General features: G+C 72.8%; 44 protein-coding genes and 2 pseudogenes (1 of these 46 only partly in view). 17 read left to right on the plus strand and 29 right to left on the minus strand.

Translation table 11 applies throughout. The features are described 5' to 3' along the window. The 3 genes in view from ACGFQ9_RS03490 to ACGFQ9_RS03500 are tightly spaced (each overlapping or abutting the next) and all read right to left on the minus strand, a layout consistent with a single transcriptional unit that may run on beyond the window. Positions 1-74 carry the start of a class I SAM-dependent methyltransferase gene (locus ACGFQ9_RS03490; protein WP_393570678.1) on the minus strand. Its footprint begins 658 nt before the window's first position, so 74 of the gene's 732 nt are visible here — the first part of the coding sequence; the start codon lies at positions 72-74; its stop codon lies off the left edge, out of view. Next, a complete protein-coding gene (locus ACGFQ9_RS03495) occupies positions 71-700 on the minus strand; it encodes a DUF2064 domain-containing protein (protein ID WP_393570679.1) in 630 nt (209 codons plus the stop codon). The genes ACGFQ9_RS03490 and ACGFQ9_RS03495 overlap by 4 nt, the downstream gene beginning before the upstream one ends. Next, positions 697-1,398, minus strand: coding sequence for a glycosyltransferase family 2 protein (locus tag ACGFQ9_RS03500; RefSeq protein WP_393570681.1), 702 nt, complete (start codon positions 1,396-1,398; stop codon positions 697-699). The genes ACGFQ9_RS03495 and ACGFQ9_RS03500 overlap by 4 nt, the downstream gene beginning before the upstream one ends. A gap of 118 nt (positions 1,399-1,516) precedes the next feature. Here ACGFQ9_RS03500 and ACGFQ9_RS03505 point away from each other — a divergent pair, with 118 nt between their 5' ends. Both ACGFQ9_RS03505 and nhaA read left to right on the plus strand, forming a co-directional pair. Next, a complete protein-coding gene (locus ACGFQ9_RS03505; protein WP_393570683.1) occupies positions 1,517-1,762 on the plus strand; it encodes a hypothetical protein in 246 nt (81 codons plus the stop codon). A 304-nt stretch (positions 1,763-2,066) separates the two neighbouring features. Further along, the gene (gene nhaA / locus ACGFQ9_RS03510; RefSeq protein WP_393570685.1) at positions 2,067-3,479 is read left to right on the plus strand and encodes a Na+/H+ antiporter NhaA; all 1,413 of its coding nucleotides are present in this window, start codon (positions 2,067-2,069) and stop codon (positions 3,477-3,479) included. Here nhaA and ACGFQ9_RS03515 read toward each other — a convergent pair. The 4 genes from ACGFQ9_RS03515 to ACGFQ9_RS03530 form a co-directional block, all read right to left on the minus strand. After that, on the minus strand, positions 3,407-3,940 hold the full coding sequence (locus ACGFQ9_RS03515; protein ID WP_393570687.1) for a DM13 domain-containing protein: 534 nt from the start codon (positions 3,938-3,940) through the stop codon (positions 3,407-3,409). The two genes, nhaA and ACGFQ9_RS03515, sit on opposite strands and share 73 nt — an antisense overlap. A 202-nt stretch (positions 3,941-4,142) precedes the next feature. After that, positions 4,143-5,099, minus strand: a complete 957-nt coding sequence (locus ACGFQ9_RS03520; RefSeq protein WP_393570689.1) for a sigma-70 family RNA polymerase sigma factor — start codon at positions 5,097-5,099, stop codon at positions 4,143-4,145. Between the two features lie 10 nt (positions 5,100-5,109). Then, complete coding sequence (locus ACGFQ9_RS03525; protein WP_393570690.1) at positions 5,110-6,354, minus strand: NAD(P)/FAD-dependent oxidoreductase; 1,245 nt, start codon at positions 6,352-6,354, stop codon at positions 5,110-5,112. Between the two features lie 150 nt (positions 6,355-6,504). Beyond that, positions 6,505-6,912, minus strand: a complete 408-nt coding sequence (locus ACGFQ9_RS03530; RefSeq protein WP_393570692.1) for a RidA family protein — start codon at positions 6,910-6,912, stop codon at positions 6,505-6,507. Between the two features lie 95 nt (positions 6,913-7,007). Between ACGFQ9_RS03530 and ACGFQ9_RS03535 the strand changes: the two genes are divergently transcribed. Further along, positions 7,008-7,406, plus strand: a complete 399-nt coding sequence (locus tag ACGFQ9_RS03535) for a winged helix-turn-helix transcriptional regulator (protein WP_393570693.1) — start codon at positions 7,008-7,010, stop codon at positions 7,404-7,406. Positions 7,407-7,470: 64 nt separating this feature from the next. On the opposite strand, the gene ACGFQ9_RS03540 is transcribed toward ACGFQ9_RS03535, so the two are convergent. The 3 genes from ACGFQ9_RS03540 to ACGFQ9_RS03550 are packed head-to-tail and all read right to left on the minus strand — an operon-like array spanning position 7,471 to position 10,765. Then, positions 7,471-8,247: an ABC transporter permease gene (locus ACGFQ9_RS03540; RefSeq protein ID WP_393570695.1), complete on the minus strand. Its 777-nt coding sequence runs from the start codon at positions 8,245-8,247 to the stop codon at positions 7,471-7,473. Beyond that, the gene (locus ACGFQ9_RS03545; RefSeq protein WP_393570696.1) at positions 8,244-9,827 is read right to left on the minus strand and encodes an ABC transporter permease subunit; all 1,584 of its coding nucleotides are present in this window, start codon (positions 9,825-9,827) and stop codon (positions 8,244-8,246) included. Before ACGFQ9_RS03545 ends, ACGFQ9_RS03540 begins: the two co-directional genes overlap by 4 nt. After that, positions 9,824-10,765, minus strand: a complete 942-nt coding sequence (locus ACGFQ9_RS03550; RefSeq protein ID WP_393570698.1) for an ABC transporter ATP-binding protein — start codon at positions 10,763-10,765, stop codon at positions 9,824-9,826. The genes ACGFQ9_RS03545 and ACGFQ9_RS03550 overlap by 4 nt, the downstream gene beginning before the upstream one ends. A 127-nt stretch (positions 10,766-10,892) precedes the next feature. On the opposite strand from ACGFQ9_RS03550, the gene ACGFQ9_RS03555 reads away from it, so the two are divergent. The 8 genes from ACGFQ9_RS03555 to ACGFQ9_RS03590 all read left to right on the plus strand — a co-directional run bounded on the left by ACGFQ9_RS03555 (position 10,893) and on the right by ACGFQ9_RS03590 (position 15,692). Then, the gene (locus tag ACGFQ9_RS03555) at positions 10,893-12,140 is read left to right on the plus strand and encodes a sensor histidine kinase (protein WP_393570700.1); all 1,248 of its coding nucleotides are present in this window, start codon (positions 10,893-10,895) and stop codon (positions 12,138-12,140) included. After that, complete coding sequence (locus tag ACGFQ9_RS03560; RefSeq protein WP_393570701.1) at positions 12,137-12,802, plus strand: response regulator transcription factor; 666 nt, start codon at positions 12,137-12,139, stop codon at positions 12,800-12,802. Before ACGFQ9_RS03555 ends, ACGFQ9_RS03560 begins: the two co-directional genes overlap by 4 nt. 176 nt (positions 12,803-12,978) lie before the next feature. Further along, complete coding sequence (locus tag ACGFQ9_RS03565) at positions 12,979-13,173, plus strand: CsbD family protein (RefSeq protein WP_393570703.1); 195 nt, start codon at positions 12,979-12,981, stop codon at positions 13,171-13,173. Positions 13,174-13,314: 141 nt separating this feature from the next. After that, entirely contained in the window at positions 13,315-13,710 is a 396-nt protein-coding gene (locus tag ACGFQ9_RS03570; protein ID WP_393570705.1) for a hypothetical protein, read from the plus strand. 168 nt (positions 13,711-13,878) lie between these two features. Beyond that, entirely contained in the window at positions 13,879-14,034 is a 156-nt protein-coding gene (locus ACGFQ9_RS03575) for a hypothetical protein (RefSeq protein WP_393570706.1), read from the plus strand. A gap of 4 nt (positions 14,035-14,038) precedes the next feature. After that, positions 14,039-14,707, plus strand: coding sequence for a nucleotidyltransferase family protein (locus ACGFQ9_RS03580; RefSeq protein WP_393570707.1), 669 nt, complete (start codon positions 14,039-14,041; stop codon positions 14,705-14,707). Then, complete coding sequence (locus tag ACGFQ9_RS03585; protein WP_393570709.1) at positions 14,704-14,967, plus strand: hypothetical protein; 264 nt, start codon at positions 14,704-14,706, stop codon at positions 14,965-14,967. The genes ACGFQ9_RS03580 and ACGFQ9_RS03585 overlap by 4 nt, the downstream gene beginning before the upstream one ends. Further along, complete coding sequence (locus tag ACGFQ9_RS03590; RefSeq protein ID WP_393570711.1) at positions 14,964-15,692, plus strand: metallophosphoesterase; 729 nt, start codon at positions 14,964-14,966, stop codon at positions 15,690-15,692. The genes ACGFQ9_RS03585 and ACGFQ9_RS03590 overlap by 4 nt, the downstream gene beginning before the upstream one ends. Before the next feature lie 55 nt (positions 15,693-15,747). Here ACGFQ9_RS03590 and ACGFQ9_RS03595 read toward each other — a convergent pair whose 3' ends face one another. Then, complete coding sequence (locus tag ACGFQ9_RS03595) at positions 15,748-18,162, minus strand: SpoIIE family protein phosphatase (protein ID WP_393570713.1); 2,415 nt, start codon at positions 18,160-18,162, stop codon at positions 15,748-15,750. A 272-nt stretch (positions 18,163-18,434) separates the two neighbouring features. Between ACGFQ9_RS03595 and ACGFQ9_RS03600 the strand changes: the two genes are divergently transcribed. Both ACGFQ9_RS03600 and ACGFQ9_RS03605 read left to right on the plus strand, forming a co-directional pair. Further along, entirely contained in the window at positions 18,435-18,893 is a 459-nt protein-coding gene (locus ACGFQ9_RS03600) for an STAS domain-containing protein (RefSeq protein ID WP_393570715.1), read from the plus strand. Between the two features lie 65 nt (positions 18,894-18,958). Continuing rightward, positions 18,959-19,378: an ATP-binding protein gene (locus ACGFQ9_RS03605; RefSeq protein WP_393570824.1), complete on the plus strand. Its 420-nt coding sequence runs from the start codon at positions 18,959-18,961 to the stop codon at positions 19,376-19,378. Here ACGFQ9_RS03605 and ACGFQ9_RS03610 read toward each other — a convergent pair. The 5 genes and pseudogenes from ACGFQ9_RS03610 to aceA form a co-directional block, all read right to left on the minus strand. Further along, a pseudogene (locus tag ACGFQ9_RS03610) lies at positions 19,356-20,249 on the minus strand (SigB/SigF/SigG family RNA polymerase sigma factor); the annotation flags it as partial. The gene ACGFQ9_RS03605 and the pseudogene ACGFQ9_RS03610 overlap by 23 nt on opposite strands. A 368-nt stretch (positions 20,250-20,617) precedes the next feature. Then, the gene (locus tag ACGFQ9_RS03615; protein ID WP_393570717.1) at positions 20,618-21,493 is read right to left on the minus strand and encodes a DUF4394 domain-containing protein; all 876 of its coding nucleotides are present in this window, start codon (positions 21,491-21,493) and stop codon (positions 20,618-20,620) included. 244 nt (positions 21,494-21,737) lie between these two features. Then, on the minus strand, positions 21,738-21,986 hold the full coding sequence (locus ACGFQ9_RS03620) for a 3-hydroxyacyl-CoA dehydrogenase NAD-binding domain-containing protein (protein ID WP_393570718.1): 249 nt from the start codon (positions 21,984-21,986) through the stop codon (positions 21,738-21,740). Then, entirely contained in the window at positions 21,983-23,575 is a 1,593-nt protein-coding gene (gene aceB / locus ACGFQ9_RS03625; protein WP_393570720.1) for a malate synthase A, read from the minus strand. The genes ACGFQ9_RS03620 and aceB overlap by 4 nt, the downstream gene beginning before the upstream one ends. 101 nt (positions 23,576-23,676) lie before the next feature. Then, complete coding sequence (gene aceA, locus ACGFQ9_RS03630) at positions 23,677-24,966, minus strand: isocitrate lyase (RefSeq protein WP_393570722.1); 1,290 nt, start codon at positions 24,964-24,966, stop codon at positions 23,677-23,679. A 379-nt stretch (positions 24,967-25,345) separates the two neighbouring features. Between aceA and ACGFQ9_RS03635 the strand changes: the two genes are divergently transcribed. Continuing rightward, entirely contained in the window at positions 25,346-26,758 is a 1,413-nt protein-coding gene (locus tag ACGFQ9_RS03635) for a short-chain fatty acyl-CoA regulator family protein (protein WP_393570724.1), read from the plus strand. Here ACGFQ9_RS03635 and ACGFQ9_RS03640 read toward each other — a convergent pair. After that, the gene (locus ACGFQ9_RS03640) at positions 26,749-27,471 is read right to left on the minus strand and encodes a TetR/AcrR family transcriptional regulator (RefSeq protein ID WP_393570726.1); all 723 of its coding nucleotides are present in this window, start codon (positions 27,469-27,471) and stop codon (positions 26,749-26,751) included. The genes ACGFQ9_RS03635 and ACGFQ9_RS03640 overlap by 10 nt on opposite strands. Positions 27,472-27,647: 176 nt before the next feature. On the opposite strand from ACGFQ9_RS03640, the gene ACGFQ9_RS03645 reads away from it, so the two are divergent. Further along, on the plus strand, positions 27,648-29,384 hold the full coding sequence (locus ACGFQ9_RS03645; protein ID WP_393570728.1) for an amidase: 1,737 nt from the start codon (positions 27,648-27,650) through the stop codon (positions 29,382-29,384). Between the two features lie 258 nt (positions 29,385-29,642). Here ACGFQ9_RS03645 and tsaD read toward each other — a convergent pair whose 3' ends face one another. Then, positions 29,643-30,701 (minus strand): tRNA (adenosine(37)-N6)-threonylcarbamoyltransferase complex transferase subunit TsaD, encoded by a 1,059-nt coding sequence (gene tsaD, locus ACGFQ9_RS03650; protein ID WP_393570826.1) that lies wholly within the window; start codon positions 30,699-30,701, stop codon positions 29,643-29,645. 512 nt (positions 30,702-31,213) lie between these two features. After that, complete coding sequence (locus ACGFQ9_RS03655) at positions 31,214-31,849, minus strand: VOC family protein (protein ID WP_393570730.1); 636 nt, start codon at positions 31,847-31,849, stop codon at positions 31,214-31,216. 242 nt (positions 31,850-32,091) lie between these two features. Here ACGFQ9_RS03655 and ACGFQ9_RS03660 point away from each other — a divergent pair, with 242 nt between their 5' ends. Further along, positions 32,092-32,286: a hypothetical protein gene (locus tag ACGFQ9_RS03660; RefSeq protein WP_393570732.1), complete on the plus strand. Its 195-nt coding sequence runs from the start codon at positions 32,092-32,094 to the stop codon at positions 32,284-32,286. A gap of 190 nt (positions 32,287-32,476) precedes the next feature. After that, entirely contained in the window at positions 32,477-33,340 is an 864-nt protein-coding gene (locus ACGFQ9_RS03665) for a hypothetical protein (RefSeq protein WP_393570734.1), read from the plus strand. On the opposite strand, the pseudogene ACGFQ9_RS03670 reads toward ACGFQ9_RS03665, so the two are convergent. The 10 genes and pseudogenes from ACGFQ9_RS03670 to ACGFQ9_RS03715 all read right to left on the minus strand — a co-directional run. After that, a pseudogene (locus ACGFQ9_RS03670) lies at positions 33,337-33,515 on the minus strand (integrase core domain-containing protein); the annotation flags it as partial. The gene ACGFQ9_RS03665 and the pseudogene ACGFQ9_RS03670 sit on opposite strands and share 4 nt — an antisense overlap. An 89-nt stretch (positions 33,516-33,604) precedes the next feature. Further along, entirely contained in the window at positions 33,605-34,156 is a 552-nt protein-coding gene (locus ACGFQ9_RS03675; protein ID WP_393570736.1) for an NADPH-dependent FMN reductase, read from the minus strand. Beyond that, positions 34,153-35,016, minus strand: coding sequence for a thioesterase II family protein (locus tag ACGFQ9_RS03680; RefSeq protein WP_393570738.1), 864 nt, complete (start codon positions 35,014-35,016; stop codon positions 34,153-34,155). The genes ACGFQ9_RS03675 and ACGFQ9_RS03680 overlap by 4 nt, the downstream gene beginning before the upstream one ends. Before the next feature lie 5 nt (positions 35,017-35,021). Further along, entirely contained in the window at positions 35,022-36,665 is a 1,644-nt protein-coding gene (locus ACGFQ9_RS03685) for an MFS transporter (RefSeq protein ID WP_393570740.1), read from the minus strand. Continuing rightward, positions 36,649-42,327, minus strand: a complete 5,679-nt coding sequence (locus ACGFQ9_RS03690) for an SDR family NAD(P)-dependent oxidoreductase (protein WP_393570742.1) — start codon at positions 42,325-42,327, stop codon at positions 36,649-36,651. Before ACGFQ9_RS03690 ends, ACGFQ9_RS03685 begins: the two co-directional genes overlap by 17 nt. Positions 42,328-42,345: 18 nt before the next feature. Next, positions 42,346-43,692 carry an acyltransferase domain-containing protein gene (locus tag ACGFQ9_RS03695; RefSeq protein WP_393570744.1) on the minus strand — a complete coding sequence of 449 codons (1,347 nt, stop codon included), beginning with the start codon at positions 43,690-43,692 and terminating at the stop codon, positions 42,346-42,348. An 87-nt stretch (positions 43,693-43,779) separates the two neighbouring features. Beyond that, a complete protein-coding gene (locus ACGFQ9_RS03700) occupies positions 43,780-44,973 on the minus strand; it encodes a cytochrome P450 (protein WP_393570746.1) in 1,194 nt (397 codons plus the stop codon). 16 nt (positions 44,974-44,989) lie between these two features. Further along, positions 44,990-46,753, minus strand: a complete 1,764-nt coding sequence (locus ACGFQ9_RS03705; protein WP_393570748.1) for a thioester reductase domain-containing protein — start codon at positions 46,751-46,753, stop codon at positions 44,990-44,992. Continuing rightward, positions 46,750-55,041: an amino acid adenylation domain-containing protein gene (locus tag ACGFQ9_RS03710; protein WP_393570750.1), complete on the minus strand. Its 8,292-nt coding sequence runs from the start codon at positions 55,039-55,041 to the stop codon at positions 46,750-46,752. Before ACGFQ9_RS03710 ends, ACGFQ9_RS03705 begins: the two co-directional genes overlap by 4 nt. 119 nt (positions 55,042-55,160) lie before the next feature. Beyond that, a complete protein-coding gene (locus ACGFQ9_RS03715) occupies positions 55,161-55,964 on the minus strand; it encodes a 4'-phosphopantetheinyl transferase (protein WP_393570752.1) in 804 nt (267 codons plus the stop codon). Positions 55,965-56,085: the final 121 nt, after the last annotated feature.

The following is a 56,085-nucleotide window of genomic DNA, read 5'->3' on the forward strand; positions in this document are numbered from 1 at the left end:
AGGGCGTACGGGTCCGCGCACCATGCCGGGGAGGGCGCGGCACTGCGCGGCCGGGGGGTCGTGGGGGCGGTCATCGTGCCACCCGCAGGTCGGCGGTGAGTTCCCGGTAGCGCGTCGCGAACCGTCCGGCCGGTGCCAGGGCGGCGACCGCGGCCGCGTCCGCTCCGGTGTCCACGTCCCGCAGGCGGGGCAGCAGCCCGGTGCGCAGCCCGGCCGCGCGCAGCCGCTCGTACTGCACCTCCCCGGTCTCGGGTACGGACATGGGGACGCCGAGCAGCAGGGCGGGGTCCGGCTCCGCCAGGCCCAGGGCCCAGAAGCCGCCGTCCGCGGCGGGACCGAACCAGGCGTCTCTGCTGTCGAAGACCAGTGCGGGCGCCAGGAGTTCCGGGGTGACCTGCGGGGTGTCCATGCCGATCAGCAGTGCGGGGCCGGGGCAGGCGGCGAACGCCACCGCGAGCCGCTCGTCGAGGCCCCCGCCGGACTGGGGCACGACCTCGAAGCCGGGCGGCAGCCACGGGCCCGGGGCGCCGTCCAGGACCAGCACGTGGCGGTCGGCGGGGGTGGCCGCCGCGGCCTCCAGGGTGTCGGCGAGCGCGGCCTCGGCCAGCGTCGCCGCCTCCTCGGGGGTGAACGGCGGGGTGAGGCGGGTCTTGACCCGGCCGGGCACCGGCTGCTTGGCGATCACGAGCAGGGTGGTCACCGCGCGCCTCCCGGGACCGCGGTGTGCGGAGGCTCGGCGAGCACCGCGCGCATGTCTCGGACCGCCTGCCAGGTGCCCCGCCAGGTGCCGGTGACCTTGGATTTCCCGGTCCGCGGCAGATACGGCACGTCCTCCTCCCGGAGCCGCCAGCCGGCGTCCGAGGCCCGGACGACCATCTGGAGCGGGTAACCGGAACGCCGGTCGGTCAGCTCCAGGCGCAGGAGTGCCTCGCGGCGCATGGCCCTCAGCGGGCCGAGGTCGTGCAGGCGCAGGCCGGTGCGGCGGCGGAGCATCAGGGACAGGGCCAGGTTCCCGGCGCGGGCGTGCGCCGGCCAGGCGCCCGGCCCCCGCGGCCGGCGGCGCCCCAGTACGAGGTCGGCCTCCCCGGCGGCGACGGTCCGGACGAATCCGGCCAGCAGTCCGGGGTCGAGCGAGGCGTCGCAGTCGCAGAAGCAGACGTACTCGGCGTCGGCGGCCATGAGTCCGGCGTGGCAGGCGGCCCCGAAGCCGCGCCGGGATTCCGGTACGACGGTGGCTCCGAGGGAGCGGGCGATGTCGGCGGACCCGTCGGTGGACCCGTTGTCCACGACCAGGGCCCGCCAGCCGGAGGGGATACGGGCGAGCACCCAGGGCAGTGCCTCGGCCTCGTTCAGACAGGGAAGGACGACGTCCACGGTATCTGCGGTCACAGCTGCCACCGTAGGAATTTCTGCCGGACATAGCGGACATCGACCCCTTACGAAACACGGACGTCGGCCGTACGGCGGCAGCGCCGGCGCGGACGGCCCGAGCCGCGGCGAAGCGGGCCTCGCGGCCATGAGCACGTCCCCACGCCTCTGCCGCCCGGCCGCCCCGGCCCGCGCCGATCCGGCCGGCGCATCCGGTGATGGCCGCCTGCACGTGCCGGAAGGTGACGCCCTGGAGCACCGGGGCCACCTCGGCGAGCAGGTCCGGCCGCCCGCTCGCGACCGTGGCGCGGGACGCCTCGACGCAGTGACGCAGGCCGGCGTCGCAGCGCCCGGCGAGGTACTCGGCGCGGGCCGGCTCCGCCCCCGTCCGTGACCGGCGCACGGTGGCCTGCGCGGCCGGGTCCATGCCGTCGGCGACCCGCCCGTCGCCGGGGTCGTCACCGGCCGCCCGCGCCGTGCCGGCCATGACGCCGGCCTCGCCGCCCACGGGCCCGTTGCCCTTGTTCCCGCACGTCACAGCCCACCTGGCGACACCCCCGCCCTCCCGATACGGTGTTAGGAACGCGTCAATGCGCTCATGTCACCGACGAGCGGGCGCGGGGTGTGCCGGGAAGTCTGGTCGGCGTCCTTGGGGCCGTGTGCCCGCTGTCAGCCGACGCCCCGGAGGTTCCTCCGCCATGACCGCCGCTCCGCCGCCACAGCGATCCCCGTTCCTCGGGCTGCTGCCCCGGCCCGAGCGCCGTGCCGTCGCCGACGCCCTGCGCACCGAGACCATCGGCGGCCTGGTCCTCCTGGCCGCCGCCGTCATCGCGCTCGTCTGGGCGAACAGCCCCTGGAGCGCGGCCTACGAGCGGATACGCGACTTCCACTTCGGCATACCCGCGCTCGGCCTGGACCTCTCGGTCGGGCACTGGACCGCCGACGGACTACTGGCCGTGTTCTTCCTGGTCGCGGGTATCGAGCTCAAGCGCGAGCTCGTCGTCGGCGAGCTCCGCACCCCGGCCACGGCCGCCCTGCCGGTCGTCGCCGCCGTCTGCGGCATGGCCGTCCCCGCCGCCCTCTACGCCCTCACCGCCACGGCAGGGGCCGGCAGCCTCGACGGCTGGGCCGTGCCGATGGCCACCGACATCGCCTTCGCCCTCGCCGTCCTCGCGGTCATCTCCACCCACCTGCCGGCCGCGCTGCGCGCCTTCCTGCTCACCCTCGCCGTCGTCGACGACCTCGGCGCCATCCTCGTCATCGCGGTCTTCTTCACCGGCGACCTCGACTTCCCGGCGCTCGGCGGGGCCTTCGCCGGCCTGGCCGTGTTCTACGCGCTCCAGCGGTTCCGGGTGCGCGGCTGGTGGTGGTACGTCCCCCTCGGCGTCGCGATCTGGGCGCTGACGTACACGAGCGGCATCCACGCCACCGTCGCCGGCGTCGCCATGGGCCTGATCCTGCGCACCACCACCGACAAGGGCGAGGACGCCTCCCCCGGCGCCCGCACCTCCCACCTGCTCCACCCCTTCTCCGCGGGCGTGGCCGTTCCCCTCTTCGCCCTGTTCGCCGCCGGCGTCTCGGTCTCCGCCGCCGCCCTGGGCAAGGTCTTCACCAGCCCCGAGCCTCTGGGAGTGGTCGTCGGGCTGGTCGCGGGCAAGGTCCTGGGCGTGTTCCTCGGCACCTACCTGGCCGCCCGCTACACCCGGGCCCGCCTCAACCCCGACCTCTCCTGGGCCGACGTCCTCGGTCTCGCCCTCCTCGCCGGGATCGGGTTCACCGTCTCCCTCCTGGCCGGCGAGCTGGCCTTCCCCGGACAGGAGGCCGGCGAACACGTCAAGGCAGCCGTCCTGACCGGCTCCCTGACCGCGGCCCTGCTCGCCGCGGTCCTGCTCCGCCGCCGCAACCGGACGTACCGTCGTCTGTACGAGGCGGAACCCGCCGACGCCGACACCGACGCCGACGCCGACGGCATCCCCGACATCTACCGGCAGGATGTGCCGGGACCCGATGACGGAGGTCTCCAGCGTGTGGCCGCGCGTCAGGCGCGGCCGAGTTCCGCGGCTCCGAAGGAGACGTCGAAGCGGTCGCACCAGATCGTCACGCTCGTGTAGTCGGCCAGCCGGACGTCCGCGGGGATCGGGTAGTTCTGGTCGCCCTTGTTGCCCTTGAGCTTGCCGAGGCTGACGTGCTTCCCGTCGTCGAACACCCGCCAGCCCGCCACGCCCTCCTTCACCGGTGCGTCGGTCAGCCAGACCCGCAGGTCGGGCCCGTTGCTGGTGTCCAGGTTCTCCAGCCGGAGCGTGCGCGAGCCGTCGGGCAGCTCGACGATCCTGGCCTTGCCCGTGGTGGTGTGCTCGTGGCTGATCAGCCCGCCCTCGGCCACGGTGCGGGGGCCCGCGGCCGCCGACGGCGAGGAAGCGGGCCCCGCCGGCGGGGCGGCCACGGTGGGCAGGGCTTCGCTGACCTTCTGGTCCGTCCAGATTTTCCACGGCTGGAACCAGTACAGCCCGGCGCCCACCAGCACCACCGCCGCCACCAGCGCCGCGGCGAGCACCGACCTCCGCTTGTTCACGTTCCCCGACACCACGACAACCCTTCATCCGTACGTCTGTGTTCCGTTCCGATTCAACCCTCCCGAACGGCCCGGCATCCACAGCGGCCCGATGACGGATTCCTTACGTCGTTCCGATCGGGCCGGCCTGCGAGCCGGCGGCGGAGACGGCGCCGCGGCCGCATGCTGCGCCGTCCCGGACGCGGACCGCCGGCATGCCGGGTCACCACTGGTCGATGAGCGGCGCGTCCGGTTCGTGCCGCCGCCACGCCTCGGTGATGCGGCCGAGGCGGGCAGGGGCGGCGATGCCGCGCACGGTCGCGATCCTGCCGTCGGCGACGTCGAACGTCACGGCGCCTACGACGCGGTCGCCGAGCACGAAGAGGATGGCGGGGGCGCCGTTGACGACCGCGTAGTGGACTGCGGGCGTGCCGCCGGCGAGGCGCCGCTTGGCGTCCGTGGGTTTGAAGCCGGCCCGTGCGATGGCGGCGATGCGCTGCGGAGTGTCGTACTGCAGCAGCTTCCTGGCCAGGCCGGCGCCGTCGGAGATGGCGATCGCGTCGTCCGTGAGCAGCGCCACCAGCCGTTCGGTGCGGCCGGAGGAGGCCGCGGCGAGGAACTCCTCGACGACCCTGCGGGCGGCTGCCGGGTCGACCTCACCGCCGCCGCGGCGGCGCGCGGCGGTGATGCGGCCCCGGGCCCTGTGGAGGTGCTGCTGGCTGGCGGACTCGGTGATGTCGAGGATCCCGGCGATCTCGGCGTGGCCGTAGGAGAACGCTTCGCGCAGGACGTAGACGGCCCGTTCCATTGGTGACAGGCGCTCCATGAGGGTCAGCACGGCCAGGGAGACCGATTCGCGCTGCTCGAACGTGTCGGCCGGGCCGAGCATGGGGTCGCCGTCGAGGAGCGGTTCCGGCAGCCAGGCGCCGGCGGCGCGTTCGCGGCGGGCCCGTGCCGAGCGGAGCCGGTCCAGGCACAGGTTGGTGACGACCTTGGTCAGCCACGCCTCCGGCACCTCGATCCGCTGCCGGTCGGCGGCCTGCCAGTGCAGGAACGCGTCCTGCACGGCGTCCTGGGCGTCGGCGGCGGAGCCGAGCAGCCGGTAGGCCAGCGAGGCCAGCCGGTTCCGGCCGGCCTCGAAGCGACTGGTGTCGAAGCGATCAGTGATGGTGCCGTCCATGTGGATCACCTTAGGCAACAGGCGGCTGCGCGAAAGGAGTTGCCGGCGCGGCAGTGGGCGCGGCGGCCGGTGCGGCGGCCAGCCGCCGCCGGCGCCTGGGCAGGCCGAAGGTCGGGTGCGAGGTGGTCCACAGCGACATCCTGAGGATGCCCGCCTTGATCCGCGCGGCCTTCCGGCCGCCCATGTGCTTCGGCTTCGCCCGGCCTTCGCCGTCGACCATCTGCAGGATCCCGTCCCGCCGCCCGAGGCTGATGTGGTTGCCGATGTACTCCAGCTTGGTGTTCGGGATCTTGCGGCCGGTCAGGCGTCCCACGATCGCGGCCGTGGCCTGCATACCGGTGTAGCCGGCCGAAGCGCAGGACATCGGAAGCGGCCGGCCGTTGTCGCCGATGACGTAGGCGCTGTCGCCGACGGCGTAGACGTCGGGATGCGAGACCGACCGCATGAGGCGGTCCACGACGATCCGGCCGTCCTCGGCGACCTCCAGCCCGCCGGCGGCGGCGATCGGGCTGACCTCGAACCCGGCCGTCCACACCGTCGCGTCGGACGCCAGGGCGGCGCCGTCGGCGCACAGCACCCGCGCCGCTTCGACGGCTTCGACTTCGGTGCGCTCCAGGACGGTGATGCCCAGCCGGTCGCAGGCCCGGCGGAGGTGGCCGCGGGCTCCGGCGGACAGCCCGGCGGCCAACTCACCCCGGGCGACCAGCGTCACGGACAGGCCGGGCCGGGACTCGGCGATCTCGGTGGCGGTCTCGATGCCGGTCAGCCCGTCGCCGACGACCAGCACCGTGGCGCCTTCGCCCCGCGCGGCCAGACCGTCCCGGCTGTCCAGGCTGTCCAGGCGCTCACGCAGACGAAGCGCCGAGGGCCGTCCGGTGACGTCGAACGCGTGTTCGGCCACGCCGGGGACGCCGCGGTCGGCGGCATGGCTGCCGAGCGCGTAGATCAGCGTGTCGTAGCCGAGCTCGCCGCCGCCGTCGGCGTCGGCCACCGCGACGACCCGGCGCTCGGGGTCGACGGCGGTGACACGCGCCGGCCGCAGCCGGATCTCCGTGCCCGCGAACACGTCGGCGAGCCTGGGGGCCTCGACGACCTGGCCGGCCGCGAGCTGGTGCAGCCGCAGCCGCTGGACGAAGTCCGGCTCGGCGTTGACCACGGTGATCTCGGTGTCCGCCGGGGACAGCCGGCGGGCCAGGGTCCCGGCCGCGTAGGCCCCGGCATAGCCGGCGCCGAGGATGACGATGCGGTGCTTCATGAGCTGCTCCTGTCTGTCCGCCTGCTTCCGGCGACTTGAGCGGAACAGCTCCCCGATTCCTGACAGGAACCGGATGTGATCCGGGTCACGTGCTGGCGGGAGCGCCGTGGGTGCCGCCCCGGCACCGGGGCGGCACCGGGGCGGCACCCGTCAGTCGAGGACGGCCGTGGCCTCGATCTCGACCAGATGCCCGGGCACGTCCAGGGCCGCCACACCGAGCAGGGTGGCCGGCGGCACCGGGGTGGCGCCCAGCTTCGCGGCCGCCCGGGCGACCCCGTCCATGAGCAGGGTCATCTTGTCGGGTGTCCAGTCGACGACGTGGACGGTCAGCTTCGCCACGTCGTCGAACGACCCGCCCACCCCGGCCAGTGCGGTGGCGACGTTGAGGTAGCACTGCTCGACCTGAGCGGCCAGATCGCCCTCGCCGACGGCGGCACCGTGGGCGTCGACCGCGACCTGTCCGGCGATGTAGACGGTCCTCGAACCGGTGGCGATCGCGACCTGCCGGTAGGCGTCGACGGTGGGCAGCCCGTCGGGGTTCACCAGGGTGACAGCCATGTCCTGCTCCTCGTGCTCTCTTGTGGTTACTCAGAAACCGTAGGAGAGTGAGCGCTTGACTGGAAGAACGCACTTTTCGGTGACTGGGGAACCTCATGGTGACCAAGCAGCTCAAGGGCTCGGGCCCGGGCTCGCCCAAGGACGAGGCCGATGTGACACGGGCGGACTCGCTGGCGCGCGAGATCTTCTCGGACATCGCCAACAAATGGGCGCTCCTGATCATCGAGGCCGTGGGTGACCGCACCCTGCGCTTCACCGAACTGCGCAACGAGGTCGAGGGCATCAGCCACAAGATGCTCACGCAGAACCTGCGCCTGCTGGAGCGCAACGGACTGCTCGAACGGACCGTGCACCCCACCGTGCCGCCGCGTGTCGAGTACACCCTCACGGAGCCGGGCCGGGCCCTGCGGGCCACGGTCGACGGCATGTGTGACTGGACCCACCGCCACCTCGCCGCCATCGAGGCCGCCCGCCACCGCTTCGACAGTGCGTAGGCCGGCACCTCCGGCCAGCTCCGGGGTGACGCCCCGGCGGAGGTGCGGTCGGCGGGCTCCGGGCTCACGCGTCGCGCAGGCGCAGCGCCAGTCCGCCGGCGAGCAGGGCCGCCGCGGACCATGCGGCGAGGACGCCCAGTCCGGCCCAGGGTCCGATGGCGAGCCGGTCCAGGCCGGTGGTGGCCTGGACGGCGAGACCTGCGGTCATCGGCGCGATCTGCGCGAGGCGGCGCTGCCACTCCGGGTCGCCCACCACGTGTGCGACGACCGGGAAGAGGTAGAGCAGCCCGAGGACGCCGCCGATGGCGGTCGCGGCCTCCCGGACGGCCGTCGCGATGCCGAAGGCGAGGAGGGCGACCAGGGCGAGGTAGAGGACGGATCCCGTGGCGGCCCGCAGGGTCGCACCGTCCGCGAGGGACAGCGGCGGGTAGCCGTGGGCCGGAGTGAAGCCGTTGCCGGGCAGGATGAACCGCCCGGCGAGCAGCGACCCGAGGACGGCCACCGTACCGGCGGCCAGCACCACCGCGGCGAGGACGGCGGCCTTCGCGGCGAACACGGAGATCCGGTGCGGCACCGCCGTGAGGGTGGTGCGGATCATGCCCGTGCCGTACTCCCCGCTGACCACCAGTACGGCGGCGATGGCGACCACCGCCTGGCCGAGCGTGACACCGGTGAGGGCGATCCGTACGCCGTCCTCACCGCACCCCGCGTCGGGGCAGATCACCGCCCGGGAGGTGCCGGCGCCCAGCGCCACGGTCAGGGCGATCGCGAGGAGCAGCAGCGGGCCCGTTCCTCCGGCGGTGCGCAGTTTCGTCCACTCGGCGTGCAGCACGTACCTCATGCGTCCCTCCGCCGGAGTCGTACGAGCGCCAGGCCGCAGGCGAGCGCGGCATATCCGCAGAGCACTCCGAGCCCGGCCCACGGCGGCAACGGGTGGTAGCCGGTCGCGGGCTCGTAGACGCTCACGACCTGCGCGTACCGGGGCAGCGTCTGCTGGACGGCGAATCCGGCGGCCGGAGTCACCCGCAGCAGCCATTCCGAGGCACCCGCCGGCAGGACGGCGGAGGTGGCGAGCAGGTAGGGCAGTACGAGCGCCGCGACGACCAGGGCGACCGCCGCCGCACTGCGCCGCAGCAGGGCACCGACGCCGAGCGCGAGCACGGCGGTGACGGCGAACAGCAGGGCGGTACCCACCACGAGGCGCAGCTCCGTGGCGGTGGAGACCGGGAAGACCCTGAAGTCCCGGCTCCGCGCGCCCCGTTCACCGAGCGGGATCGTGACGGTGGCGGCGAGGAGGCCGGCGGCGAAGGCGACGGACCCGACCACCGCGGCCTTGGCGGCTAGCACCCGGCCGCGCCCTGGGTGGGCGGCCAGGGTGGTGCGGATGAGTCCGCGCCGGTACTCGGCGGTGACGAACAGCGTGCCGAGGGCGATCACCACGATCAGCCCGGCGAACGCGCCGACGAGGAAGTTCTCCGGGGCGTAGGCGTTGCCCATGGCGGGTCCGCCCACCACCGGGGCGATGTCGCCGGCCCCCGTGACCGTGAGCGCGGCCGCGTTCCCGGACGCCGGCTGGGAACCGGACCCCGACCCGGACCCCGACCCCGACCCCGACCCGGACCGGGACTCGGTGAATCCGCCCTTCGTCGTGTTCGTGTAGCTGCCGGAGGTACCCGCGTCCTCGCCGACCTGCATGCCGGTCCAGCGCCCGGCGGACCAGCCGCCCCGGAGGTCGGGTTTGCCGAAGGTACCGGTGGCCACGGCGGGGCCGAAGCCCGCGCGGCCCGAGGTCTCGTCCTTGGCCTGAGGGGTCGTCACGAACAGCCCCGCCTGTACGGCCGCCGGCAGCCCGGCCAGGTCCGCGGCACCGACCCGGCTCCAGGCCTCGCCGTCCACCGACGCGTAGCCGGTGAGGGTGGAGCCCGCCCGGACCAGGCGCAGCCAGCGCGGTGACCCCTGCGACACCGCCCCGGGGACCCCGGATACGTCGTGGGTGTAGTCGTACTGCATCCGCACCCCGTGGCCGCCGGTCACCATCACCGCCGCGTACGAAGACCCCTGCTCCAGGCTCGCCTTGACGATGATCCCGGCCTTCGCCCAGGGCGGCAGGCCGTCGGCCGTCTTCCCGGGGCCGGTGTCGATCACCCCGGTGAGGGCCGTCACCGGAACCGTGATGCTGCCGTCGCCCTCCAGGGTCCGGTGGACGAAGTAGAAGCTGTCGTTGACGGCCTCGCCGCCGGGTCCCCGCGGGAAGGCGGAGGCGGCGCCCTGGCCGGGCGGCGCCGGGGCCGCCGTCCCCAGGAGCCCGACCAGCACCGTCGCCAGGGCCGCGGCGGCCATGCCCAGCACCCACCCGCGTACCGTACGGAACTTGGTCCACTCCGCGTGCAGCAGCCGGGCGAAGCCGGCCGCGGCCTTCACGCCGTCTCCCCGGCCGGCACCCCGCGGTACTCCACGGCGTCCCGGGTCAGTTCCCAGTAGGCCTCCTCCAGTGTCGCGCGATGCGCCGACACCTGGGAGAACGGCACCGCGCCCGCGGTGAGCGCGGCCACGATCCCTTCGTCGGCCAGCCCGGAAACGGTGAGCGTGCCGTCTTCCACCGCCCGCACCGTGGCGCCGGCGGCCTCCAGTACGGAGGTGGCCCGCATGCGCGCCGTCGTCCGTACGGTGACCCGGTCGCCGGAGGCGGCCGCCAGCAGCTCGCGCACGCCGGTGTCCGCGACGACCTTCCCCCTGCCGACCACCACCAGATGGCCGGCGGTGTCCTGGAGCTCGCCCATCAGATGGGTGGAGACCAGCACCGCGCGGCCCTGCCGGGCCAGCGAGGCGAGGAAGCCGCGCATCCACACGATGCCGTCCGGGTCCAGCCCGTTGAACGGCTCGTCCAGCATCAGCACCGGCGGATCGCCGAGCAGCGCCGCCGCGATCCCGAGCCGCTGCCGCATGCCCAGGGAGAAGCCGCCGGCCTTCCGCCGGGCGGCCGGGCCCAGTCCGGTCTGTTCGATGACGGCCTCCACCCGCCGGGCCGGCAGGCCCTGGGAGTGGGCCAGCCACAGCAGGTGGTCGCGGGCGGTGCGGCTCGGCTGCAGCGCCGAGGCGTCGAGCAGAGCGCCCAGGTGCTTCAGCGGATGGCGCAGCTCCCGGTACGGCCGCCCGCCGACCAGCGCCCGGCCGGCGTCGGGTGCGTCCAGGCCCAGGATCACCCGCATCGTGGTGGACTTCCCGGCGCCGTTGGGACCGACGAAGCCGGTCACCTGCCCCGGCCGGACGGTGAAGGCCATCCCGTCCAGCGCCACGTGCGGTCCGAAGCGTTTGTGCAGGCCGACGACCTCGATGGTCGCCCTCGTCTCCTCGTTCATGGCCCCCACCCTGCGGCGCGGTCCATGACACCGGCCGAACGGGCGCTGTCATGCCGCTGTTAGGTCCCGCCGCATAACCTGGGGCCGGGTCCGGACCGGGGCCGGGCACGGAAGGAGGACCAGGACGATGCGATGGGTTCGTTCCCGTCCGCGCGGCACCGTGCGGGCACGCTTCACGGCCTTGTACGCCGGCCTGTTCCTGCTCTCCGGCACCGTCCTGCTCCTGATCGCCGCCGCAGTGAGCGCGGGCAGCAGGGTCGCCAGTGCCGTGCCGGGTACGGGCACCCTCCCCGGACAGCCCCCGGCACCCGCGCGGGACCGGGCCCGTATCGAGGAGCTGGAGCGGCAGCTGACGCGCGTACAGGATGCCCAGTCCGCGCGGATCCTGCTGGGATCGGCCGTCGCCCTGGCCGTCATGGCGGTGGTGTCGCTGGCACTGGGCTGGTTCGTCGCCGGGCGGGTGCTGCGCCCGCTGCGGACGATGACCGAGGCCACCCGCCGTATCTCCGCCGACAACCTGCACGAGCGGCTCGCCGTTCCCGGCCCCGGCGACGAGGTGAAGGACCTCGCCGACACCATCGACGGGCTGCTGGAGCGGCTGGAGGGGGCCTTCGCCGCCCAGCGCCGCTTCGTCGCCAACGCCTCCCACGAACTGCGCACCCCGCTGGCCACCATGCGTGCCGCCGTGGACGTGGCCGTCGCCAAGCCAGGTCCCGTGCCCGAGCAGACGCTGACCCTGGCGGGCCGGATGCGCGGTGAGCTCGATCAGGTCGACCGTCTGCTGGAGGGCTTCCTGGTGCTCGCCCGCAGCAGGCACGGCGACTTCACCGATGCCGCGCGCGTCCCGCTGGAGGAGCTCCTGTCGGCTTCCCTGGGCGCGCGGGCCTCCGACATCGCGGCGAAGGACCTCACCGTGCACCGTACGGATACGCACGGCCGCGCGCGGGTGTGGGCCAGTGGGAGCCTGCTGCGCCGCCTGGTCGACAACCTGGTCGACAACGCGATCACGCACAACGAATCCGGCGGCTGGCTCGGCGTCTCCGTCCGGGCGGGCGGCGATTCGGTGCGGCTGACCGTCGAGACCGGCGGGCCGGTGCTCGACCCGGGGCAGGTCGCGGAGCTGGCGCAGCCGTTCCGGCGGCTGGGCGCGGACCGGACCGGCCGGGGCCGCGGATCCGGGCTCGGCCTGTCCATCGTCGCGGCCATCGCCGAAGCGCACGGCGGCACGCTGGGGCTGGCCGCCCGGCCCGAGGGCGGCCTGCGGGTCACCGTCACCCTGCCCGGGGCCGACCAGGTCGACGGGTCCGACCTGTCCGACGGGTGCGACCGGCCCGACCGGTCCGACCGGACCGACGCAGAGGGGGCGGCGGTATGAGGGTGCTGGTGGTCGAGGACGCGCGGGCCCTCGCCGACATCCTGGTCGAGGGGCTGCGCGACCAGGGCATGGCCGTGGACGCCGCCCACGACGGGCTGGATGCCGCGGCGAAACTCGACGCCACCGCGTACGACGTGGTGGTCCTCGACCGCGACCTGCCGGGCATCCACGGCGACACCCTCTGCCGGATGATCACCTCACGGGAGGACCGGGTCATGGTGCTGATGCTGACCGCGGCCGACGCTCCCGGCGACCGGGTCGGCGGGCTGCTCCTGGGCGCCGACGACTACCTGGCCAAGCCCTTCCACTTCCCCGAACTCGTCCTGCGCATCCGCTCCCTGGCCCGCCGCCGGCCGGCCGCGCGGGCCCGCGTGCTGCGGGCTGCCGGGATCGAACTCGATCCGCTCAGCCGTACGGCCGTCCGTGACGGACGGCAACTGGACCTGTCGGTGAAGGAGTTCTCCCTGCTCGAAGCCCTGATGGACGCGAGCCCGGCCTTCCGGAGCGCGGAGGAGCTGCTCGAACAGGTCTGGGACGAGCACGCCGATCCCTTCACCAATACCGTCGCGGTCACCATCGGCCGCCTCCGTCGCAAACTCGGCGACCCGGCGGTCATCACCACGACCCCGGGAGTCGGCTACCGCCTCGTCGGCCGGCCGTGATCAGGAAGCCCGAGCCGGCGGCCCGGCAGCCACCGCCAGAACCCTCGCCGTCGACGAGAACAGCAGCGCCTTCATCCCACTGTTTCAGGTGTAGGCGCGGGACCGCGGGGCAGGCGCGTTACGAATGGACGAATCAGTCCTATGCAGGACGAGAAGGTCCAAGTAGGGAGACCACCATGACCGAGAAGGCCAAGGGCAAGCTGGAACAGCTCAAGGGCAAGGGCAAGGAGACCGCCGGCAAGGTCACCGGCAACGACCGGCTGCGGACCGAGGGCAAGATGGATCAGGTCAAGGGCAAGGCGCGGGAGACGATGGGCGAGGCCACGGACCGCGCCCGCGGGATCGACGATTCCCTGCGTGACAAGAAGTAGCGACGGAAAAAGTCACCACGACTCCTCGTGACCGTCCCCCCAAAGTCATCGGAAGTCCGAACGCGGGCCTGCCTCGGAAAGGGCCCGCGTTCGGCGACGGATTGTCAGGTCAGGGGCGCGTCGCAGCATCGAGACTCGCACGTGGAGGAGCACGATGCCGACCGGAAACTTGCTTGCCATCATCATCCCCTCCGTCGTCGTATTGACCGGACCGGTGGACTGACCACCGAAGACCTTGCCGGACCCTCGGGCGGCCGGGCTGAGCAGGACGAGGAAGCCCCGGCGGTCTACCCCGGCGAGGCAACCGGGGAGAACCAGCGGTACGAAGGCGAACAGGCCGGCGAGGAAAGGGCCGACAAGGAAAGGTCTGGCGCGACAGAAGCCGGTTCCGCCGACGACACGACCGGCGACACGGCCGGACATACGGAGACTGCGGACACCGGTTCCGCGATGTCCGCCGCTCGCGACGCCACCGAGGACCTCCGCGTGGCTCTCCAGCAGTACCGCTCCTTCTTCAACCGTCTCCTGAGCACCTGAACGGCAGCGCAGCGGAACGCGGGCCGGACGACGGGCCCGCGTTCCGCTGTGTTCGCCCGCTCGGCGCCTTCCCCGATCGCCGCTCAACAGCAGGTCGCCCGCGAGGCATGAGAACGGCAATTGGTGGTAGGCGCCTGTCATAGCCTTTCGAGACACCAGGAGGCACTCATGATCGCCCTCGGAGTCATTCTGCTGATCATCGGGTTCGTGACCGGGATCTCGATCCTGTGGACGATCGGAATCGTCCTCCTGGTCATCGGCCTCGTGTTGTTGCTCCTGGGTGCCGCAGGACGTGGGGTGGGCGGACGGGCCCATTACTGGTGACACCATGGCCCGCCCCACCCCCCGCACCGACCGGGCCGGCGGACATTCCCTGACCAGCCCTCCGGTACCCGCTGAGCCGGACGAGGATTCGCTGCCCAAGGACCACACCCAGGCGATTCTGGAGACCACCAAACAGGTGGCGGGGCTGTTGAAAGGGTCGGGGCTGCCGTTCGCCCTGGCCGGTAGCGTTGCCGCCTTCGCCCACGGCCTGCCCGCCATGTTCCAGCACGACACGGACTTCTGCGTACGCCCCGAGGACGCGGACGCCGCCGTCGAAGCGCTGGAAAGCGGCGGCATCCCGATGCGGCGCGCGGCGGAGGACTGGCTCGTCAAGGGCCGGTCGGGCGGCGAGGAGATCGACCTGATCTTCGAGCTGGCCCGGCGCCCGGTGAGTACCGAACTCCTGGAGCGGGCGGACATCCTGGCCGTCGATTCGGTACGGATGCCGGTCCTGTCCCCCACCGACCTCATGGACAGCCGGCTGGCCGCGCTGTGCGAGCACTACTGCGACTTCGGCGACCTGCTGCCCATGGCCCGGATGCTGCGGGAGCAGATCGACTGGCAGCGGCTGGACCGCAGCCATCGGGACTCCCCGCTGGCCGACGCCTTCCTCTACCTGCTGGACAGGCTGCACGTCATCCACCGGACACGCCAGAAGGCCGCACCGACATGAACACCATGGGCCCCGAGGGCATCCTCGACTACCGCATCGCCCGCCTGCGGGACCGGCTCGCCCTCGAGGAGGCCGCCGAACTCGGCGTACACATCGAAACCCACGGAACGCGGGCGGTCGTGCGGGGCGCCGTGGCCGACGAGGAGGCGCGGGCGCTCGTCCTGCACCTGGCCGGCGAAGAACTGGCAGGGCTGGACTGGTACGAGGACCTCACGCTGTACCGCTCGCGACCGCCCGACCACATCGAGGAGCTCTCATGATCCGCGTGGCGGCCGTCGGTGACATCCACCTCGGACCCGACAGCGCCGGACGCCTGCGCCCCGCCTTCGACACACTGGGCGGCTGCGCAGACCTGCTGGTCCTGGCCGGCGACCTGACCAGGCACGGCACCCCCGAGGAAGGACGGGTGGTCGCCCATGAGGTGGCCGGGTTGCCGGTGCCCGTGGTCGCCGTGCTGGGCAACCACGACTACCAGAGCGACCAGCAGGAAGCCGTCACCCGGGAACTGCGCACAGCGGGGGTGTGCGTCCTGGAAGGCGAGGGAGTGGTTCTCGACCTGGACGGAACGCGCGTGGGTGTGGCCGGCACCAAGGGCTTCGGCGGGGGCTTCGCCGGGCGCAGCGCAAGCGAGTTCGGCGAGCCGGAGATGAAGGCGTTCATCCGCTACACGAGGGCCCGTGCCGACAGCCTCGGCGACGCCCTGCGGTCCTTGTCCTCGTCCGGAAGCACGCTGCGGATCGCACTCACCCACTACGCCCCGGTGCCCGACACCCTCGCCGGGGAGCCACCGGAGATCTATCCGTTCCTCGGCAGCTACCTGCTGGCAGAGGCCATGGACGAGGCGGGCGCCGACCTCGCGGTCCACGGTCACGCCCACCTGGGGACCGAGCACGGCAGGACCGCGGGCGGCATCCCGGTACGCAATGTCGCCATGCCCGTGATCGGGCAGGCATTCGCCGTGTACCACCTCGGCTCCGCCCCGTAGCCCACCCCGGAGGGCCTTTCACCCGGGGATTCGCCGGCGTACCGGGGACACACCTTCACGATTCTGCGGGCACATGGATGTCCAGGACGCAGATGTCGTCCCGGAGGCGCGGCCGGGCGGCCGCGAGGGTGCGGCCGAGGGTCTCGTCGCGTCCCTCTCGTACGAGCCGAAGGGCTGCCGCGGCGAACCGGGTGAGGCCGTCCTCGATGTCCTCGCCGGGTTCCTCCACCAGGCCGTCGGTGTAGAGAAGGAGGTGGTCGCCGGGCAGGAGGTCGAGGACGGCCTCGCCGTACACCGCGTCGAAGGACGCTCCGAGGAGGCAGCCCTCGGGCTGGGAGACGAAGTGCGCCTCGCCGCCGCGGATCAGCAGGGGCGGCAGGTGCCCGGCCCGGACCCAACTCAACTGCCGGCCGTCGGGACGGTAGCGCGCCATGACCATCGTCGCGGTGGCCCCGCTGGTGTCCGTCGCGGTATGGAGCAGCAGTGAGTTGAGGCGGCTCAGGACTGCGGGCAGTTTGGAACCCGTCACGGCCATGCCCTTGGTGGTGAAACGGAGTTGGGCCATCGTCCCGACGGCTGCCAGCCCATGGCCGGCCACGTCTCCGACCACGAAGAGGGCACAGCCGTCAGGCAGCTGAATGGCGCTGTACCAGTCGCCACCCACGCTCGTCCCCGTTTCGGCGGGCAGGTACGCGACGTCGACGCACAGGCCGGCCAGTTCCAGGGACTGTTCCGGGATGGGCAGCAGGGTCTCCTGGAGCCGGGCGGCGAGGGCACGTTCGGCCTTGAGCATGCCCCGCTGGATGAGGTTCGCGCGTTCGCTGTCCCGCAGGGCGGTCTCGATGCCGCGCTGGGCCGTGAGGTCCTGAATGAAACCGTGCACCTCGACGGGTGTGCCGTCGGAGTCCGACTCGGCCTCGGCGACGATCCGCAGATGCCGTATTCCCCGCGTGGTGGTGATGCAGAACGGCTGGTCCATGGCCTCCCCGTCGGTGAGCAGCCGCTGGACGGCAGCGCCGAACCGCGGCAGATCATCCGGTACGAGGTGACCGGACAGCTCTTCCAGGGTCATGGGCCCCAGTGAGGGATCGCGACCGAAGATGGTATAGACCTGATCCGACCAGGTACTCGCGTCGGTCAGAAGTTCCCAGGTGGCCCAGCCGAGGTTGCACAGGCGCTGCACGTCCGCCAGTCTGCGGGCCTCGCGCCGGCTCGTGTCGTGGCGGGTCCAGGACACCACCAGCCGGTCCCCGAGGCGCGACGCCCGGACCGAGTAGACGGACTTGCGCGGAACCCCCGCGAGGGTCTCCTCGTAGGTGAAGGGAGATCCTTCGTAGAGCGTCCCTGTCATCAGGGTGTCCAGGTATCCGTCCCACAGCTCGCCACCGGCCACCGTGGGATACGTTTCGAGGATCCTGCGGCCCACCAGTTCCTTGCCCCGACGTCCCGCCACATCGACGGACTCCGCTGCCGCCGCGTCGATCCGGAAGTCCTCCACCGTGCCGTCCTCCGAGCGCAAGGGGGTGAGGAGGACGGCCGGGCACGGCAGGGCATCGAGAACACGCTGGATCGCGGCGACGGCCTCGCTCTCGTCCGTCGTCTCCGGCTGCACCGCATCGCGTGGCGGAAGCAAGGCCCCACCGCACATCCTGACCACCCGGCGCAGGAGGCTTCGGGTGCCACCGCCGAAGGGGCCCGGGAGGGTCCGGAAGAACCCCACCACCGTGGTCGCGGGATGGTCCGAGGGCACCGGAATCCACGCCCGGGTGGGCCACTGTCCCGGAGGGTCCCCGATCAGCTGGTAGCGGTCCGCATCATGCGCCAGGTCCTCCAGCCACACGGCCCGCTCCTCGGCGAGCGCCTCCAGCGCCGCGATCCCTCCGAGCGGCGGTACGTGGCTCCACTGCTCGGCCAGCGACCGGTCGATGCCGGCGTGGCCGACCAGGTCCAGGCTCCCCTCTGCCCCGCGGGTGTAGATCAGGACGGCGGCCACGTGCTCGGCATCGCTCAGAACCGCTCGCAGCAGCTCCGCCACCTCGCCCGGAGCGCGCGTGTCCGCCAGGTCTTCGGCCAGCCGGGCCAGGCCCGCGCGCCTGCTGGGGTCGTACTGACCGGAAGCAGGGTACGGGCCGGCGCGGAGCGACTGTGCGGCCGTACCCGAGGGGGTTCCGTAGAGCTCCCCGACCGCTGTCGAGGCCCCCGGGCGGCCGCTGCCGGCCAGGGTGAACCAGCATTCCTCCATCAGCGAGCACCGGTGGCGCTCGGCACGCTCCTGGAGAAGTTCGTACGCCCCGTCCTCGGGCACGCCCTCCTGGGCCATGACCACGCCCTTGGCCCGTTCGAGGACGGCCGCCATTGCGGCACCGGACTCCAGGTCCTCGACCTCGGCCCGCAGCCTGGCGACCACCTTCGCCAGGGCCAGCACCTCCGGAGAGGCGCCGGCGGCAGAACGCACTGCCTCATCCTCCATACGTTGAGCATGCCACGCAGCGAGGGCGCAGGGCCGCGCCGGATCCTCAGCCGCTCGTCACGGCTACCGAGCGCTCGGGGCCCGGCACGCTCCGGCTGCCATCAGCACCCTCCGGCCTTCGGGCAGGCCGGTGCGAAAACACGCGTATCGCCCCTGAGGCCGGGTAGGCGCACCTTGTGGGACGGGGCCGCGGTGACGGCGTGGCGTTCCTTCGGCTCATCAAGCAGTACTCCGCGAACCGCCACTGCGGTGCGGGCAGGACGGAGGTTCCCGTGACATCAACACCTGGATCGGCGTCGTCGCCGGAACCTCCGGCACCCCCCGGACAGCCGCATCCGGCGGCGCGTGACGGTCAGCGCTTCGGGCTCGAGGTACGACAGCAGGACGGGGTCGTGATCCTCGTCCTCTCGGGCGAGCTCGACCATGACACCGCCCACCCGTTGCACGAGGCCCTGGCCGCCGCGCTGGAGCGCCCCGGACCACCACGGCTGGTCGTCGATTGTGGCGGGCTGCGCTTCTGCGACTCGACGGGCCTGAACATGCTGCTGCGCGCCCGACTCGAGGCTCAGGAGATCGGAGGCACGGTGGAACTGGCGGCGCCGACGCGGCCGGTGGCCCGCATGCTCGAAATCACCGGTGCCGACGAGGTCTTCACCATCCACCCGGACATGGCCACGGCCCTCCGGGAGAACGCCGACCGCCCGACAGGCGGGATCAGAGGACGGCCATGACCGGCGACGGGGCCGGCGCTTCCTCCGAGCCATCCGGGCTGACACGGCGGCTGCCCCTGAACAACATGTCAGGAGTGGTCACCCGGTGCCGCGACTTCACCCGTCAGGCACTCTCGGACTGGCAGTGGATCCCGCCCGATGAGGCGGAGGGCCTCGACGAGCAGCGCTGGGCGGTCGCCGAGGACGTGCTCCTGTTGGTCTCCGAGGTGGTGACCAACGCCTGCCTGCACGGAGGCGGTCCCAGCGAGCTGGTCCTGCACTGTGCCCCCGACCGGCTGCGCATCGAGGTCACCGACGGGAACCCCGAGCCACCGCGACCCCATCGGCGCGGCGACCCCGCACTCCCCGGAGGCCATGGACTCGTCGTTCTGGAGACGTTGACCCGGAGCTGGGGCTCGCTCCCGGCCGGCTTCGGCAAGACCGTCTGGGCGGAGGTGCCGGCTCCTCCCCCGTCCCGGCGTGTTCGGCCAGAAGGCCGTCATTGAGTGCCGCGAGCATCCGGCCGAGCAGCCGTGACACGTGCATCTGCGAGATGCCGAGCCGCTCGCCGATCTCCGACTGGGTCAGCTCCGCGCCGAAGCGCAGCGAGAGTATCTCCCTGTCCCGCTCCGACAGTTCGGCGACGAGCGGCTTGAGTGCCTCCAAGCACTCGATGCGGTCGTATGCGGGCTCTTCCTCACCCATCGAACGCCGGGCGGAAACCGTGATCAGGTCGGCGTCGTCCTGCACGGGCGCGTCAAGCGAGCGCCAGGAGTACGCGGCCGCGGCCTGCTTCCCCTCGGCCAACTCCTCCGCACTCACCCCGAGGCGGGCTGCCAGCTCTGCGTCCGTCGGTGCACGACCGAGGAGTTGCTCCAGCTCATCGGAAACCCTGGCCAGGCTCAGCCGCAGCTCCTGAAGGTGCCGCGGCACGCTGACAGCCCAGCTGGTGTCACGGAAATAGCGCTTGATCTCGCCGGTGATGGTGGGCAGCGCGAAGGAGACGAACTCCACGCCCCGGGTCACGTCGTACCGGTTGATGGCCTTGATCAGGCCGACGGTGCCGACCTGGACGATGTCCTCGAGCGGCTCGCTGCGGCCCCGGAACCGGCGGGCAGCGTATTTGACCAGGCTGAGGTTCAGCTCGACCAGGGTGTTGCGGACGTACGAATACTCCGGTGTGCCTTCCTCCAAGGCATGCAGGCGCTCGAACAGGGTCTTCGAAAGGATTCGTGCGTCAGCGGTGCTCGCCTTGAGCGGCTCGGTCAGCAGTTCCTTCACGCGGTCCTCCGAGGGCACCGCGGCAGTGACGTCTGACAGGCCGGCGCAACCGGGATCCGTGTGGGCCTCATATGCGTGGGCGGTCGCCTGTGTCATGGGCCGGTCCTCCGAGTGAGATCGGTTCCCTCCCGTTTCATACCCATTTCTTGGCGTGTGACCCGGACTGCCGACCACCGCACCCTGGCGTCTCCACCGCGACACGCGAGGCGCCGCGGGCGACCGGAGGGGATGCGGCCGGGACCCGGCCGGTACGACACGACGGGTTCTTTTCCAGCGGAACGACCCGCAGAGCGTGCGGCGTTACTCCCATCTGGCCGCGTACGCCCAGCCCCAGCTCGCCCTGACCATCTTCGCGCCCGCCGCAAGAAGGGCTCCAACCACGGCAGCAAGCCCTCCTGCTAGTCACCACCCACCCCGTGGGGCGGCCCACCGAGAGGGCCGCCCCACCGGCTCCCGGACCGCGGCTACTTCTGGTTCAGGGGCAGGGCGAGGTCGGTGACCTGGGACTTCTTCGGGAAGGCGCCCTTGTCGGTGGCCTTGCCGGTGAGTACGTCGACCGAGTAGAGGCGGTAGGAGCCCGCCGTGCCGATGGCGGCGAAGCCATGGTTCGTACCGGCGGCCGGGTCATGGTAGATGTCGAATCCGGCGTCCAGGTCGGCGTTCACGCCGAGGCTGCCGGTGGGGGCGAGAGTGCCGGCGTTGGCCGGGGACTGCAGGGCGATCCGGTCGGCCACCGTGTCGAGGTCGAACAGGGTGGTCGCGGTGGCGGTGTCCAGGTCGTTGTTGGTGTAGGCGGCACCGGTGACGCCCAGAGCGGTCGAGGGCGGGGCGGTGGGGTTGGTGAGGGCGCCGTCAACCGTGGTGGTCAGGGGAGCGGCCGCGTCGTCGATGTTGTGGCGCAGGTTCTGGCCGGTGTCGGAGATGACCCGCAGGCGGTTCGCGGCGGGGTTGAAGTCCACACCGAACGCGGTTCCGGCCGGCGCGACGGTCAGCTGGGACACCTTCACGGCCTGCGCGTTCGCGGTGTCCAGGGTGTAGACGCCGCCCCCGTCGCCGACGCCGTACAGCTTCCCGTCCTGGACACGGAAGTCGATGCCGACGAGCCTGGTGTCACCGGAAAGACCGGCGACCGTGCCCAGCGACCAGGTCTTGGACGGCTGGTTCACGTCGAACTCGACCAGGCGCTGGTCGGCGGTCAGACCGATCGCGCCCAGGCTGCCCTTGTGGTCCACCGCGGGCAGGGTCTTCGGCGGGGTGTCATCGGCTGCGGCGAGCGAGGGCGCCGCGCACAGGGCGGCCAGAACGACCGCGGATGCCGCGGTCACGGTGGGGTTGCGCATGTCACTCCTTCATCGGTGCCCCGGCCAGGGTGTCCGAGGTCCTGCGAAGGGTTCGCCGCCACCACGACGGCGGACGGGTTCCGTGCGCCGATGCCACCCGCACGGCTCAAGACCTGGCGCCCGGTCTGCGCCGGCCGGGTGGCACCGCGGCCAACGCGGCGGGGGTACGGCGGACACCACTCCGCCGTACCCCCTTCCACCACGCGCCGTCGGGACCCTCAGCCCGGCGGCGGCACCGGGTCCCTCAGCAGTCCCGGTCGTAGGTGAGGAACCCGCGGCCTGTCTTCGGCCGAGCAGTCCCGCCCGCACCATCCGCGAGGGCAGCGGGGGTGGGGTGCAGAGGGACCGCGACGCGTTCGCGCGCGGCCCGGGCCGCGGTGGCGCCGGCCTCGCAGACGACGGTGTCGAGTCCGGCGCGGGCGCACACCGCGGCGATCCCGGCGCCCATCCGGTCTCCGCCGACCACACCCACCGTGCGGATACCGGCCTTCATGACCGCACCTGCGGGATGCGCACGAGGTGACGGGTGTAGGCGTCGGGGGTGAAGAAGAGCGGGAGTTCACCGACGAGCGCGGTGCGCCCGAAGAGCTCCCTCGCCTCGTCGAGGGCCGCCCAGGGGTACTCGGCGCCGAGGGAGGCGAGCTCCTCGTCGAGCATGCGGAGCACCGTGTCGCGGTCGAGGACCCGGTGGCGCAGCCACTGCCAGATCTGGACCCGGGCGATCTCGGCGGTGGCGGCGTCCTCCATCAGTCCGTGGAGGGCCACTGCGCCCTGGCCGCGCAGCCATGCGTCGAAGTACCGGAGTGCGACGGCGATGTTGGTGCGGACCCCGTGTTCGGTGGGCGGGCCGCTGATCCGCCGGACCGAGAGCAGGTGCTGTGCTTCCACCTGTACGTCCTCGCGGGTGCGGTCGAGTTGGTGCGGGCGCTCGCCGAGTACGCCGTCGAACACCTCGCGGCAGACGGGGACCAGGCCCGGGTGGGCCACCCAGGAGCCGTCGAAGCCATCCTCCGCCTCGCGTTCCTTGTCGAGGCGCACCTTCGCGAGGACCGGGTCGGCGGCCTCGGGGTCCTTGCCGGGGAGGTGGGCGGCCATGCCGCCGATGGCGTGGGCGCCGCGCCTGTGGCACGTGCGGACGAGCAGTTCGGTGTAGGCCCGCATGAAGGGCGCGGTCATGGTGACCTTGGCGCGGTCGGGCAGCAGGAAGTCGGTGCGGTGGCCGAAGGTCTTGATCAGGCTGAAGAGGTAGTCCCAGCGGCCCGCGTTGAGGCCGGCGGAGTGGTCCCGCAGCTCGTGGAGGATCTCGTCCATCTCGAAGGCCGCCGTGATCGTCTCGATGAGGACGGTGGCGCGGACGGTGCCGCGGGGGATGCCGAGGAGGTCCTGGGCGAGGACGAAGACGTCGTTCCACAGCCGCGCCTCGTAGCGGTTCTCCAGCTTGGGGAGGTAGAAGTACGGGCCGTACCCGGCGTCGATCTGGCGCTGGGCGCAGTGGAAGAAGTAGAGCCCGAAGTCGACCAGCGGCGCGGGCACGGGCCGGCCGTCGACCTCCAGGTGCTCTTCCAGGAGGTGCCAGCCCCGGGGTCGGACCATGATGGTGGCCGGGTTCTCGGCGAGTCGGTACTCCTTGCCCTCGGGCGTGGTGAAGTCGATCCTTCGCCGACACGCGTCGAGGAGGGTCAGCTGGCCGCCGACGACGTTGTCCCAGGTGGGTGCGGTGGCGTCCTCGAAGTCCGCCATCCACACCTTCGCACCGGAGTTGAGGGCGTTGACGGCCATGCGGCGCTCGGGTGGTCCGGTGATCTCCACCCGGCGGTCTTCCAGGCCGGGGGCCGGCGGGGCCACACGCCAGGTCCGGTCGTCCCGGACGGCGGCCGTGACGACGGGGAAGCCGAGGGGAGAGCCGGAGGCCAGGCGGATGGCCTGCCGGCGGCGCTCCTTGAGCAGCTCCTGGCGACGGTCGCCGAAGGCTCCGGTGAGCCGGGCGAGGAATTCCAGCGCGGCGGGGGTGAGGATCTCGTCGTGGCGGTCACCCGGGGCCGCGAGGACGCGCACGGCGCGGGCAGGGGCACTGGTGGTCATCGGGGCACTCCTGGGCTGGAAGGGGAACGGGGGCGGGGCAGAGGAGGACCACCCGCCCCGTTCGGCCGAGCGGCGTGCGGGGCCGGCCTGGCCCGCCGGGCTCAGTGGAACTGCTCTTCCTCGGTGGAGCCGGTGAGCGCCGTGGTGGAGGAGGCCGGGTTGACGGCGGTGGAGACCAGGTCGAAGTAGCCGGTGCCGACCTCGCGCTGGTGCCTGACCGCCGTGAAGCCGTGCTCCTGGGCCGCGAACTCCCTTTCCTGGAGGTCGACGTAGGCGGTCATGCCGTGTTCGGCGTAGCCGCGGGCCAGGTCGAACATGCCGTGGTTGAGGGAGTGGAAGCCGGCGAGCGTGATGAACTGGAACTTGTAGCCCATGGCGCCGAGTTCGCGCTGGAACTTGGCGATCTGGTCGTCGTCCAGGGCGGCCTTCCAGTTGAAGGACGGGGAGCAGTTGTAGGCCAGCATCCGGTCCGGGTACCGCGCGTGGACGGCCTCGGCGAACTCGCGGGCCTGGGCGAGGTCCGGGGTGCCCGTCTCCACCCAGATGAGGTCGGCGTACGGGGCGTAGGCGAGGCCGCGGGCGATGACCGGCGCCATGCCGTTCCGGACGCGGTAGAAGCCTTCGGCCGTGCGCTCACCCGTGGTGAACTGCGCGTCGCGCTCGTCGACGTCGCTGGTCAGCAGGTTCGCGACGAGGGCGTCCGTACGGGCGATGATCAGGGTCGGGGTGTCCGCGATGTCGGCCGCGAGGCGGGCGGCGTTGAGGGTGCGGACGTGCTGCGAGGTCGGGACGAGGACCTTGCCGCCGAGGTGGCCGCACTTCTTCTCCGATGCCAGCTGGTCCTCGTAGTGGATGCCCGCCGCGCCCGCCGCGATCATCGCCTTCGTCAGCTCGAAGGCGTTCAGCGGGCCGCCGAAGCCGGCCTCGGCGTCCGCGACGATCGGCGCCAGCCAGTCCGTGGCGTCCCCGGCGTCCTCGGCGGTGGCGATCTGGTCGGCGCGCAGCAGCGCGTTGTTGATCCGACGGACCACTTGGGGAACGGAGTTGACCGGGTAGAGGGACTGGTCGGGGTAGGTGTGACCGGCCTGGTTGGCGTCGGCTGCCACCTGCCAGCCGGACAGGTAGATCGCCTGGAGGCCGGCCCGGACCTGCTGGACGGCCTGGCCGCCGGTCAGCGCGCCCAGCGCGTGGACGTAGTCCAGGTCGTGGAGCTGCCGCCACAGCCGCTCGGCGCCGCGCCGGGCCAGGGTGTGCTCCTCGCGCACGCTGCCGGAGAGCCGGACCACGTCCGCGGCCGAGTAGGTGCGTTCGATGCCCGCCCACCGGGGATCCGTCGCCCACCGCTCTGCCAGCTGCCGGACCGCCGCCGTGGTCGTCTTCGCTTCTGCCATGACCGTCACCGTCTCCATGAGTCGCTTGACCTGCCAACACACTCGTCCATCGCGACAAGCGATTGGCACTCTGTGCCTTGAGGGGGGTCGCGGCCGCCGGCACCACCCTGGGGCGGAACTGAGCAATGCTGCCGGACGACCGAGTTCGAGCCGTCGGGATCTCCGATATCAGGGCATAAATCGTGCCCCGACTGCCCACCTCGGCCGCCGGGGGTCCGGCGGGCCGCACGACAGACTCTGACAGCGGCACTCAGTGCCATCAATGGGTGACGGCTGCCAATCTCTGCGAATCTTCCGCGGCGATTCTGCCAAGGTTGCGAAGGTTGGCATCGGTGGAATCATGCGTACTCTGAAGCCCGGGCGAGGCGGAGGAGCGCGGGTGGGCAAGACGTACGCGGGGGCGCGGTTGCGCCGGCTGCGCGAGGAGCGCCGGATGAGCCAGGCCGAGCTGGCCCGGGTCCTGGGCATCTCCCCCAGCTATCTCAACCAGATGGAGCACGACTCGCGGCCGCTCACGGTCCCGGTGCTGCTCCGGCTGACCGAGGCCTTCGGCGTCGACCCCGGGTTCTTCTCCGAACGCGACACCAGCCGGCTCGTCGCCGACCTGCGCGAGGCCCTCGCGAACGAGGTCGCCGACGCCCGCGTCTCTCCCTCCGACCTGGCGGAGCTGGCCACCCGGATGCCCGCCGTCGCCACCTTGCTGCTCGACCTGGGCCGTCGCGGCCAGCTCCTGACCGAGCGGCTCGCGGAGACCACGGACGGACGCGACGCCCGGGAGGGCGGGCCCGGAGCGCCACGCTCGGCGCACGAGGAGATCCGCGAGTTCTTCTACCGGCGCCAGAACTACCTCCACGACACCGACCTCGCCGCCGAGGACTTCGCCCACGAGATCGGCATCCGTCCCGGCGAGGTCGTGCGCGTCCTCTCGAACCGGCTCACCGACACCCACGGGATCCGGCTCGCCACCGGCTCCGCGGAGCTGCACCGGTTCGACGGCCGGGCCCGGGTCCTGCACCTGTCCGGGCGCCTGAGACCCGGCCAGCAGGCGTTCCGGATGGCCACCCAGCTCGCTCTGCTCGAGTACGGGGACGAGCTGGACCGGCTGGCAGCCGAGGACTTCGAGCCCGGCTCCCCTGCACACGCGCTGGCGAGGATCGGCATCGCGAACTACTTCGCCGCCGCGCTGATCCTCCCGTACCGCGCCTTCCACACGGCCGCGACGGAGTTCCGCTACGACATCGAGCGACTCACCGACCACTTCGGCCTCGGCTACGAGACCGTCTGCCACCGGCTGAGCACCCTCCAGCGGCCGAGGCTGCGGGGCGTGCCCTTCTCGTTCGTGCGCGTGGACCGGGCCGGGAACATGTCGAAACGGCAGTCCGCCACCGGGTTCCACTTCTCCCGCGCGGGCGGCACCTGCCCGCTGTGGAACGTCTACGAGGCCTTCGCCGCGCCCGGCCGCATCCACGTCCAGATCGCCGCCATGCCCGACGGGCAGCGGTATTTGTGGACCGCCCGCGCGATCACCCGCCACCGGGGCGGCTGGGGCGAACCCGGCAAGACCTTCGCCATCGGCCTGGGCTGCGAGATCCGCCACGCCTCCCGCCTCGTCTACTCCGACGGCCTCGACCTCGACAACGCCTCCGCCGCCACCCCCATCGGGATGGGCTGCCGCCTCTGCGAACGCCTCGACTGCCCGCAGCGCGCGGTACCGCCGCTGGGCCGCACACTCGCGGTGGACGAAAACAGCAGCACCTTCGTGCCGTACCCCGTCAGCGCCGATCAGGGCTGACCGGTCGGACGCAGTTCGCGTTCGAGGGCGGACAGGGCGAACTCGTGCGCGGAGGTGTCCTGCCAACGAGCCCGTCCGAACATCACGTCTTCGGAGAGACCGCTCAGCATGGCCACGGCCCGGATGGTGAACTCGGGAAGGTCCACTTCGGCGAAGTGTCCCAGGTCCCGGCCCTCACGGAGGATGGCTTCCAGTCGCTCGTCCCAGCCGTCCAGCAGTGCGGTGAGGATGTGACGGCCCGCTTCGTCGTGGCGCTGGGCCAGTACCTGCGTCCACAGCGCGTAGCGTTCGTCACCCTGGTGGCGGGGCAGGTAGAAGCGGACGAACAGGTCCAGCTTCTCGGCAGGAGATGCGGCCTGGTCGGCGGCCTGCTGGAACCGGGTCCAGAGGTCCGCTTGGCTCCATGCGAGGACTTCGAGCAGGAGCCGGTCCTTCTTGCCGAAGTGGTAGAGGATGTGCCCGGTGCTCATGCCCGCCCGCGCGGCTATGTCCGACATCCGCAGGGCCGCGGTGCCCTTCTCGGCGATGACGCTGATGGCGGCCCGCATCGCCCGCGCTCTCGCCTCGTCCCCGCTGGGCTGACGCTTCCTGTCGACCGGGGTCCGGACCGCGGACCGGGAGGCGGCGCCGGCCCCGGCGTCCGCCGACCCGGTCACGCCTTCCGGCGGGAGGAGGCGGTCGGGCAGCCCCGACCCGGTCTCTGACGTCGGCATGAGCTCACCTTCGGTTCCGGAAATCCGGGTCCCAAGTCTAGGTTCCGAGAATCTAGACTTCTAATCTAGACTGAAAATCTAGTCAGTGCGATGGGGAGTGTGACGGCCGGCTGTACGTGGTCGCCCCGACGGCCGGCGGCCCGCCCTGTCCTACTCACCACCCAGGAGACACCCACATGACGCGCGGATTCGATGTCGTGGAGACCTGTATCGCCGACCTGCGCACGGCGCTGGAGAAGGGCGAGACGACCGCGGTCGGCCTGCTCGACGCCTACCTCGCGCGGATCGACGCGTACGACCGGCCCGGCACGGCCACCGCTCTGAACGCGATGGTCGTGATGAACCCCCGCGCCCGCGCGGAAGCGGAGGCCTCCGACGCCCGCCGCGCACGCGGCGAGACCCTCGGCCCGCTGGACGGCATCCCGTACACCGCGAAGGACAGCTACCTCGCCGAGGGGCTGACGGCCGCGTCCGGCTCCCCGGCGTTCGAACACCTCGTCGCCCAGCGCGACGCCTTCGCCATCGAACGGCTGCGCGCGGGCGGCGCCGTCCTCATCGGCCTGACCAACATGCCGCCGATGGCGAACGGCGGCATGCAGCGCGGCGTGTACGGCCGCGCGGAAAGCCCGTACAGCGCCGACTGGCTCACCAGCGCCTACGGCTCCGGCTCCTCCAACGGCTCCGGCACGGCGACGGCGGCCTCCTTCGGCGCGTTCGGCCTCGGCGAGGAGACCTGGTCCTCGGGCCGCGCCCCCGCCTCGAACAACGCGCTGTGCGCCTACACCCCCAGCCGCGGCGTGATCTCGGTCCGCGGCAACTGGCCGCTCGTGCCGACCATGGACGTCGTCGTCCCGCACACCCGCACCATGGCCGACCTGCTCGAACTGCTCGACGTCATCGTCGCCGACGACCCGCACACGCGCGGGGACCTGTGGCGCGCCCAGCCGTGGGTGGCGCTGCCCGCCCCGTCCCAGGTACGCCCCGCCTCCTACCCGGCCCTCGCACCCGCCGACGCCGCGGCCGCCTCCGGCGCGCTCGCCGGAAAGCGCGTCGGCGTGCCCCGGATGTACATCAACGCCGACTCCGCCGCAGGAACGAACCCCGACGGAGGCATCGGAGGCCAGACCGGGCAGCGCATCGAGACACGCCCCTCGGTGATCGCACTGTGGGAAGCCGCGCGCCGCGACCTGGAGGCTGCCGGCGCCGAGGTGGTCGAGGTCGACTTCCCCGTTGTGTCCAACTACGAGTCCGACCGCCCCGGGGCGCCCTCGCTGCTCACCCGCGGGCTGGTCAGCCGCGAGTACCTCACCTTCGAGATCGAGGACCTGTCCGCCTGGGCCTGGGACGATTTCCTGCGCGCCAACGGCGACCCGGCGCTCTCCACCCTGACCGAGGTCGACGGTGCCCGCATCTGGCCCAAGCAGGACGGCGAACTGCCTGACCGCTACGACGGTTTCGACGACACGATCGGCGACTACCCGCGCTTCGTGCGCGAGCGCCCGTACGCGTCCCTCACCGACATGCCGCACCTCGAAGAGGGGCTGCGCGGGCTCGAGGAAACGCGCCGGGTCGACCTGGAGCTGTGGATGGACGGACTGGGGCTGGACACGGTGGTCTTCCCCGCGGTCGCCGACGTCGGGCCCGCCGACATGGACGTCTCCGTGGCGTCCGCCGACCTCGGATGGCGCAACGGCGTCTGGGTCGCGAACGGCAACCTGGTGCCCCGCCACCTCGGCATCCCGACGGTGACCGTGCCGATGGGCGCCATGGCGGACACCGGCATGCCCGTCGGGCTGACCTTCGCGGGCCGCGCCTACGACGACAACGTCCTGCTGACCCTCGCCGCCGCCTTCGAGAAGACCGGCAGCCGCCGTACCGAGCCGCAGCGCACCCCGCGCCTGCCGGCGCAGTGACCTGACGAAGGCCTCCGCGCCGATCGCGACCGCCGGCAGCGGAAGCGGTCAGCCCATTTCGCGCCGCCGCGGGGAGGACCTGGCATTCGACCACGCCCTCCCCGCGCAACGGGTCAACGGCTGCCCACGAGACGGGGCAGTCCCGCCAGGGTGCCGGCCAGGCGGTCTGCCGCCGGGCGTGCCGGCGTCATCCCGCAGGATGCGGCTTGCACCCAGCCGAGGTACCGGTGGAAGACACCCGGCGGACCGCCACCCCTGTCATGCGACTCTCGCGACGGTGCGGGCGACGGGGTGCAGGGCCGCGTACTCCAGCGGGGCCGACGGATCGATGGAGATGTCCAACTGAGCGGGCTCCGAACCCGCCCGCACCAGGAGGTCGCCGACAGCGGCGATCATCGCCCCGTTGTCGGTGCACAGGGTCATGGGCGGCACGCGCAGCTCGACGCCGGCGGCGGCGCAGCGTTCCTCGGCCAGGGCCCGCACCCGCGAGTTCGCGGCCACCCCACCGACCACGACGAGGGTCCGCACGTCGTACTCCTTGCAGGCGGCCAGCGCCTTGCGCGTGAGTACGTCGGCGACGGCCTCCTGGAGGGACGCGGCGCCGTCGGCGAGGGGGATCTCCTCGCCGCGGATGCGGTGCTGCTCGGCCCAGCGGGCGGCGGCGGTCTTCAGGCCGGAGAAGGAGAAGGCGTACGGGGCGTCACCCGGACGGGTGAGGGGGCGCGGGAACGCCACCGCGCAGCCGTTGCCCCCGCGGGCCGCCCGGTCGATCGCGGGGCCGCCCGGGTACGGCAGGCCGAAGACCCGGGCCGCCTTGTCGAAGCACTCCCCCGCGGCGTCGTCCACGGTGTCCCCGAGGTGCAGGATCGGGTCGCGCACGAGGTCCCGTACGAACAGCAGCGAGGTGTGGCCGCCGGAGACGATCAGCACCATGCACGGGTTCGGGAGCGGCCCGTGTTCCAGGGTGTCGGCGGCGACGTGCCCGGCGAGGTGGTGCACGCCGTACAGCGGTACCCCCGCCGCGTAGGCCAGGGTCTTCGCACCGGCGAGCCCCACCTGCAGCGCACCCGACAGGCCCGGCCCGGTGGTCACGGCCACGGCATCGATGTCCGCCGGCCGCAGCCCCGCCTGGTCCAGGGCCTCCTGTACGACGGGGTTGAAGGCGTGCAGGTGGGCGCGGGCGGCGATCTCCGGCACCACCCCGCCGAACCGCGCGTGCTCGTCCATGCTCGACGCCACCACATGCGCCAGGAGACGCCCTCCGGAGACGATCCCGGCCCCCGTCTCGTCGCACGACGACTCGATGCCGAGCACCACAGCAGAGCCCACGACAGCCCCTTTCACACATATAAAGCAGTTGCAATCTATGTGCAATAAGGTACGCGGTCTGGGATCGGGCCAGACAGGCGATCCCGGGACAACCATCGAGGTCGGCGCCATGCCCACGACACGGCCTGCGTCAAGATCGGGCAGATGACCGCGATCGTCGCGTTCGCGGGCCTCGCGGCGGCCGTCCGCAAGCTCGCGCCCCGATTCCTCCCGACCAAGTGCGTACTGCAAGGCGCGCCCAGGCAGCGCTCGTGGCATTCGGCGTGCCGGCCGCCGCGGTCCTGGTGGCCGTCGGCAACCCGGCCGAGACCGCGCAGGCCCTGAGCAATTGCGAGGTCCGCGACCGCGCCGACTCGTTCGAGGGCGACTCCGGCCACCCGAAGAAAGAGGACACTCTTCGTGGATGTCGTCGCGTCGTTCCCAGCAGATACGGAGGCGGCGGAAGTCGTGGAGCCAGGCGATGGTCCGTTCGCTGCTCCCGCGGGGCAGTCGGGCCCTGGTCAGATCGTGACAGGGCCGTGGGCGGTGGCGAACTCGACCGAGACCAGGCCCGGTTCCTCGTCCTCGACCCAGGTGACGTCGATCTGGTCGAGGGGGTGGTCGGCCGGTTCGCCGAGGAATTCGGCGATGGAGGCGGCGTCGCCGGCGATGGAGACCCCCTGGATGGTGGTGGAGGTGCGCGGATCGGCGCTCGGGCGCTCCTCCATGGGAACCAGCCACTGGAGGAAGTAGGGCAGCTGCGGGTCCTCCAGCAGTTCCAGCAGGCCGATCTGCTTCCATCTCAGGTCGAACCCGTCCGGGCGGACACGGTGACCCTCGGCCGAGGTGCGACCGAGGCGGGCCTCGACCGGGGCGATGTCGTCGACGGAGACCACCCAACCGAGCCAGCCTCCGCCCTCGGCGGCGCGGCGCGCGACCGCCTGGCCGAAGGGTGCGCGGTCGGCGGCGGGGTGGTCGAGTGTGGTGACGACCTCGACGTAGGTGCCGCCGCTCAGCGGGAGAATGAAATTGCGGGTGCCGAATCGCGGGTGCACGCCCCCGTCGACGAACCCGGCGCCGAGGGCCGATCCGATCCACTGGACGGTCGAGACGAAGCTGTCGCGGGCCACCGCATAGGACACGTGATCAAGTCGCACCGTGCCATCATCACCCGACAACCCGTACAAATCCCGACGCCACGCCCGCCGCCCCGGCCTCGTCCGCCGTGGACTCAGCCGTTGAGCGGATCGATCATCGTCATCCCGGCGCTGCCGCCTCGTCGAGGCCCACGACCCGCTCGATCAGCCGCTGCAGGGCGAGCTCTGCTGCCACAGGACGTCTCCGTGGCGTCCGCCGACCTCGGCCGGCGCAACGACGCCGGGTCGCGAACGGCAACCTGGTGCCCCGCCACCTCGGCGTCCCGACGGTGACCGTGCCGATGGGCGCCATGGCGGACACCGGCATGCCCGTCGGCCTGACCTTCGCGGGCCGCGCCTACGACGACAACACCCCGCCGGCCCTCGCCGCGGCCTTCGAAAGGACCTGCATCCGATACACGGCGCCGCCGCGTACGCCGCGTCTGCCGGCCGAGTGACCTGCCGGAGTCCTCCGGGCCTCTCGCAACAGCCGGCAGCGGAAGCGGTCAGCCCGTGGAGCCGCGCAAGGGCTCCTGCCCCGTACGGGGCAGGAGCCCTTGCGCATCCATCTGATTCACCCAACGCCGTTTTGGTGAGCCGACGTTGGCCCCCTGGGGTACGGGCGGGCCGAGGTCGTACCGTGGGGGCATGACCATGCTGCGCGCCTCGGACGTACGACGCTGTCACAACGCCCACCATCCGGTGCACGCGGCCTACTACTTCGCGCCCGAGCACGACGGCTTCTACGCGGAACTGGGGCTGGAGCGCGGACCCATGGCCTACCTGGCGGGGCGGGCGGCTCCGTTCGGGGAGACGGGGCCGGGGGTGGTGAGCGCCACCTTCTACGGCTACCACCCGGAACTGGTGGCTCGGCACATCCCCAGGGCATGGCAGATCGCCTCGCCTCAGGTGGTGTTGAGGACCCGGCTGCGCATCGTCGACGCCGTGCTGGTACGGCTGCTGGGCGCGGAGGGCGTGGTCTCCGACGAGCTGGCGCAGGCCGCGCGGCTGGCGCTGCGCGCGGCCGAGGCGTGCGAGCGGCCCGGCCGGCCGCTGTACTCCGCCAACGCCGACCTGCCCGTCCCGGCCGCGCCGCACCTCGCGTTCTGGCACGCGGCCACGCTGCTGCGTGAGCACCGCGGGGACGCGCACGTCGGGGTGCTCTCCTCGGCCGGCCTGGTGGGACTGGAGGCGCTGGTGACGCACAGCGCCACCGGCACGCACTGGAAGCCCTCGTTCCTGATGCGGCACCGAGGCTGGAGCGCAGCGGACTGGGCGGGTGCCCAGGACCGGCTGCGCGACCGGGGGCTGCTCGACGGGGCGGGTGAACTCACCCCCGCGGGGGTGGAGCTGCGGCGGGCGGTCGAAGCCGACACCGACCGGCTGGACCTGCTGCCCTACAGCGCGCTCGGGATCGAAGGAACACGCCGGCTGACCGAACTGGCGGGGGTGTTCTCGAGGGCGGTGCTGGCGGGGGGCGGGCTGCCACTGTCCGAGATCGGCAAGCGCTAGGTGTATTGACTCGCAGCATTGTTCAACGGCTGATGGGCGGGTTTCCGCCCAGTGCGGTGTGGCAGCGGTGGTGGTTGCAGGTGTGGAGGACGTCTGCCAGGGTTGCTGTCCGCTCGTCGTTGGAGGTGTAGGGCCGCAGGTAGGCCCACTCCTCCAGCGCGGTGCGGTTGAAGCGGCCCGGAGCGGAGCCGCCGCCACCGCAGAGGGCGCCGGTGTCCGGTTCGCAGGGCGCCGCCGCGCCCTGCGGTGTGGCGGCGGGCGCGGTCAGGTCCAGGGGACGGTGCCGGTTTCTGCAGCTGATTTCCGGAGGGCCTCGACGACTCCGCGCAGGGCGTCCAGGGTAACGGGATCGGTGACCCGGCCGTCCTTGATCTTGGCGCTGGCCAGTGGGATGGGCAGGCTCTCCGGAATGACCCGGGCGCCCATCACGGCCAGGGTTTCGCTCAGCCATGCCTGCGCGCGGTCACCGCCGGTCATGGACGGTGAGGCCGTCACCACCGCGAGCGGCTTGTCGACCAGTTCGCCTCCGCCGACCACCCATTCCAGGGCGTTCTTCAGGACGCCGGAGGTGCCGTGGGCGTACTCCGGGGAGGAGATCAGCACCGCGTCGGCCCCGGCCAGCAGGGCACGGAACTCCAGGACTTCGACGGGCGGGCCGCTGCTCTCGCGGTCCTGGTCGAAGTAGGGCAGTCGGCCCAGATCCGGGTAGACGGTCGTGGTGACGCCGAGGGCGGGTCCCAGTTCCGCGACGGTGCGGACCACGCCGGTGTTGAGTGAGGCGGACCGGAGGCTTCCGGAGAACGCGACGAGGTTCATGTGTTCATCCTTATCGGGGGAACGGGCCGAGCCGGGGACGGAACCAGACGCCGGGCCGCCGCGACCGCGGCCAGGGTCTGCCGCGCCACCTCGCGGGGGCGGGCGGTGAGGTAGAAGTGGTCCCCGTCGTGGAGGTTGAGGCCGAGGTAGTGCTCGGTGCGGGTGGCCCAGGCAGTGAGCCGACCGCGGCCGACGAGCGCGTCGGCCCGGCCGCCGTACACGGAGACCGGAACACCGAGCGGGGGTTCGTCCGTGCGTGCCCGCCAGGTGTCCACCACGGCGAAGTCGTGGCGGAACAGGGGGCCGAACGTCCGCCAGAGGGAATCGTCGTCCAGGACCACGGCGGGTGTCGCCCCGGCCGCGCGCAGCCAGTCCCTCAGTTCCCCGTCGGTGAGCCGGTGGCGGGGCGGGCGGCCCCCGCAGGTGCCGGGCGCCCCGCACGCCGACACTCCCAGCCACAGAGGGGCCGGCCCGCCGTCGGCTGCGAGCCGGCGGGTCACCTCGTACGCGAGGAGTCCGCCCATGCTGTGGCCGAACAAGGCGAACGGCCGGTCGGTCCACGGCCGGATCTGCTCCACCAGGAAATCCGCGAGCGCCCCGCTGTCGTCCAGCGGGGCCAGGCCCGCCAGCCTGCCACGGCCGGGGGCGTCCACCGGACACACCTCCCAGTCGGCCGGGAAGTACCGCTCCCAGCCGTGGTAGAGCATGTGGGAGCCGCCCGCGTGGTGGAGCAGGAACAGGCGCAGCGAAGGCACCGGCACCGGCCTGGGGAACAGCAGGGCACTGCTGTCCGGCGGCCGGCCCCGGACGGTCCTCGCCGCGTGCTGCGGCGGGGGACCTGCGGCGTCGGCGGGCGGCATGCGGTTCACCCCTCGGCACCGGCCGGACGGACACCCTGCGCAGCCGGGACCTCGGCAGCGGTCTGCGCACTGGCGTGCAGGTCCCGGCGGCGGATCAGGACGATGCCGATGACGGCACCGAGCGCGGCGACCACGGCGCACACCACCATGACCTCGCTGAGCGCATCCACGAACGCCGTGCGGGCGGCCGCGGTGACCTCGTCGAGCAGGGCCGGGGGGAGGTCGGCTGGAAGCGCGGTGACACCGCCGGTGGCGACCGCGGAGCCGGTCTCCTCAGCGGCCGCCGGCCCGAGGGCGGCGGCGGCACCGGAAGAGTGGAAGGCGTCGAGGACCCGGTGGTGGAAGAGCGCCCCGAAGCCGGCAATGCCGACGGCCACGCCCACCTGCTGGAAGGTCTCGCCCATGCCCGAGGTCATTCCGGCGCGGTCGGGGGCCGCCACCCCGATGGTGACGGCGGCCCGGGGCGGATTGAACAGGCCCATGCCGACACCGGTGACGATCATGGAGGGCAGCATGGCCGTCCACGCACTGCCGGGCTCCACCAGGGTGACAAGTCCCATGCCCGCGGCGATCAGCGCGATGGAGCTGCCGATCAGCACGCCGGGCGGGACCGCGGTGAGGAGGCCGCCGGTGACGGCGGCGACCAGGAACAGCGTGATCATCATCGGCATGAACCGCAGGCCGGTCTCCCAGGCGGTGAACCCGAGCACGTTCTGCACGTAGGCGATCTGCAGGAACACCGCCGCCAGACTGGTGGCGTTGGACAGCAGCGTGGCCACGCAGACCCCCGCGAAGGTGGGGATCCGCAGCAGGGACAGGTCGAACATGGCCCGCGGCCCGGCCGCCCGTTCGACCAGGACGAACACCACGAGCAGCGCGGTACCGCCGGCGAAGGCGGCCAGGATCCCGGGGCTGGTCCAGCCCGCCGGTTCGCCGCGCAGGAAGCCCAGCACGATCAGGGTGAGTCCGAGGGCGAAGGAGACGGTGCCGGCCCAGTCGATCCCGTGGCTGCCGGGAGCCCGGGACTCACGGAGCCTGCGGCCGCCGAGCACGAGGGCGGCGAGGCCGAGCGGGACATTCAGCAGGAAGATCCAGCGCCAGCCGAGGCCGTCGACGAGCAGGCCGCCGGCGAGCGGGCCGAGGGCGAGGGCCAGCCCGGCGACGCCGCCGAAGAGACCGAACGCCTTGCCCCGGTCGGCACCGTGGAACTCCTGGCCGATCAGGGCCGGTCCGACGGAGAACAGGACGGCGGCGCCCGCACCCTGCACCGCGCGGGCGGCGTTCAGGACGGCCAGGTCCGGCGCGAGTCCGGCGGCCAGGGAGGCAAGGGTGAACAGCAGCAGCCCGGCCTGGAAGACCCGCTTGCGGCCCAGGCGGTCGGCGAGGGTTCCGCCGGTGAGCAGGAAGGCGGCGAGGGTCAGGGTGTAGCTGTCGATGACCCATTGCAGGTCGGAGAACCGGGCGCCGAGGGAGCCGCGCAGACTCGGCAGGGCAACGTTCACGACGGTCACGTCGAGCATGAGCATGAACATCGCCACGCAGGCCAGGACCAGGGTCCAGGTGCGGGCCCGTGGGTCGTGGCCCGGGGCGCGGGCCGGTCCGTCAGGCCCGGGTCGGGCCTCGGGTCCTGCGTCAAGCTCGGCCGGCACGGTGTCCTCCTCGTGGACGGCGCTCGTGAGGAGCGCACGTGGGGCGGTGGTGGGTGTGGCGGTCAGGCGAGGGACCGGCAACGGTGGCGCCGGTGCCTTCCCATGTCCGGGTGTCCGGGTCGTACCGGCCTTTGACGGCACCGGCCAGCCCCCGGACCTCGATGAGGGCCCGGCCGCCGGGGGTGACCAGGGCAAAGCCATCCTCACCCGGCCCTGGGGCCGTCCGGTGGAGCAGTTTCAGGCCGGTGGGGTGGGCGGTGGCCAGCTCGACGTCGTTGGCCTGGGTGTGCAGGTCCACCGAGGCGATGGCGGTGGGCACGAGGACCGGCACCGGTCCCGGACGGCTCCCGTCCAGCACACAGGTGCGGAGCAGGCAGTCGAGGGCGAGGGCGGGCAAGACGAACGAGTCGTGGATCCCACCGGGCGGGAGGGACGGCCGCAGGTCGGCGATCCCTCCGTCGGCCAGCTGTCGGGGGTTGCGCAGGGCCCGGAAAACACCGCTCAGCTCCACGCTCGTACCGGGCAGTTCATAGGTGTTGGGGGCCTCCGCACCGGCGGCGGGCACCGGCCCGGTCCACGGTGGCGGTGATACGGCGACGGCCAGGTGCACCACCATCCGGGTGTGCTCGCGCTCCGGCACCGGTCCGATTGCAGGGGCACTGACCCGCACGGTGACGCGGTTCCCGGCGCGCCGCGCGGTGACCTTGAGGGTGCGGGGCCAGCGGTGCTCGGCCGCGCGGATGAAACGCGACAGCACCACGTCGGTGATGCGGACCGGGACGAGGCCGGGGGCCAGCGCGATCGCGGCCTCCGCACCGATCTCCAGGATGAAGGTGCCGGGCAGAGTGGGCCTTCCGTCCACCAGGTGGTCGCGTACGTACGGGTGCCGGGTGAGGTCCACGGCCACGGTCCACTCGGCGGCGTCGTCGCGCAGCACGCCGGTGGCGGCGGCCGGGTCGAGGAAAGCGGTGCGCCGGGCCAGGGCAGCGGCCGCCGGCGGTTCCGGCGACCGGCGGGCGGTCTCGGCGCACAGGTCCCTGAAGCCGGGCGCGGTGCGCTGCAGCGTCGCCCAGTCGTCGTCGCCGATCCAGGTGCTGCCCAGACCGGGCCCGCCGCGACCGCTGAGTTCGGCCCGGAAGAAGGCACGGCCCTGGACGTCGGTGAGGCGGCTGATCTCGGCTCGCCGCGCGAGGTAGGCGCCGGCCGGGGTGTCGGCTGCCGCCATGCCGGACTCCACCCACAGCCCGGAGGCCGGAGCACAGGTGTCCTCTCCCCCACGGGCACGGGCATGGGCGGCGGAGAGCAGCAGGTACTCGTTGGCGCCCCCGTAGTCGGGCTCGCCCGGCAGGCCGATGAACGCGGATACGGAGCTGACGTCGCACCACAGGAGGGGCGGACGGTCGGCGAACGCGGCGCGGAGGTGGGCACGCCCGCGGACCTTCACGTCACGCACGGCGCGGAAGTCGGCGAGCTTCTTCCCGGCCAGGCCAGCGGAACGGCTGAGGCCGGCCCCGTGCACCAGGACGTCGACCCGGCCTTCGGCCGCGAGGATCTCGTCGACGACGCGGCGCACCGCCGCCTCGTCCCGTACGTCGCACTGCCGGTAGTGCACTCGGTCGGCGCCGCAGCGTTCCTGGAGCTCCCGTAGGACGCGCCCGCGTTCCCTGTCCCGGAGCGCGTGGTCGTACCGCCGGTTGAGGGCGGGTATGCCCTCGCCGGGGTGGCTGCGCAGCATCGCGCGCAGGGCCTCGGCACGTGGTGGAAGCGGTCCGTCCGCTGCTTCGGGGACCGGACCGCTGCCGAGCAGCCACACCGAATGGGGCTCCGTCAGTTCCGTGAGTTCCCGCAGCAGGTGTGCGGTCAGGCCGCGGGCGCCTCCGGTGGCGAGGACCACGGGGCGGTCGGGCAGCGCACGGCCGCCACCCGGCTCGGGCGGGCCGACCGGGAGGAGCAGCAGCTCGTGCCGTACGCCGCGGCTGTGGTAGGCCACCGGGATGCGGCGCCGGGAAGCGGACTCCGCGGCGAGGAGCGGCAGCGCCCCTGCGAGTGTGACCTCGTCGGTCACCACGGCGAAGCCCAGGCAGTGCGGGACCTCCCGGACCAGGCTGCGGACCAGCCCGTTGAACAGGCCTGTGTGGGGGCGGGGCACCGTTCCGTCGATTGCGCCGAGGGCAAGCACCGCGTACGAACCGGACGCGGTGAGGCCGGGGAGGCAACACCGTGCTGCCTCGAAGGCGAGGTCGTGCAGGGCGAGCATCCTCTCGAAGCCAGGACCCGGGCCGGAGGGGCCGACGGGGCAGCCCGGGTCGGCAGGTTCCGGTGCTGCCACCAGGACGCGGACGTGACGGACCTGCGGCAGCGCGGCCCCCGTGAGCAGGTCCGGCAGGTCCTCGGCGTCGATGCGGTGGACCGGTGTCCGAAGGGGACCTGCGACGGTCGTCGCCACACGGGGCGCGACGACCAGGCAGTCCGCCGGGAGCGGCACGTCTGCCAGCAGCGACGGATCGTCGGTGAGGACGAGGCAGCCGTCCGGGACGGCGGGGAGTGCGCTGCGGACGGTCTCTGCGGGAACCTCGCGGAGGACCAGCGTGTGCCGGGCCAGGTGGGAGAGATCGGGGTCCGGGCCACGGTCCGGGTCCAGGTCCCGGTGCAGGTCCCGATCACTGTGCAGGTCCCGATCACTGTGCAGGTCGCGATCACTGTGCAGGTCGCGGCTCTCCGGCCCGGTGGGCTCGTCCGCAAGGGGCGAGGCGGGGGACGGAACGACGGACGGGCCGGGGACCGTGACGTCCGGGGTGACCCGCAGAGCGGGCGTGTGCCGGTCCTCGACCGGCTGGAGAACGGTCGGGACTCCGGCGCGCAGCGCCCGCAGCAGGGCCACGGCGCCATGGGCGCCGAGGTGGTCACGGCCGTCCTGGTGGACCGCGGGCAGCGGGGCCGCCCCTTCCGCCCCCTCTGCGGCCCGCTCGAGTTCGCCGAGCACGGTCAGGCCGCGCTCCCGGGCGGTGCTCCGTCTGGTCAGCAGGAAGCCGACGGCCGCTTCGGCCGTTCGGGCAAGGTCGCCGTCCCCGGCAAGGGGCGCGGAGAGCGGGTCGGAGTGTGCGCTGACGCCGAGGACGACGGCCAGGTCGAGTTCGCCGGTGCGAAGCCGGCGCAGGGCAGCGAGCAGGGCCGCGGCCGTCGAGTCCCGGCCCGCGTCCAGGGTCATGTTCGGGCCGTGCAGGTCGAGGTGCTGGACGACCCGGGCGGCGATCACATTGGGCATCAGCCCGGGGTAGGCGTCCTCGTTGACCGGCCGGGTCAGGGACCGCACCGCGTCGCCGAGGACCTCCGGGGCGATCCCGGCCGGTCCGGTCAGCTTGGACGTCACGTCGTTCAGGTGCAGCCGCAGGCCGTAACCGACGGCGTTCCGGGTGGCGCCGGTGTGTCCGACGAAGACACCCGTGCGGTTCCTGAGCTCCGCGTCCCGGGTCCACTCCCCCGCCAGCAGGTCGGCGCAGCGAAGCGCCATCAGCTGGCTGCGGTCCATGGCGGCGATCGCCGAGGGTGCGAGCCGGGCCGCAGCGGGCGAAGGCAGCGGATAGTCGTCGCCGAAGCCGACCGGCCACGGGGCCGGCCCGCCCCCGAGCCACCGGTCCACGACTGCGGCCGGCGGGTCACCGGGCAGGTGGACCGCGTGGGCAACGATCACGACGGGATCCGGGACGGTGGCCGGGGCCGGCAGGGCGGCCGCGGATTCGGCCGGTCGCTCCCGGTCGGTCACCAGCAGGTGCCCGTTGGTGCCGCCGAACCCCATGGCGGACACCCCCGCGATACGGCGGCGGTGGGTGCTCGCGGGCCAGGCCAGGTCGCTGCCCGGGACCCGTACCCGGTCCCCCGCTCCCTCGGGAAGCCGATCGAACTGGCGTTGACCGGGGATGAGTTCATGACGCAGGGCGAGCAGGGCGTGGATGACGGAGACCGCCCCGGCCGCCCAGCCCGAGTGACCGATCAGGGACTTGTTCGAGGTGAGGGTCCAGGTGTGGTCGGGCCGCGCATTGCGTGAGAGCGCGGACATCTCCGTACGGTCACCGGCCGGGGTGCCGGTGGCGTGGGCCACCACCCAGTCGACGTCGGACGGTTCGACGCCCGCTGCCCGCCAGGCCCGGTTCAGGGCGATGTGCTGGCCGTCGGCGTTCGGGGCGTAGACCGCCTTGCCCCGGCCGTCGGACGAGCCACCGAAACCCGCGACGAATCCCAGAACGGGATCGCCGTCCGCCAGCGCCCGGGCGTGGGTCTTCAGGGCGAGCAGCGCCGCGCCGTCGGCGAACAGCGCCCCGTCCGCCGCCCGGTCCAGCGAACGGACCCGGCCGGAGCGGGACAGGCCCCGGAGCTTGGCGAAGAGGACGAGGTTCTGCGCCGTGAGGGCGAACGCCCCACCGCACAGCGCCACGTCGACCTCCCCCGCCCGGAGCGCCGTGACGCCGGTGTCGATCGTGTAGAGCGAGGACGAGCAGGCGGTGTCGAGGACGACGATCTCGGTCCTCCGGGGCAGTCCCCGGGCGGCGTCGCGGGCGATCCGGTACGGCAGTACCCGGTCGGGCCGGTCGGCGGCGAGCGGGTACAGCGCGTCCAGGGCCGTGGGGACCGGGGTGCCGCGCTCCGCGAGGAGCCTGCGCACCCCCGTGGCGAGCAGGGTCTGTTCGAGGTGCTGGCTGCCGTCGGGGGTGAGACCGACCGCGAACAGGGCCCGGTCCTCCTCCCGGATGGCGACCTTCTCGGTCGCGGCGAACAGGGAGTGCCGCAGCCACCGGGCGGTGAACTCGTCCTCGGTGAACACTCCCGCGTCGATCTCCGCCTGGAGCCGGGGGTGCGGCCTGAAGCCGGTCATGAAGCCGGACACCCTCGAGTAGGTCTTGTCGGGAGCCGCGGGGTCGGCGGCCCACAGCGTGCCGAGGTCCAGACGGTCCCCCGGTTCGGTGAACCCCGGCCCGCCGCAGCGCAGCAGATCCCAGAACTCCTCCAGCGTGGAGGCTCCGGGCACGGCCAGGCCCATGCCGACCACCACGACCGCCTCCTCGCCCCGGGCGGACACCACGGCGGAGGGCAAGGCGGTACGGAGAGGACCGGGGGCGGGAACGGTTTCGGGGGCGGGAACGGTTTCAGGGGCGGGAACGGTTTCAGGGACGGCAACCGGATCGGGAAGAGGGGCCGGCGCGCCGGTGAGGGCGATGGTCCGGCCGACCGGCCACGAGGTGTCACCGACCTCCAGGAGCGCCCCGAGTACGCCGGCGAGGGCAGCCGCAGCCGCCTCGTCCTCCGTGCCCGGCCCGAGCCGGAAGCCGCAGACCACGGCACCGGAGCTGCGCGCCGCGGTGTCGCGCACGGCCCGGTCGAACGCGTCGGCGTCCTGCTCCGGGCCGCCGACGAGGAATACGGCTGCCGCGGGCCACGGAAGGCTCTCGTCCTCGCCTGCGCCGACACCGATGCCGACACGGAGGCCGTCGCCGACGACATGGACCAGGACGTCGGGGGTGGGGCCGTCGGGCAGGTCAGCGCCTGCCCCCGCCCCTGACTCGGGCAGCAGGCGCAGGCCGGGCCGCCCGGCGAGGTACCGGCTCACCACCGGGGCCGGGCCGGCTCCGGTCACCAGGACCGTGCGGCCCATCGGGTCGATCGACATGACGGCTCCCGGGGCGGTTCAGCGGGTCGAGGACAGTACGGCGACGATGAGGGCGGCCAGCCCTCCCAGGGTCGGCTCGGCGATGAAGCGGCCGTCCGCCCCCGCTGGGTCCAGACCGAAGTGTGCGGTGACCTTGCCGAGCATTTCGGCACGCTTGAGCGAATCGATGCCCAGGTCCGCTTCCAGGTCCGCGTCGCCGGTCACCACCTCGACGGGATATCCGAGCGTCGACGCGTACAGCTCCTGCAGCTCGCTCAGGATGTCGCTCCGCGACGGCGGCTGGGTGACGGCCGGGACCGCGGCGACTGCAATGGGGGGCACTGGCAGGGCCGGCGCTGTCGGAGCCGGGCCGGACACGGAGGCCATCGGCTCAGGAGCAGGAACGGGTACCGGCTCCGGCTCCTGCGCCGCCGGGCGCGGTCCCGGTTCCTCCCCGGTGCCCGGCCACCCCGTACCGTCGAGCCCGGTCACCGTCACGTCGCCGGGGACCGTACGACGCACCAGCCGGGCCAGTCCGGCCCGCCCGCACTCAACGAAGCGGTCGGCGCCCTCGGCGTGCAGCGTGCGCACCGCGTCGAGGAAGTCCACCGGCGCAGTGAGCTGCCGTACCAGCAGCCCCTTGATGTCGTCGGCGTCGGTGAGCCTGCGGCGGGCGACCGGCGAATGGACCACGGCCCGCAGGGGCAGCGAGCGGATTCCGGCAGCGGCCTGCGCAAATGCGTCCGCCGCCAGTCGCAGACCGGGACTGTGAAAAGCATGGGGAGCAGTCAGCAGCGTCGCCTGGCAACCGAGTTGCCGCGTGAGCCGGGCGACGGCGTCCACCGACGGGCGGGGGCCGGACACCACCGTCTGCCGAGGCGCATTGTATACGGCGACCGTCAAGTCCGGGTCGGCGACGGCACCCACGAGGTGCGCGGCCCGCGCCGCGGGCAGTTCGAGCGCCACCATGGCTCCGGGGACCGGTGCGTGCGCGGCCAGGGCTTCCGCACGGTGGCAGACCAGCCGGGCGCCGTCGGCGAGGCCGAAGGCGCCCGCCACGGTGAGCGCGGCGATCTCCCCCATGCTGTGGCCGACGAGCACGCCGGCCGGGCCGTAGCGGTCCTCGGCGAGGCGGTGGCCGGCCACGCCGGCAGCGAAGACGGCGAGCTGGAGCGCCAACGGGTCCGATCCGGCGAGTTCGGAGGCCGGGGACGCGAAGCGGTCGGTCAGCAGGCCGGAGACTCCCTGGTGGCCGAACTCGCGGGCCACGCGGTCGATTTCGGCGAGGATCCCGGGGAGCGCCGGGTGCTCGCCGATCGCATCGGTGAGCACCCCGGGGGTGTATCCGCCCTGGCCGGGCAGGAGGAAGACAGTGTCAGCCGCCATGGTGTGTCCTTCGGGAAGGGGGCGTTCGGGTCGTGGGCAGGAGCCGGCGGCGAACGGGCGTCGGCCCGGGAGCGGACGCCCGTCCGGTCACCAGCTGACGGGGAGTTCGCGCAGGCCGTAGAGCACCATGTCGTGGCGGAACGGGAGTTCGGACACGGGGCGGTCGACGCGCAGCCCTGGAAACCGGTCGAACAAGCCGCTGAAGACGGTGCTGAGTTCCACCCGCGCCAGGGTCAGCCCGATGCACTTGTGGAAGCCGTGGCCGAACGCGATGTGGGCCTGCGGGTCGGTGCGGTGGATATCGAAGGCGTCCGGGTCGGAGAAGACCGAGGCGTCCCGGTTCGCCGCGTTGATCATGACCAGTACGCCGTCCCCGGCCCGGATCCGGGTGTCGCCGAGGGTCAGGTCGGCAGTGGCGGCCCGCGGCAGCCCGGCATGGTTGATCGACAGGTAGCGCAGCAGCTCCTCGACGGCCTGCGGCCACAGCGCCGCATCCGCCGTGAGCGCGGCCAGCTGTGCGGGGTGTTCCAGCAGGGTGACCGTGCCGAGGCCGATCATCTGGGCCATGGTGTCGTAGCCGGAGAGCAGCAGGAGCGCGGCCAGTCCGACGAACTCGTCGTGGCTGAGCCGGCCCTCCTCCTCGTGGGCGACGAGCCGCCCGAGCATGTCGTCGGTCGGCATCTTCTCCCGCGCGGTGACCACCCGGTCGAAATAGCCCATCAGTTCGGCGGCGGCCGTTGCGGCCTGTTCGGGAGTACTGGAGCGGTCCAGGATGACGTCGGTCAGGGTGATGAAGGTCCCGGATTCCGCAGGGGGCACGTCGAGCAGTTCGCACATCACCGTCGCGGCCATCGGGAAGGCGAGGTCGCGGACGAGGTCGGCGGAGTTCCCGCGGGCGGCCAGGGTGTCCAGCAGGCCGTCCAGGACGGCCCGCATCCGGGGCCGTTTGGCCTCCATCCGGGGGGCGAGGAACTCCCGGGTCACCAGCCGGCGCAGCCGGGTGTGGTCGGGGGCGTCCTGGTTCAGGAAGAAGCCGGGCGGCAGCGGTGTGTCGCCGGAGATGTAGGAAGGGTATCCGGGCGTCTTCGGGTCCGAGCTGAACCGGGGGTCGGTGAGCACGGTGCGGGCGTCCTCGTGCCGGGTCACCACCCATACGGGCTCGCCGCGCCGGGTCCGGACCCGGAACACCGGCTGACGGGCGCCGAGCTCGGCGTACGCGGGCGGCGGGTCCAGGGGGTTGCTGCGGGGCATGGGGAAGTCGGGAAGGGCAGGCCTGTTCATGCTGCGGCTCCGTGGGTCAGCGTCGGGGATCGGCGGGCGGCGGCAGGAAGCCGGTCGAGACGAAGTAGTCCAGGTAGGTGTCGAACAGTTGCCTGCCGACCGGCGGGCAGGAGATGCCGCTGCCGTCGAGCGCCGACGTCAGGTGTGTGGTGTCGAAGACGGGGCGGCTGTCGAGGCGGCCGATCTCCGCCGCGGGCGCCTCGGGTCCGAACAGGGGCAGATATACGGCGAGTTCGTTCTCCTCGCCGCGTTCGACGGCGTCCGACAGCTCCCGGTACCACTCCCGGTAGGGCAGGCGGCGAAGCCGGTAGCCGTAGGCGGACACCAGCTCGAACACGTCGTTCATCCGGACGGCGTGCGCGCCGGGGACGTTGAAGACGGCGTGCTCGCTGCCACCGGAGACCGCCACGTGCGCGATGGCCGCGGCGCAGTAGTCGACCGGAACCAGCTCCAGCTGCAGGTCGAAGTCGAGGTACGCGCCGAGCTGGACGCAGCCTTTGACGAGGTGGTTGATGAAGGTGTCCTCGGAGCAGGCCCCGGTGTCCCGGGCACCGGTCACCGCCCCCAGCCGGTAGACGTGGGCGGGGACTCCGCGTTCACGGGCCTGCAGCATGAGGCTGTCGGCGACCCACTTGGACTGCCGGTACCCGCCGACGACCCCGTCCGTGCCGGTCAGGGGGGCCTCTGCCCAGCACCGGGTGCCCGGGAGTCCGGGGTAGACGCCGGTGGTGGAGACGAAGTGGACGGCCTTCACGCGGGTCCGGCAGGCCAGCCGCAGCACCTCCTGCGCACCGAGGACGTTGACCGGTTTGATCTTCGAGTAGGGCACCACCCAGCTGGAGACCGCCGCGTTGTGGACGATCATCTCGACCTCGGCGGCCAGCCGGTGGTAGTCCTCGCGGCCCATGCCCAGGTACGGACGCCCGGTGTCGCCGGGCACCCCCCGCAGCCGCTCCCGGTCGCCCGGGCGCAGCAGGCCGTACTCCTCCAGGTTCGCCAGCACCCGCTCCAGTGCTTCCTCCGGCCCTGTGGCCCGGACGAGGACGTGCAGGGTCGCCCGGGACCGCTCGAGCAGCTCGCGCAGCAGGAACGCCCCGGTGTAGCCGGTGCCACCGGTGAGCAGCACGCTCCGGTACGCGCCGCCCCGGACCGGCGGCCTGGTGTCCGGACCGGGGCGGATGTCTGCCGGAAGGGCGGCGTCCGCGGCCATCCGGTCACCGGCCACTCCCCGCGGATTGGTGTCGCCGGAGGTCCGGGGCCCCGGACCGGGAGCCGCGGCGGAGGCGGTGCCGGAACCCGCGCCGGGTCCTGCGTCCGGGGCGGCCCCGTTGCCGATCAGTGCGGCGAGCCGGGAGACCGTCGGGTCCTCGAAGAGGCGCCGCAGGTCCAGCCGGACCCCGAAGGCGTCCCGGACCTGTGCGGCCATCTGCAGCACGGTCAGCGAGTCGCCGCCCAGATCGAAGAAGCCCGTCTCGACGTCGACGTTCGCCACTCCGAGCAGGTCCTGCCAGATCCCGGCGATCCGCGCCTCCAGCGGGTCCCGGGGCGCGACGAAGCCGGCGCCGGGGGTCCCGGCGTCGCCCGTGTCCTTGAACGCCGGCAGGTTTCCCCGGTCCACCTTGCCGTTGGGCAGCCTGGGGAGGGCGGGGAGGACGACGAAGTGGGCGGGAACCATGGCCTCGGGCAGGTGCCGGCGGGCGTGGACGCGCAGCGCGGAGCGCAGCTCCGCGGTCCAGGAGGCAGACAGCGGGTCGTTGGCCAGGTGCGGGTCGGTCCTCATACGGCGTCCTCGGTCTCCTCGTCGGGGGTGGTGGCCGGGGCCGGAGCCGGACCGAACACGGCGTCGAAGGCATCGAGCCGGCCGTCGGCGGGTACGAGGGCCCGCAGGGAGCGGCCTGCGGCGTCGGCCCATGCGTACAGGTCCTCGGGGTGCACCGCGGCGCCTTCGTCGACCTCCCACAGCAGCCGGTCCAGGTCCCAGGCGGTCTCCTCGTCGGCCAGGGAGGCAATGGCCCCGACGGCGGCCGCGGGCCGTGCGAGACGCCTGTTGGGGATGCCCGTGACGACCAGGGGTCCCGGCTCCCTCTGCAGGAGGCGCCGCAGGCCGTCCGGTCCGCCGGTCCCGGACCAGGGGGTCGCCGGGGGTTGCGCGCCGTCCTCGGGGGCCGGCCCGGCGACGAGCGTCACGTCGTACCGGAAGACCGTCAGCTCGTTGTCGTGGCGCCCGCGTTTGAGCTCGATGCGGACCTCTGCGACGCCGTCGCTCCCGTCCGCGAACCCGCGGAAGAATCCGGGGGACAGGCACAGCTCGCGTTCCTCGTGCAGGCGGCGGACAACGCCGTGCCGGATCTCGGCGGCCGTCTGCAGCAGGCCGCCGCGGTGGAGTTGGACCGAGGTCTGGAACTCGGTGAGCATCTCCAGGGAGCGGATGTCGCCGAGGAACACGGAGCCGCCGGGGCGGACCACCCGGAGGGCCTCTCCGATGACCTGGCGAAGGTAGTCGGGGCCGGGGAAGTACTGGACGACCGAGTTGAGGACGACTGTGTCCAGGCTGTCGTCGGCCAGCCCGGCAAGGTATTCCGGTCCGGCCTGGGCGAGCCGGACGTGGCCGGGCAGGGGCCCGCCGAGGCAGCGCGCGGCGGCGTCCAGCGCGGCGGGCGCGAGGTCGACGCCGTGGTATTCGGTCACCTCTGCGGCGAGCGAGCGCAGCACCAGTCCCACGCCCACCCCGATGTCGGCCACCGCCTCGGGGCGGAGGGCCCTGATGCGGGCGACGGTATGGCCCAGCCACTCGCGCATCTCGGCGGCGGGCACGGGTTCCCCCGTATGGCTGCTGAGCCAGCCGACGAACTCGGCGCCCTCCAGCGCCCCGTCCGGGCCGTGTGCGCCTTCCGGGGCGGCACCTTCCGTGTAGGCGTTGTCCCAGACCTCGCCCCAGTGGCGGACGTGGTCCCGCTGCGCCGTGCCGAAGGAAGCGGGCCCGCGGGGGGCGACGTACGCCACAAGTTCCGTGCCGTGCGGTCCGTCGACGGCCGTGACGGCGACGGAGTCCACCCCTTCGTGGCGGGACAGGACGCTCTCCACCTCGTCGGGCTCGATCCGGTGGCCGCGGATCTTGACCTGGCGGTCGACCCGCCCGAGGAACTGCAGGCCGCCGTCACCCAGCAGCCGGACCCGGTCACCGGTCCGGTAGTACCGGCCGGAGGTCCCGTCCTGCGCCGGCACGAACCGCTCGGCCGTCTGCTCCGGGCGGCCGACGTATCCCTCGGCCACTGCCTCCCCGCCGATCCACAGCTCTCCGGGGACTCCGGCCGGGGCGGGCCTGCCGTGCGGGTCCAGCACCCGGATGAGGGTGTTGGCGATCGGGCGGCCGATCGGGATCGATGTGGCCGTTGCGTCCCGCACGGGGTCGAGCTCGTGGGTCGTGGACCAGATCGTCGTCTCGGTGGGGCCGTACATGTTGAGGACGCGTACGCCGGGCAGCGCGGCCAGCAGCCGCCCGGCCAGCCCGGACGGGAAGGCCTCGCCTCCGACCAGAAGCACCCGCAGCCCCTTCAACGCGTCGAGCGCCTCCGGCTCGGTGGCCACCGCGGACAGCAGTGACGGGGTGCCCTGGAGCAGGGTGACACCGTGCCGGACGCACAGCTCGGCGAGGGAATGCCGGCTGTCGGCGACCTCGGCCTCGTGGGCGTCCCGCAGCCGGTCCACCCAGGTGAGACCGGCAAGGACATCGTCGGGCGGGAGTCCGAAGTCCACCAGGCAGGCGATCTCGTCCACACCGGCCTCGGCCAGCTCGCGTACCGGCCCGGCGCAGGTGTCGGGGGACCCGAAGAGTCCGGAGGTCTCGAAGTACCGGTCGACGGCCAGGTCGACGACCGCGTCGATCTGCTCCGCGGCGCCCATCTCCGGCAGGTCGCGGCCAGTGCTCCGGAACAGGGTCCGCCACAGTTCGGTGGAACTGCGCAGGTAGTCGGCGAAGGGCCCGCGGGCCCGGGTCCGGGCGTCCTCGGTGTCCTCGGACATGAAGGTGTGGACCATGACGGTCACGTGGCCGCGGCCGGCGTGGCCGGCAGCCTCCCTCGCCTTGCGGTACGCCTCGACCTTCACCGCGAGGCCCGCGGGGGTCTGGCCCAGCAGGTGGGTCAGGATGTTCACGCCGGAAGCCCCGGCCCGCTCGAACGTCTCGGCCGAGCCGACCGAAGTCAGCCAGACGGGCGGCTCGTCCTGGACCGGCGCCGGGAACACCCTGACCTCGACGTCCTCGCCACTGCCTCCGGTCCGACGCACGGGTTCCCCGCGCCACAGCCGCCGGAACTCCTCGAGCTGTTCCGCCATGAGTTCCTTGCGGCGGGGGAAGTTCTGGGGGCGCAGCACGAAGTCGTTGGAGTTCCAGCCCGACGCGAAGGCCAGTCCCACCCGCCCGGCAGACAGGTTGTCGACGACCGACCACTCCTCCGCGATGCGGATCGTGTCGTGCAGGGGGGCGACCACGCTGCCGCAGCGCAGCGCGATCCGGTCGGTGACGGTCGCCAGGGCGGCGGACATCAGGGACGGGTTGGGGTAGAGACCGCCGAAGGCGTGGAAGTGCCGCTCGGGGGTCCACACCGCTTCGAAGCCGTGCCGGTCGGCGAACTTCGCGGCCTCCACCACCAGGCGGTAGCCGTCCTGGGCTGCCGTTCCGGCAGAGGCGGCGAAGAAGAACAGGCTGAAGCCGAGCGGCCGTCCGGTGGCACGGACCGGCGGCACCAGGTTGCCGGTGATCCGCTCGCCGGCGATCACCACCTTGGCGCCGCGGGTGAGCGGCCAGAGCAGTTCGAGCACCGAGATGTCGAAGGAGACACTGGTGACGGCGAGCACGGTGTCCGCCGGACCGCATCCGACCCGTTCGTCCATGCCGGTGAAGAAGTTCACCGCGTTGCGGTGCCGGACGGCGGTCCCCTTCGGTTTCCCGGTGGACCCGGACGTGTAGATGACGTACGCCCGGTCCGTGGCGGATGCGGCGGTCGGCGGGGCCGAGCCGGGCCGGCCGGCCACGGCCCCTGCGTCGCGCGCCAGATCGACGGTGTGCAGGGCCTTGATGGCCTCGGTCGCTCCGGGTCCGCGCACCAGGCAGGCCAGCCCTGCGTCGGCGGCCATGTGCTCCAGCCGGCCCCGGGGGAAAGAGGGGTCCATCGGGACGTAGGCGGCGCCGGTCTTCAGTACGGCCAGCAGCGAGATGACCAGGTCGGGGCCGCGCCGGACGCTCACGCCGACGAGGTCGCCGCTGCCGATGCCGAGGCCGCGCAGGTGGTGGGCGAGCCGGTTGGCGCGCCGGTCGAGGTCGCCGTAGGTCAGTTCCATGTCGCGGTGTACCAGGGCGGTGGCCTCCGGGGTCAGGGCGGCCCGGCGCTCGAACAGTCCGTGGACGGTGGCGTCCCGCTCGAACGCGGTGGTGGCGCCGTGGGCGCGGGCCAGCCGTGCGTGTTCGGCCGGGTCCAGCAGATCCATGGTGGCGGCGGGGGCGTCGGCGTTCTCCGCGACGGCTCGGAGGGCGCGCTCGTAGTAGCCGGTGAGGCGGGAGCAGAACTCCTCGGGCAGGACGGCGAGGTCGCAGTCCAGCCACAGCCGGAGCCGGCGTTCCCCGGGGTCGACCAGGAAGTTCACCGCGAGGGGGTAGTTCGTCTCGGCGACCCCGGCCGTGACGGTCATCAGGGTGTCCGCGGCACCGCCCGGGGTCCGCCCGAAGTCCATGTAGTTGACGTAGCTGGAGAGTTCGGCGGTCTCGCCGGTGTCGCGGAGGATCTGGGCGATCGGGTACCGCCTGTGCGGAGCCGCCGCCTGCTCGTGGGCGAAGGCCTGCCGGGCAATGTCCGTGAGGCTGCCGGTGCCCAGGTCCAGGCGGAGCGGGAGGGTGTTGAGGAAGACACCGATGGTGTCGTCGCCCCCCGGTTCCTCCAGGCGGCCGTTCGCGACGACTCCGGTGAGGATCTCGTCGCGGCCGCCGACCAGGCGCAGCACCGCTGCGTGTGCCGCCACCAGCAGGGATTTCAGCGGCAGGCCCGCGGCGCGGGCCGCGGTGCGCAGGCGGGCGGCGGTGTCGGCGGCGACCGGGACGTCGTAACGGTGGACCACCGGTACGGCCGCCGCCCCGGGCGGGCCGTCCACCGGGGCGGCGGGCGCCAGGACCGTGGGCTCGGCGCCGCGCAGCAGCCCTGTCCAGTGGTCGCGGGCGGCAGGGTCCGCGAGGGCGTCCCGCTCGGCGGCCACAAAGTCCCGGTGGAGGGAAGCAACCGGGGGAAGCCGGCGTACAGTGCCGGCCAGCCGGGCCGCGTAGTGCTCGACGACCTCCTCCAGCATCCGCATGTCGCTCCAGCCGTCGAGGACCACGTGGTGCTCGACCACCGAGAGTTCGAAGGAGTCCGCTTCGCAGAGGTGGACGGCGAACTTCAGCAGGGGGGCCTCGGCCAGGTCGAAGCGGGTGGATTTCGCGGCCTCGACCCATGCCCCGATGAGGCGCAGCCGTTCCTCCTCGTCCATGCCCCGCAGGTCTTCTCCGGATTCGACCGGGACGGTGACCCGGCTGTGCACCAGTTGGAGCGGCTCCGAGAAGCGCGAGAGGTCGAAGGAGCAGCGCAGGGCGGGATGACGGTGCGTCATGTCGTCGACGGCGTGGCGCAGGGCGTCCGGGTCGTACCGGGCGGCCACCCGCACGCTGGTCACCACGCGGTAGACGGAGGAGTCCTCGGCGTAGGCAGCGTGGTAGAGCATGCCTGCCTGCATGGCGCTGAGGGGATAGGCGTCGTCCAGACCTGCCGGGAGCAGAGCCCGGTCCGCCTCGCCGAGCAGGCCGAACGGCCGGCGGCGGGGGTCGGTGGGGGCGTCCGGCCTGCCGTCCGCCGTCACCGCCCTGGTACGTGCGGCCAGTTCGCGGACCGTCGGGCCGCGGAACAGGTCGGCCACGTCGAAGGTCCAGCCCCGGCTCTCGGCGCGGGTCCGTACCCGGATGGCGTGCATCGAGTCGCCGCCCAGCGCGAAGAACGACTCATTCACACCGAAGCCGGTGACGTCCAGCACGCTGCTCCAGACCTCGTGCAGGACCGCTTCCACGGGAGTGGAGGGCCCGACCGCGGGCGCGGGTGTGCCGGGGCGTTCCGGCGGTACCGCGTCCTGGTCCGTCGGCGGGAGGGCCTTGCGGTCGAGCTTGCCGTTGGGGAGCAGCGGCAGCGCGTCGAGGAACACGAACCGGCTGGGCATCATCTGGGCCGGGAGACGGTCGCGGAGCCAGGTGAGCAGGGCATCGGGCGCCGGGTGGACGGCCGCCACCAGGTGGGCGACCAGCCGCGGCCGGCCGTCCTCGTCGTCGGGCGCGGTCACCACGGCCTGCTCGACGCCGGGGTGGGCGAGCAGCACGCTCTCGATCTCGCCGGGTTCGATGCGGAACCCGTTGACCTTGACCTGGTGGTCGAGGCGCCCTCGGTACAGGACGACGCCGTCGGGGCGGAGTACGGCGAGGTCGCCGGTGCGGTAGAGCCGGCCGGGACCGGAGCGGTCCGCCAGGAAGCTCGCGGCGGTGAGTTCCGGGCGGCCGAGGTACCCCTTGGCCACCTGGACCCCGCCGATGTACAGCTCGCCCTCGAGGCCCGGCGGCAGCGGTCTTCCTTCGGGGTCGAGGACGTGCAGGGTGGTGTTGGCCACGGCGCGGCCGATCGGGACGGGTTCCCCGGGGCCGTCCGTGCCGCAGCGCCAGTGGGTGACGTCGACCGAGGCCTCGGTGGGGCCGTACAGGTTGTACAGTTCCGGGCCCCGTCCGCCGGGGCGATGCACCCGGAGGAACCGGTTCACGGTCTCCGGCCGTAACGCCTCGCCGCTGCTGAACACGCGCCGCAGGGAGGGCAGCGGCGCGGCGGTGGGCTCGGCCAGGAACAGGTCGAGCATGGACGGCACGAAGTGCACCGTCGTGACGGACCGGGAACGGACGGTCTCCGCGATCGCGCGCGGGTCCCGGTGGGCGCCCGGGGCCAGTACGTGCAGCCGGGCGCCGGTGATCAGCGGCCAGAAGAACTCCCAGACGGAGACGTCGAAGGTGAACGGGGTCTTCTGGAGCACTACGTCGTCCGCGCCGAGGCTGTATTCCTCCTGCATCCACAGGAGCCGGTTCACGATGCCGCGGTGGGGCACCTCCACGCCCTTGGGGCGGCCGGTGGAGCCGGAGGTGTAGATGACGTACGCGGTGTCGTCCGGGCCGCAGGGCCGGTCGTCGGGGGCCGACCCGGCGGGGCCGGCCGGCTCGTCCGGGGCGCCGTCGGTCAGGGTCAGCGGGACGCCCAGGCCGTCAGCCTCCGGCCTCAGCGCGGCGCGGCACAGCACCGTGCGGGCCCCGGAGTCGCGGATCTGGAAGGCCAGCCGTGCGGAGGGCAGTTCCGGGTCCAGCGGCAGGTAGGCGGCGCCCGCCAGCAGAACGGCGAGCAGATCGACGACCAGGTCGAGGGAGCGCTCCTCGTACACCCCCACGATGTCCCCGGTGCGCACGCCTGCGTCGCGCAGCCGGCCGGCCAGGACGCCGGCCCGGTCGACCAGGACACGGTAGGTGAGGGAGGCTTCGGCGGTCTCGGCCGCGACGGCGTCCGGGGTGCGTTCGGCCTGTGCGGTGACGAGCCGGTGCAGCGGCCGGCTCAGGTCGTAGTGGCGTACGGCCTCCTCGCCGAAGGAGCGCATGAGCGCGGTGTCCCCGTCGGTGAGCAGCGCGACCTCCCCCACGGGCCGGTCCGGCGCTGCGAGCAGCCGGTCGAGGAACACTGCGAACCGGTCCCGGTGGGCCCGGAGGGCGGCGGGCTCGTGGAGGCCGGGGTTGGGGTCGAAGGTCACCCGGATCTCGGACCCGTCGGCTTCGCCGAAGAAGTCCAGGGCCAGGTCGGGCACGGGTCCGGTGGAGAGCTGGTGGATGGTGCCGTCGGCAGTGCCGAAGCGGAGCCGCCCGGCGAAGGTGACGGCGTTGACCCGGACGGGCGCGGGCCCGGCGTCGTGCCGGTCCCGGCGGATCCGCCGGTGGATCTCCTCGCCCCGGTACCGCTGGTGGTCCAGGAGTTCGCGGAGGGCGCCGGATGCCCGGTCCACGATCTCGCGGAAGGTGGTCCCCGGCGTCACGGTGAGGCGCAGCGGCAGGACGTTCGCCAGCATGGCCGGTGTGGTGAGGGCGGTCCTGGTCGTCCGGGCCCGGACCGGCAGGTCGAGGACGATGTCGTCCTGGCGGGCGGTCCGACGGAGGTATGCGGCGGTCGCCGCGACGACCACGGCCGACCAGTGGGTGCCCTGTTCACCGGCGAACCGGCCGACGCCGGTCAGCGGCCGGGGTGCCCGGAGGCGGGTGGATCCGATGGTCTCCTGCCGGGCGGTGCCGGCTGCCGCGGTGTACGCGGTACGGGGGTCCGTGGCAGCCCGGCCGGAGAGGCCGACGGGGTCGGGCCAGGCGGAGGTCAGGCCGGACCAGTGCTCGGCGTCCGCGGCGTGCACGGGGCCCGAACGGTATGCCTCCTCCTCCGCGAGCACTTCGGCAAGGGAGCCGAACGTACGCGGACCGGGGGTGGAGCCGGCGGCCAGGGCGGTGTAGGTCTCGGCGAGACGCCGCCAGAACAGGGCCTGCCCGTATCCGTCGAGGACGATGTGGTGGTAGCGGAACCAGAAGAGCGACCGTCCGGGCTCCAGGTGCAGGAGGGCGATCGTGTGCAGGGGGGCCGTGGCCGGGTCCACGGGTTCGGCCAGGTCGGCCGCCATCCAGCTTTCGGCGGCCCGGCGCGGGTCGGGCTCGGCGCCGAAGTCCGCCGTGATGAGCCCGGGGAGCTCGTCGACGGGGACGGGTGTCTGCCACGGACGGTCCGCCTCGTCGGTCCCGAACCGGACCCGCAGTGCCTCGGTCTCCTCCAGAGTCCGGCGAACCGCCTCGCCCAGCAGGTCCCCGTCGACCGGACCCTCGAGCTCTACGTATCCTCCGCAGTTCTGGCGCGCGGCCTCGGCCCCGGCCCCGGCCCCGATGCGATGGGCGATCCAGATCTCGTGCTGGGCCGCGGACAGGGGCAGGCGATGCGTCGTCATTTTCACCGGGCCACTCCTCCCATACATTCCGGAAACAGAGCCGCCCGGGCCGGCCCCGCGGCGCTGCGGTGCCGGAAATCCGATTGCGCACTCTTCTGAACACGCGCGGCACATGGAAATCAGCGGGCGCGTGAATTTACTTCTCCCGGCGCGGCGGCAAAGGCTGCCCCGACGGAGTCGAAAGGCAAGATGAATTCGCTGTGATGTTGCTGCGACGCGGACCCCGTTGCCCGGCCCTCGGCCGGCGGGACGAACACCGAGGTCAGCACCAGGCCGTGGGCGGCCGTCCAGCGCCCTTGGACCTCTCGGGGGCCCGGCGGTCCGGGGAGTCCGCAAGCATGCGGGACCCGGGCCGTGAACCCTCCGTCGCCCGCGCCGAAATCGACGTCCACGTCCTTGAAGTCCATCTCGCAGCGGACGGCGGTGTCCCGCAGCCCGGGACGCGGGGCGGCCACCGCCTTGTAGACGCTCTCCTTGGCGCTGAACAGCACCCTGCCCCAGCCGACTCGGGGGCGCCGGCCGGTCAGCGCGGCGATCCTGCCGAGTTCGGCGGCCCCTGCGATGGCCCGCAGCATCCCGTCGGGAAGCTCTGCGTCGGGCTCCGCATCGATGCCGATGCCGTCCGCGTACGCCATCGGCACCACCACCGCGGCCCGGTAGCCGGTGCAGTGCGTGATGGACCCGAGGACGCCCTCGGGCCAGACGGGCGCGCCGGCCGCCCCTCGCGGGATCGGCACCGGAGCGATGCCCAGCCGGGCCAGCGCCCGGCGCGCACAGTGCCGGCCGGTCGCGAACTCGGCGACCCGGCGCGGCACCGCGCGGCGGACGACGGCACGTTCCTCGGGGAAGAGCCGGTGGTCCGGCGCATCGGCGTATGCCTCGCACACGGAGACGGAAGCCGGCAGGAGCCGCTCGATCACCACGCCCCCGGTGTCCGCCGCGGAGGTCGGACGGTCCAGGTGTCGTTGCCGGTGAGGAGGCGGCCGAGGTCGCCCTTGCCGTTCTGTTCGATGGCGTGGTCGAGCTGGTCGGCCATCTGGGTGT

Source organism: Streptomyces sp. NPDC048603, from assembly GCF_043199475.1.
In the GTDB taxonomy this organism is placed as follows: Bacteria; Actinomycetota; Actinomycetes; order Streptomycetales; family Streptomycetaceae; genus Streptomyces.

Bases quoted from the DNA above. Each gene is read 5' to 3' on its own strand.
- ACGFQ9_RS03505 (WP_393570683.1), top strand. From the start codon at position 1,517: ATGAGCACGTCCCCACGCCTCTGCCGCCCGGCCGCCCCGGCCCGCGCC.
- nhaA (WP_393570685.1), top strand. From the start codon at position 2,067: ATGACCGCCGCTCCGCCGCCACAGCGATCCCCGTTCCTCGGGCTGCTG.
- ACGFQ9_RS03520 (WP_393570689.1), bottom strand. From the start codon at position 5,099: ATGGACGGCACCATCACTGATCGCTTCGACACCAGTCGCTTCGAGGCC.
- ACGFQ9_RS03525 (WP_393570690.1), bottom strand. From the start codon at position 6,354: ATGAAGCACCGCATCGTCATCCTCGGCGCCGGCTATGCCGGGGCCTAC.
- ACGFQ9_RS03530 (WP_393570692.1), bottom strand. From the start codon at position 6,912: ATGGCTGTCACCCTGGTGAACCCCGACGGGCTGCCCACCGTCGACGCC.
- ACGFQ9_RS03535 (WP_393570693.1), top strand. From the start codon at position 7,008: ATGGTGACCAAGCAGCTCAAGGGCTCGGGCCCGGGCTCGCCCAAGGAC.
- ACGFQ9_RS03540 (WP_393570695.1), bottom strand. From the start codon at position 8,247: ATGAGGTACGTGCTGCACGCCGAGTGGACGAAACTGCGCACCGCCGGA.
- ACGFQ9_RS03550 (WP_393570698.1), bottom strand. From the start codon at position 10,765: ATGAACGAGGAGACGAGGGCGACCATCGAGGTCGTCGGCCTGCACAAA.
- ACGFQ9_RS03555 (WP_393570700.1), top strand. From the start codon at position 10,893: ATGCGATGGGTTCGTTCCCGTCCGCGCGGCACCGTGCGGGCACGCTTC.
- ACGFQ9_RS03560 (WP_393570701.1), top strand. From the start codon at position 12,137: ATGAGGGTGCTGGTGGTCGAGGACGCGCGGGCCCTCGCCGACATCCTG.
- ACGFQ9_RS03565 (WP_393570703.1), top strand. From the start codon at position 12,979: ATGACCGAGAAGGCCAAGGGCAAGCTGGAACAGCTCAAGGGCAAGGGC.
- ACGFQ9_RS03575 (WP_393570706.1), top strand. From the start codon at position 13,879: ATGATCGCCCTCGGAGTCATTCTGCTGATCATCGGGTTCGTGACCGGG.
- ACGFQ9_RS03580 (WP_393570707.1), top strand. From the start codon at position 14,039: ATGGCCCGCCCCACCCCCCGCACCGACCGGGCCGGCGGACATTCCCTG.
- ACGFQ9_RS03585 (WP_393570709.1), top strand. From the start codon at position 14,704: ATGAACACCATGGGCCCCGAGGGCATCCTCGACTACCGCATCGCCCGC.
- ACGFQ9_RS03590 (WP_393570711.1), top strand. From the start codon at position 14,964: ATGATCCGCGTGGCGGCCGTCGGTGACATCCACCTCGGACCCGACAGC.
- ACGFQ9_RS03595 (WP_393570713.1), bottom strand. From the start codon at position 18,162: ATGGAGGATGAGGCAGTGCGTTCTGCCGCCGGCGCCTCTCCGGAGGTG.
- ACGFQ9_RS03605 (WP_393570824.1), top strand. From the start codon at position 18,959: ATGTCAGGAGTGGTCACCCGGTGCCGCGACTTCACCCGTCAGGCACTC.
- ACGFQ9_RS03615 (WP_393570717.1), bottom strand. From the start codon at position 21,493: ATGCGCAACCCCACCGTGACCGCGGCATCCGCGGTCGTTCTGGCCGCC.
- ACGFQ9_RS03620 (WP_393570718.1), bottom strand. From the start codon at position 21,986: ATGAAGGCCGGTATCCGCACGGTGGGTGTGGTCGGCGGAGACCGGATG.
- aceB (WP_393570720.1), bottom strand. From the start codon at position 23,575: ATGACCACCAGTGCCCCTGCCCGCGCCGTGCGCGTCCTCGCGGCCCCG.
- aceA (WP_393570722.1), bottom strand. From the start codon at position 24,966: ATGGCAGAAGCGAAGACGACCACGGCGGCGGTCCGGCAGCTGGCAGAG.
- ACGFQ9_RS03640 (WP_393570726.1), bottom strand. From the start codon at position 27,471: ATGCCGACGTCAGAGACCGGGTCGGGGCTGCCCGACCGCCTCCTCCCG.
- ACGFQ9_RS03645 (WP_393570728.1), top strand. From the start codon at position 27,648: ATGACGCGCGGATTCGATGTCGTGGAGACCTGTATCGCCGACCTGCGC.
- ACGFQ9_RS03665 (WP_393570734.1), top strand. From the start codon at position 32,477: ATGACCATGCTGCGCGCCTCGGACGTACGACGCTGTCACAACGCCCAC.
- ACGFQ9_RS03675 (WP_393570736.1), bottom strand. From the start codon at position 34,156: ATGAACCTCGTCGCGTTCTCCGGAAGCCTCCGGTCCGCCTCACTCAAC.
- ACGFQ9_RS03680 (WP_393570738.1), bottom strand. From the start codon at position 35,016: ATGCCGCCCGCCGACGCCGCAGGTCCCCCGCCGCAGCACGCGGCGAGG.
- ACGFQ9_RS03690 (WP_393570742.1), bottom strand. From the start codon at position 42,327: ATGTCGATCGACCCGATGGGCCGCACGGTCCTGGTGACCGGAGCCGGC.
- ACGFQ9_RS03695 (WP_393570744.1), bottom strand. From the start codon at position 43,692: ATGGCGGCTGACACTGTCTTCCTCCTGCCCGGCCAGGGCGGATACACC.
- ACGFQ9_RS03700 (WP_393570746.1), bottom strand. From the start codon at position 44,973: ATGAACAGGCCTGCCCTTCCCGACTTCCCCATGCCCCGCAGCAACCCC.
- ACGFQ9_RS03705 (WP_393570748.1), bottom strand. From the start codon at position 46,753: ATGAGGACCGACCCGCACCTGGCCAACGACCCGCTGTCTGCCTCCTGG.
- ACGFQ9_RS03710 (WP_393570750.1), bottom strand. From the start codon at position 55,041: ATGACGACGCATCGCCTGCCCCTGTCCGCGGCCCAGCACGAGATCTGG.